Origin of the sequence: Streptomyces sp. NPDC020597, from assembly GCF_044335095.1 — a bacterium.
GTDB lineage: Bacteria > Actinomycetota > Actinomycetes > Streptomycetales > Streptomycetaceae > Streptomyces.
The window spans coordinates 1-55,489 of sequence record NZ_JBIRUL010000031.1 but is presented as its reverse complement, the minus strand read 5'-3'; the positions used below and the strand labels follow the sequence as shown (position 1 = coordinate 55,489).

The 55,489-nt window shown below is 71.6% G+C and carries 55 protein-coding genes, 1 rRNA gene, 1 pseudogene and 1 riboswitch (1 of these 58 cut by a window edge); of the genes and pseudogenes, 16 read left to right on the top strand and 41 right to left on the bottom strand.

What is annotated here, in order from left to right; translation table 11 throughout:
• Positions 1-650: the 5' portion of a Gfo/Idh/MocA family protein gene (locus ACH4ZA_RS34140; protein ID WP_398433109.1), read on the bottom strand. 262 nt of this gene lie to the left of the window's left edge; the window shows 650 of its 912 coding nt (coding positions 1-650); it begins with the start codon at positions 648-650; its stop codon lies off the left edge, out of view.
• Between the two features lie 143 nt (positions 651-793).
• On the opposite strand from ACH4ZA_RS34140, the gene ACH4ZA_RS34135 reads away from it, so the two are divergent.
• Positions 794-1,306, top strand: coding sequence for a DinB family protein (locus ACH4ZA_RS34135; RefSeq protein WP_398433108.1), 513 nt, complete (start codon positions 794-796; stop codon positions 1,304-1,306).
• 111 nt (positions 1,307-1,417) lie between these two features.
• Positions 1,418-1,885, top strand: a complete 468-nt coding sequence (locus ACH4ZA_RS34130) for a hypothetical protein (protein WP_398433107.1) — start codon at positions 1,418-1,420, stop codon at positions 1,883-1,885.
• A gap of 90 nt (positions 1,886-1,975) precedes the next feature.
• Here ACH4ZA_RS34130 and ACH4ZA_RS34125 read toward each other — a convergent pair whose 3' ends face one another.
• The 7 genes from ACH4ZA_RS34125 to ACH4ZA_RS34095 all read right to left on the bottom strand — a co-directional run bounded on the left by ACH4ZA_RS34125 (position 1,976) and on the right by ACH4ZA_RS34095 (position 8,126).
• Entirely contained in the window at positions 1,976-2,458 is a 483-nt protein-coding gene (locus ACH4ZA_RS34125; protein WP_398433106.1) for a hypothetical protein, read from the bottom strand.
• Between the two features lie 195 nt (positions 2,459-2,653).
• A complete protein-coding gene (locus ACH4ZA_RS34120) occupies positions 2,654-3,337 on the bottom strand; it encodes a uracil-DNA glycosylase (RefSeq protein WP_398433105.1) in 684 nt (227 codons plus the stop codon).
• Between the two features lie 94 nt (positions 3,338-3,431).
• Positions 3,432-4,982, bottom strand: a complete 1,551-nt coding sequence (locus ACH4ZA_RS34115) for an ABC transporter substrate-binding protein (protein ID WP_398433104.1) — start codon at positions 4,980-4,982, stop codon at positions 3,432-3,434.
• Between the two features lie 266 nt (positions 4,983-5,248).
• The gene (locus tag ACH4ZA_RS34110; RefSeq protein WP_398433103.1) at positions 5,249-6,010 is read right to left on the bottom strand and encodes an SDR family oxidoreductase; all 762 of its coding nucleotides are present in this window, start codon (positions 6,008-6,010) and stop codon (positions 5,249-5,251) included.
• 30 nt (positions 6,011-6,040) lie between these two features.
• Complete coding sequence (fabG, locus tag ACH4ZA_RS34105) at positions 6,041-6,802, bottom strand: 3-oxoacyl-ACP reductase FabG (RefSeq protein ID WP_319171396.1); 762 nt, start codon at positions 6,800-6,802, stop codon at positions 6,041-6,043.
• Between the two features lie 155 nt (positions 6,803-6,957).
• Positions 6,958-7,374, bottom strand: coding sequence for a DUF3037 domain-containing protein (locus ACH4ZA_RS34100; RefSeq protein WP_398433101.1), 417 nt, complete (start codon positions 7,372-7,374; stop codon positions 6,958-6,960).
• Positions 7,371-8,126: a HipA family kinase gene (locus tag ACH4ZA_RS34095; protein WP_398433100.1), complete on the bottom strand. Its 756-nt coding sequence runs from the start codon at positions 8,124-8,126 to the stop codon at positions 7,371-7,373. Before ACH4ZA_RS34095 ends, ACH4ZA_RS34100 begins: the two co-directional genes overlap by 4 nt.
• Positions 8,127-8,315: 189 nt before the next feature.
• On the opposite strand from ACH4ZA_RS34095, the gene ACH4ZA_RS34090 reads away from it, so the two are divergent.
• Positions 8,316-8,843 carry a Rieske (2Fe-2S) protein gene (locus tag ACH4ZA_RS34090; protein ID WP_398433099.1) on the top strand — a complete coding sequence of 176 codons (528 nt, stop codon included), beginning with the start codon at positions 8,316-8,318 and terminating at the stop codon, positions 8,841-8,843.
• Here ACH4ZA_RS34090 and ACH4ZA_RS34085 read toward each other — a convergent pair.
• A complete protein-coding gene (locus tag ACH4ZA_RS34085; RefSeq protein ID WP_398433098.1) occupies positions 8,830-9,492 on the bottom strand; it encodes a cysteine hydrolase in 663 nt (220 codons plus the stop codon). The two genes, ACH4ZA_RS34090 and ACH4ZA_RS34085, sit on opposite strands and share 14 nt — an antisense overlap.
• Before the next feature lie 136 nt (positions 9,493-9,628).
• Here ACH4ZA_RS34085 and ACH4ZA_RS34080 point away from each other — a divergent pair, with 136 nt between their 5' ends.
• A complete protein-coding gene (locus ACH4ZA_RS34080) occupies positions 9,629-10,096 on the top strand; it encodes a pyridoxamine 5'-phosphate oxidase family protein (RefSeq protein ID WP_398433097.1) in 468 nt (155 codons plus the stop codon).
• Positions 10,097-10,173: 77 nt separating this feature from the next.
• On the opposite strand, the gene ACH4ZA_RS34075 is transcribed toward ACH4ZA_RS34080, so the two are convergent.
• Positions 10,174-11,076: a LysR family transcriptional regulator gene (locus ACH4ZA_RS34075; protein WP_398433095.1), complete on the bottom strand. Its 903-nt coding sequence runs from the start codon at positions 11,074-11,076 to the stop codon at positions 10,174-10,176.
• 38 nt (positions 11,077-11,114) lie between these two features.
• Between ACH4ZA_RS34075 and ACH4ZA_RS34070 the strand changes: the two genes are divergently transcribed.
• Positions 11,115-12,170: a DMT family transporter gene (locus ACH4ZA_RS34070; protein ID WP_398433094.1), complete on the top strand. Its 1,056-nt coding sequence runs from the start codon at positions 11,115-11,117 to the stop codon at positions 12,168-12,170.
• 214 nt (positions 12,171-12,384) lie between these two features.
• Here the strand turns inward: ACH4ZA_RS34070 and ACH4ZA_RS34065 are convergent, their stop codons facing one another.
• Entirely contained in the window at positions 12,385-13,716 is a 1,332-nt protein-coding gene (locus ACH4ZA_RS34065; protein WP_398433093.1) for an aminotransferase class I/II-fold pyridoxal phosphate-dependent enzyme, read from the bottom strand.
• A gap of 35 nt (positions 13,717-13,751) precedes the next feature.
• Here ACH4ZA_RS34065 and ACH4ZA_RS34060 point away from each other — a divergent pair, with 35 nt between their 5' ends.
• Together ACH4ZA_RS34060 and ACH4ZA_RS34055 are read left to right on the top strand one after the other, a co-directional pair.
• A complete protein-coding gene (locus ACH4ZA_RS34060; protein ID WP_398433134.1) occupies positions 13,752-14,435 on the top strand; it encodes a pyridoxamine 5'-phosphate oxidase family protein in 684 nt (227 codons plus the stop codon).
• Positions 14,435-15,064, top strand: coding sequence for an FMN-binding negative transcriptional regulator (locus ACH4ZA_RS34055; protein ID WP_398433133.1), 630 nt, complete (start codon positions 14,435-14,437; stop codon positions 15,062-15,064). Before ACH4ZA_RS34060 ends, ACH4ZA_RS34055 begins: the two co-directional genes overlap by 1 nt.
• Before the next feature lie 22 nt (positions 15,065-15,086).
• On the opposite strand, the gene ACH4ZA_RS34050 is transcribed toward ACH4ZA_RS34055, so the two are convergent.
• The 3 genes from ACH4ZA_RS34050 to ACH4ZA_RS34040 form a co-directional block, all read right to left on the bottom strand.
• Positions 15,087-16,121, bottom strand: a complete 1,035-nt coding sequence (locus ACH4ZA_RS34050) for a DMT family transporter (RefSeq protein WP_398433092.1) — start codon at positions 16,119-16,121, stop codon at positions 15,087-15,089.
• A gap of 217 nt (positions 16,122-16,338) precedes the next feature.
• Positions 16,339-17,337 carry an EamA family transporter gene (locus ACH4ZA_RS34045; protein ID WP_398433091.1) on the bottom strand — a complete coding sequence of 333 codons (999 nt, stop codon included), beginning with the start codon at positions 17,335-17,337 and terminating at the stop codon, positions 16,339-16,341.
• A 203-nt stretch (positions 17,338-17,540) separates the two neighbouring features.
• Positions 17,541-18,245, bottom strand: a complete 705-nt coding sequence (locus ACH4ZA_RS34040) for a Clp protease N-terminal domain-containing protein (protein WP_398433090.1) — start codon at positions 18,243-18,245, stop codon at positions 17,541-17,543.
• Positions 18,246-18,578: 333 nt separating this feature from the next.
• Here ACH4ZA_RS34040 and ACH4ZA_RS34035 point away from each other — a divergent pair, with 333 nt between their 5' ends.
• Positions 18,579-19,007 (top strand): SRPBCC family protein, encoded by a 429-nt coding sequence (locus tag ACH4ZA_RS34035; RefSeq protein ID WP_398433088.1) that lies wholly within the window; start codon positions 18,579-18,581, stop codon positions 19,005-19,007.
• Positions 19,008-19,093: 86 nt separating this feature from the next.
• On the opposite strand, the gene ACH4ZA_RS34030 is transcribed toward ACH4ZA_RS34035, so the two are convergent.
• A complete protein-coding gene (locus ACH4ZA_RS34030; protein ID WP_398433087.1) occupies positions 19,094-19,732 on the bottom strand; it encodes a PadR family transcriptional regulator in 639 nt (212 codons plus the stop codon).
• 110 nt (positions 19,733-19,842) lie between these two features.
• Between ACH4ZA_RS34030 and ACH4ZA_RS34025 the strand changes: the two genes are divergently transcribed.
• On the top strand, positions 19,843-20,790 hold the full coding sequence (locus ACH4ZA_RS34025; RefSeq protein WP_398433086.1) for an SDR family NAD(P)-dependent oxidoreductase: 948 nt from the start codon (positions 19,843-19,845) through the stop codon (positions 20,788-20,790).
• A 54-nt stretch (positions 20,791-20,844) separates the two neighbouring features.
• Here ACH4ZA_RS34025 and ACH4ZA_RS34020 read toward each other — a convergent pair whose 3' ends face one another.
• From ACH4ZA_RS34020 to ACH4ZA_RS33985, 8 genes are all read right to left on the bottom strand, one after another.
• A complete protein-coding gene (locus ACH4ZA_RS34020) occupies positions 20,845-21,684 on the bottom strand; it encodes a class II glutamine amidotransferase (protein WP_398433085.1) in 840 nt (279 codons plus the stop codon).
• Between the two features lie 38 nt (positions 21,685-21,722).
• Positions 21,723-22,151, bottom strand: coding sequence for a hypothetical protein (locus tag ACH4ZA_RS34015; RefSeq protein WP_398433084.1), 429 nt, complete (start codon positions 22,149-22,151; stop codon positions 21,723-21,725).
• 42 nt (positions 22,152-22,193) lie between these two features.
• Positions 22,194-22,625 (bottom strand): SHOCT domain-containing protein, encoded by a 432-nt coding sequence (locus tag ACH4ZA_RS34010; RefSeq protein WP_398433083.1) that lies wholly within the window; start codon positions 22,623-22,625, stop codon positions 22,194-22,196.
• 136 nt (positions 22,626-22,761) lie between these two features.
• Positions 22,762-23,454, bottom strand: coding sequence for an HdeD family acid-resistance protein (locus tag ACH4ZA_RS34005; RefSeq protein WP_398433082.1), 693 nt, complete (start codon positions 23,452-23,454; stop codon positions 22,762-22,764).
• A 43-nt stretch (positions 23,455-23,497) separates the two neighbouring features.
• Positions 23,498-23,695, bottom strand: a complete 198-nt coding sequence (locus ACH4ZA_RS34000; protein WP_351673182.1) for a hypothetical protein — start codon at positions 23,693-23,695, stop codon at positions 23,498-23,500.
• 152 nt (positions 23,696-23,847) lie between these two features.
• Positions 23,848-24,369, bottom strand: coding sequence for a hypothetical protein (locus ACH4ZA_RS33995; RefSeq protein WP_398433081.1), 522 nt, complete (start codon positions 24,367-24,369; stop codon positions 23,848-23,850).
• Positions 24,370-24,433: 64 nt separating this feature from the next.
• Entirely contained in the window at positions 24,434-26,068 is a 1,635-nt protein-coding gene (locus ACH4ZA_RS33990) for an MFS transporter (RefSeq protein WP_398433132.1), read from the bottom strand.
• A gap of 240 nt (positions 26,069-26,308) precedes the next feature.
• The gene (locus tag ACH4ZA_RS33985) at positions 26,309-29,026 is read right to left on the bottom strand and encodes a LuxR C-terminal-related transcriptional regulator (protein WP_398433080.1); all 2,718 of its coding nucleotides are present in this window, start codon (positions 29,024-29,026) and stop codon (positions 26,309-26,311) included.
• 314 nt (positions 29,027-29,340) lie between these two features.
• Here ACH4ZA_RS33985 and ACH4ZA_RS33980 point away from each other — a divergent pair, with 314 nt between their 5' ends.
• The gene (locus ACH4ZA_RS33980) at positions 29,341-30,150 is read left to right on the top strand and encodes a PhzF family phenazine biosynthesis protein (protein ID WP_398433079.1); all 810 of its coding nucleotides are present in this window, start codon (positions 29,341-29,343) and stop codon (positions 30,148-30,150) included.
• Positions 30,151-30,173: 23 nt separating this feature from the next.
• Here ACH4ZA_RS33980 and ACH4ZA_RS33975 read toward each other — a convergent pair whose 3' ends face one another.
• Positions 30,174-30,974, bottom strand: coding sequence for a CPBP family intramembrane glutamic endopeptidase (locus tag ACH4ZA_RS33975; protein ID WP_398433078.1), 801 nt, complete (start codon positions 30,972-30,974; stop codon positions 30,174-30,176).
• Between the two features lie 272 nt (positions 30,975-31,246).
• The gene (locus ACH4ZA_RS33970; RefSeq protein WP_398433077.1) at positions 31,247-32,764 is read right to left on the bottom strand and encodes a glutamate--cysteine ligase; all 1,518 of its coding nucleotides are present in this window, start codon (positions 32,762-32,764) and stop codon (positions 31,247-31,249) included.
• A 576-nt stretch (positions 32,765-33,340) separates the two neighbouring features.
• Between ACH4ZA_RS33970 and ACH4ZA_RS33965 the strand changes: the two genes are divergently transcribed.
• The 3 genes from ACH4ZA_RS33965 to ACH4ZA_RS33955 all read left to right on the top strand — a co-directional run bounded on the left by ACH4ZA_RS33965 (position 33,341) and on the right by ACH4ZA_RS33955 (position 35,760).
• Positions 33,341-33,931 (top strand): hypothetical protein, encoded by a 591-nt coding sequence (locus tag ACH4ZA_RS33965; RefSeq protein WP_398433076.1) that lies wholly within the window; start codon positions 33,341-33,343, stop codon positions 33,929-33,931.
• Positions 33,932-34,269: 338 nt separating this feature from the next.
• Positions 34,270-34,458: a DUF5999 family protein gene (locus tag ACH4ZA_RS33960; RefSeq protein ID WP_351673194.1), complete on the top strand. Its 189-nt coding sequence runs from the start codon at positions 34,270-34,272 to the stop codon at positions 34,456-34,458.
• 255 nt (positions 34,459-34,713) lie between these two features.
• Positions 34,714-35,760 carry a LacI family DNA-binding transcriptional regulator gene (locus ACH4ZA_RS33955; protein ID WP_398433075.1) on the top strand — a complete coding sequence of 349 codons (1,047 nt, stop codon included), beginning with the start codon at positions 34,714-34,716 and terminating at the stop codon, positions 35,758-35,760.
• Here the strand turns inward: ACH4ZA_RS33955 and ACH4ZA_RS33950 are convergent.
• From ACH4ZA_RS33950 to ACH4ZA_RS33935, 4 genes are all read right to left on the bottom strand, one after another.
• Positions 35,753-36,826, bottom strand: coding sequence for an endo-1,4-beta-xylanase (locus ACH4ZA_RS33950; RefSeq protein ID WP_398433074.1), 1,074 nt, complete (start codon positions 36,824-36,826; stop codon positions 35,753-35,755). The genes ACH4ZA_RS33955 and ACH4ZA_RS33950 overlap by 8 nt on opposite strands.
• A gap of 56 nt (positions 36,827-36,882) precedes the next feature.
• Positions 36,883-37,647, bottom strand: coding sequence for a carbohydrate ABC transporter permease (locus ACH4ZA_RS33945; protein ID WP_398433131.1), 765 nt, complete (start codon positions 37,645-37,647; stop codon positions 36,883-36,885).
• 107 nt (positions 37,648-37,754) lie between these two features.
• Positions 37,755-38,753: a carbohydrate ABC transporter permease gene (locus ACH4ZA_RS33940; RefSeq protein WP_398433073.1), complete on the bottom strand. Its 999-nt coding sequence runs from the start codon at positions 38,751-38,753 to the stop codon at positions 37,755-37,757.
• Between the two features lie 6 nt (positions 38,754-38,759).
• The gene (locus ACH4ZA_RS33935; protein WP_398433130.1) at positions 38,760-40,055 is read right to left on the bottom strand and encodes an extracellular solute-binding protein; all 1,296 of its coding nucleotides are present in this window, start codon (positions 40,053-40,055) and stop codon (positions 38,760-38,762) included.
• A 455-nt stretch (positions 40,056-40,510) separates the two neighbouring features.
• On the opposite strand from ACH4ZA_RS33935, the gene ACH4ZA_RS33930 reads away from it, so the two are divergent.
• Positions 40,511-40,906 carry a molybdopterin-binding protein gene (locus tag ACH4ZA_RS33930; RefSeq protein WP_398433072.1) on the top strand — a complete coding sequence of 132 codons (396 nt, stop codon included), beginning with the start codon at positions 40,511-40,513 and terminating at the stop codon, positions 40,904-40,906.
• Positions 40,907-40,969: 63 nt separating this feature from the next.
• Positions 40,970-41,389, top strand: a complete 420-nt coding sequence (locus ACH4ZA_RS33925; protein WP_398433071.1) for a molybdopterin-binding protein — start codon at positions 40,970-40,972, stop codon at positions 41,387-41,389.
• 51 nt (positions 41,390-41,440) lie between these two features.
• On the opposite strand, the gene gcvP is transcribed toward ACH4ZA_RS33925, so the two are convergent.
• A complete protein-coding gene (gcvP, locus tag ACH4ZA_RS33920) occupies positions 41,441-44,326 on the bottom strand; it encodes an aminomethyl-transferring glycine dehydrogenase (RefSeq protein WP_398433070.1) in 2,886 nt (961 codons plus the stop codon).
• A gap of 182 nt (positions 44,327-44,508) precedes the next feature.
• Positions 44,509-44,604: riboswitch (glycine riboswitch) on the bottom strand.
• 110 nt (positions 44,605-44,714) lie between these two features.
• On the opposite strand from gcvP, the gene ACH4ZA_RS33915 reads away from it, so the two are divergent.
• On the top strand, positions 44,715-45,086 hold the full coding sequence (locus ACH4ZA_RS33915) for a PRC-barrel domain-containing protein (protein ID WP_398433069.1): 372 nt from the start codon (positions 44,715-44,717) through the stop codon (positions 45,084-45,086).
• Here ACH4ZA_RS33915 and ACH4ZA_RS33910 read toward each other — a convergent pair.
• The 11 genes and pseudogenes from ACH4ZA_RS33910 to rrf form a co-directional block, all read right to left on the bottom strand.
• Positions 45,008-46,579 (bottom strand): annotated as a pseudogene (locus ACH4ZA_RS33910) (DNA polymerase IV). The gene ACH4ZA_RS33915 and the pseudogene ACH4ZA_RS33910 sit on opposite strands and share 79 nt — an antisense overlap.
• Positions 46,580-46,659: 80 nt before the next feature.
• Complete coding sequence (locus ACH4ZA_RS33905; RefSeq protein WP_398433068.1) at positions 46,660-47,244, bottom strand: MerR family transcriptional regulator; 585 nt, start codon at positions 47,242-47,244, stop codon at positions 46,660-46,662.
• Between the two features lie 347 nt (positions 47,245-47,591).
• Positions 47,592-48,065: a bifunctional nuclease family protein gene (locus ACH4ZA_RS33900; RefSeq protein WP_004934251.1), complete on the bottom strand. Its 474-nt coding sequence runs from the start codon at positions 48,063-48,065 to the stop codon at positions 47,592-47,594.
• 84 nt (positions 48,066-48,149) lie between these two features.
• Positions 48,150-48,887 (bottom strand): MerR family transcriptional regulator, encoded by a 738-nt coding sequence (locus ACH4ZA_RS33895; RefSeq protein WP_398433067.1) that lies wholly within the window; start codon positions 48,885-48,887, stop codon positions 48,150-48,152.
• A 42-nt stretch (positions 48,888-48,929) separates the two neighbouring features.
• Positions 48,930-49,814: an FHA domain-containing protein gene (locus tag ACH4ZA_RS33890; protein ID WP_351673241.1), complete on the bottom strand. Its 885-nt coding sequence runs from the start codon at positions 49,812-49,814 to the stop codon at positions 48,930-48,932.
• 82 nt (positions 49,815-49,896) lie between these two features.
• A complete protein-coding gene (locus ACH4ZA_RS33885) occupies positions 49,897-50,730 on the bottom strand; it encodes a DUF881 domain-containing protein (RefSeq protein ID WP_398433066.1) in 834 nt (277 codons plus the stop codon).
• Between the two features lie 5 nt (positions 50,731-50,735).
• The gene (locus tag ACH4ZA_RS33880; protein ID WP_030798533.1) at positions 50,736-51,068 is read right to left on the bottom strand and encodes a small basic family protein; all 333 of its coding nucleotides are present in this window, start codon (positions 51,066-51,068) and stop codon (positions 50,736-50,738) included.
• Positions 51,065-51,901, bottom strand: coding sequence for a DUF881 domain-containing protein (locus ACH4ZA_RS33875; RefSeq protein ID WP_398433065.1), 837 nt, complete (start codon positions 51,899-51,901; stop codon positions 51,065-51,067). The genes ACH4ZA_RS33880 and ACH4ZA_RS33875 overlap by 4 nt, the downstream gene beginning before the upstream one ends.
• A gap of 167 nt (positions 51,902-52,068) precedes the next feature.
• Positions 52,069-54,564 (bottom strand): sugar phosphate nucleotidyltransferase, encoded by a 2,496-nt coding sequence (locus ACH4ZA_RS33870; RefSeq protein WP_398433064.1) that lies wholly within the window; start codon positions 54,562-54,564, stop codon positions 52,069-52,071.
• Positions 54,565-54,676: 112 nt separating this feature from the next.
• A complete protein-coding gene (locus ACH4ZA_RS33865) occupies positions 54,677-55,285 on the bottom strand; it encodes a CDP-alcohol phosphatidyltransferase family protein (protein ID WP_351673219.1) in 609 nt (202 codons plus the stop codon).
• 109 nt (positions 55,286-55,394) lie between these two features.
• A 5S ribosomal RNA gene (rrf, locus tag ACH4ZA_RS33860) occupies positions 55,395-55,489 on the bottom strand; the annotation flags it as partial.

Sequence of the window (55,489 nt, the reverse complement as noted above, 5' to 3'; positions counted from 1 at the left end):
TCCTCGTTCGAGCCGCTGAGCCGGTTCATCACGCCGAGCGCGGTGAAGCCCTCGCCGGCGAGTTGGAGGACCACGTGGTGCAGCAGTCCGTCCTCGACGCGGGCGCGCACGGTCACGTCGTCGACCGGGCCGGGCACCAGGAAGCGCAGGGTGTCGACGACGTGGATGAAGTCGTCGAGGACCATCGCGCGCGGGTCTTCGGGCAGACCGATCCGGTTCTTCTGCATGAGGATCAGCTCACGCGGATGGTCGGCGCACTGCGCGTAGCCGGGTGCGAAGCGCCGGTTGAAGCCGACGGCGAGAGACGTGCCGCGCTTCTCCGCGAGCTCCACGAGCCGTTCGGAGTCGGCGAGTTCGTAGGCGAGGGGCTTGTCGACGTACGTCGGGACGCCCGCCTCGAGCAGCCGGGCGACGATCTCGGGGTGGGCGGCGGTCGGCGCGTGGACGAAGGCCGCGTCCAGGCCGGCGCCGAGCAGTGCGTCGAGGTCGCGGTGACGCCGGTCGTGGGGCACGCGGTGGATGTCGGCGACCCGGTCGAGGGTCGCCCGGGTGCGGGTCTGCAGATGGAGCTCGATCCCCGGGGCCGCGGCCAGTACCGGCAGGTACGCCTTCTGCGCGATGTCTCCGAGTCCGATGCAGCCGACCTTCACGGGAGCTCCTCCACTGCTTGCCTGCCTGCACGGCAGCATACGGCCCCGGCCCCGGGCGGGGGCGGGGCCCCGGCCTCGGGCGGCAGCCGGTTCGTGACCAGGGCGGCTTGGCCCGCCGAGGTGACGTCGACGATCATGCGGGGATGACGACGCAGCGCACCGAACCCGCCCAGAACGCCGACGAACGCACGATGCTGGAAGGCTGGCTCGACTACCACCGGCAGACGCTCGCGTGGAAGTGCGAGGGTCTCAGCGACGCACAGCTGCGCACCGCCTCGGTGCCGCCCTCCGAACTGTCCCTCATGGGTCTGGTGCGGCACATGGCGGAGGTGGAGCGCGGCTGGTTCCGCGCGGTCCTGTCGGGCGACGACCCCGGCCCGATCTTCTTCAGCGAGGAAGACCCCGACGGCGAGTTCCACCTCACCGAGCAGGACACCTGGGACCGGGCGTACGCCGCCTGGCAGGCCGAGATCGAGGTGGCGCGACAGTGCGCGGCCGGCTTCGCTCTCGACGACCTCTCCCGGGGGAAGAGCAAGTCGAGGAACGAGCCGTTCAGCCTGCGGTGGATCTACACGCACATGATCGAGGAATACGCCCGGCACAACGGCCACGCCGACCTGCTCCGTGAGCAGCTGGACGGCGCCACGGGGGAATGACGTCAGCACGGGCGGCCCGACTCCCCCGCAAGGGGCACGAGATCACCCGTGCGGATCAACCTGTGCCCGTCCGCTGTCGCCCGGGCGACCAGAAGCACCAGAGTTGCGCGGGTGCATCGATCGACGACGACCACCGCGACGCTTCTGGCCGCCATGGCCTTCTCGGCGCTGTCCGGGTGCGTGACCGTCCAGCATCCGGCCGCGCCCGGTCCGGCCACGGCCCCCTTCCAGCCGCCCGTACCGGAGCCGGACGGCCGGACCGGGACGCAGGTCGTGCAGGCGCCGGCCCGTGAGGCGCTGGAGCTGGCCGGCCCGCCCCGCCGTCCGCAGCCGTCCGCCCCGTCGGCCGGGCGGCCGCGGACGGCGGGGGGCGGGCCGGCTCCCGGCCCCCGTTCCCGTCCGCAGGCGCGGCCGGACCGGCCGGAGCGTCCGCGGCACGCACAGCCGCGCGTGGAGTTGCCGGACGTGGCGGCCGAGGTGCGCGGGAGCACCGACGTCTGCGCACTCGGCGAGAAGTACGGCGGCTGGCGGGAGGAGAGTCCCGAGACGGTGATCTGCGAGCGGACCTACGAGCGGTGAGCCGGGGAGCCGGCCGGACGCCCCGGGGACGGACAGCCGGCTCCCCGGCTCACCGCTCCTCGTGCACCGCTCGCCGCGCCCCGCTGCCCCTCATCCGTCGCCGTCCCGGTCCCAGTCGCCTCGCCCCTCCCCCAGCCTCAGCTCCATCCTGCTGATCGCCGCCCGCACGCCGTCGCCGTAGCTGTCGTCCGCCAGGGCCACGGCCGCGCTGCGGGCCCTGCGGACATGGGTGCGGGCGGCCTCGGCGCGGCCGAGCTTGGCGTAGTCCGCCGCGAGGTTGAGATGCAGCGACGGGTACAGCGCGCGGGCCTCGACCGAGCCCGCGTGCTCGTCCGCCGCCGTGAGCGCCCGCAGATCCCACGCGAGTTCGTCCAGGGGGTCGTCGTGGGTGTCGGCCAGGTAGTGGGCGAGGGTGCAGCGGTGCAGCGGATCGCCGCCCTCGCCGAGCTCCGTCCACAGGTCGAGCAGCCTGCTGCGGGCCTCTTCACGGTCTCCGCCGTGGTGCAGCATCACGACCTGCCCGATCCGTGTCAGCAGGACGTCCGGCGCCGTCTGCCCCTGTCGCTCCGCCACCTCTCGGCCTCCTTGCGTCGTTGCGACGACGCTAGCCGCAGGGTGCGGCAAACCGGGTCAGGCGGCACCGGGCCGGTCCGCGGAGGTACCGGCCCGGGGCGGCCGCGCGGGGCGGCCCGAGGGGGCGTGCTGCCGGGCGGTCGGTGAGGCCGGGCGGTGGTCGGGCCGGGCGGACGGCCGGGCCGGGCGGGGCGCTCAGGCCAGGTTCGGGATCGTCCAGTCGATCGGCTCGTGGCCCTGCTGCGCCACCGCCTCGTTGATCCGGGTGAACGGGTTGGAGCCGAAGAACTTCTTCGCCGAGAGCGGCGAGGGGTGCGCGCCCTTGACGACGATGTGCCGCGTCTCGTCGATGAGCGGGAGCTTCTTCTGCGCGTAGTTGCCCCACAGCACGAAGACGGCCGGGTCGGGCCGGTCGGCCACGGCGCGGATCACCGCGTCGGTGAACTTCTCCCAGCCCTTGCCCTTGTGCGAGTTCGCCTCGCCGGAGCGGACCGTGAGGACCGCGTTGAGCAGCAGGACGCCCTGCTGCGCCCACGGCATCAGATAGCCGTTGTCCGGGATCGGCGTGCCGAGCTCCTGATGCATCTCCTTGTAGATGTTCCGCAGGGACGGCGGGGTCTTCACCCCGGGACGCACCGAGAAGCACAGGCCGTGCCCCTGGCCCTCTCCGTGGTACGGGTCCTGCCCGAGGACGAGCACCTTCACGCTCTCGTACGGCGTCGCCTCGAGCGCGGCGAACACCTCGTCGCGCGGGGGGTAGACGGGGCCGTTCGCCCGCTCCTCCTCGACGAACTCCGTCAGCTCCTTGAAGTAGGGCTGCTGCAGTTCGTCGCCCAGAACCCCGCGCCAGGACTCGGGCAGCATGGCGGTGTCGGTCACGTCAACGTCCTTCGTCGTGCGGTCATTTCCTCAGAGCACAGAACCTACAGGCGACCACTGACAACGAGACCCGGGGCCGTCCCGGCGGCGCGGCCTACCAGCTGGTCTTCCGCGACAGCTCCCACACCATCATGATCGTCGACGGGTCGAGGGCCCGCTCGGCGCCCGAGACGTCCTCCGACGAGGCGATGTACTGCTTGCCCTGCCACAGCGGCAGCAGCCGCGCGTCCCTGACGAGGATCTGCTGGGCCTGCTCGAAGTCCTTCGTCACGTTGGCGCGGTCGCTCACCTCGCGGGAGCGGGGCAGCAGCACCTGGGTGATCTCCTTCGCCGGGTAGGGCGTGCCGAGCGCGTTCTGCTCGCCGACGAACGGGGAGATGAAGTTGTCGGCGTCGGGGAAGTCCGGCGCCCAGCCCCGCCCGAACACCGGGTACTCGCCCTTCTGGTAGCCGAGCACGTAGCTGTTCCAGGGGCGGTTCTTCAGGGTGACCGAGAACAGTCCGGAGGCCTCGAGCTGGCTCTTGAGCTCCTTGAACTCCAGGGCGGTGTCGGAGCCGTAGCGGTCGGAGGTGTACCAGAAGGTGAGCGGGACGGTCTCGTTGATCCCCGCGTCCTCGAGGATCTGGCGCGCCTTCTTGGCGTCGGGGTCGCCGAAGGAGTCGAAGAAGCCCGTGGTGTGGCCGGTCAGACCGGCCGGGACCATGGAGTACAGCGGGTCGACGGTGTCCTTGTAGACCTTGTGGGCGATCGCGGCGCGGTCCACGACCTGGGCGATCGCGCGGCGCACGGCCAGCTTGTTCGACCACGGGTCCTTGGGGTTGAACACCAGGTAGTTGATGTTGCTGCCGGCGGCCTCGATGAGCTGCAGGCCCTCGTTGTCGCCGCCCTTGCGCCCGAGGTCGATGATGTCGTCGGCGGCGAGACCCTGGTAGGTGAGGTCGATCTCCTTGGCGCGCAGGGCCTTGACCATCTTCCCGGAGTCCTGGAAGTAGCGGATGGTCACCGCCTCGTTCTTGCGCTCGGCGAAGCCCTTGTAGTTGTCGTTGCGCACCAGCACGGCCTGCTTGCCCTCTTCGTAGGACTGCAGCCGGTACGGTCCGGAGCCGACGATGCCGTCGTCCTTGCGCAGGGACTTCGCGGGGTAGTCGTCCGGGTCGACGATCGACATGCCGGGGGTGGCGAGCACGAAGGGGAAGGTGGCGTCGGCCTTGTTCAGCTTGAAGACCACCTCGCGCTCGCCGTTCGCCTGGACGCTGTCCAGGGTGCCGAGCAGCCCGTTGGGCCCGGTGTTCGCGTTGATCGCCCTGATCCGGTCGATCGAGTACTTCACGGCCTTGGCGTCGAGCTTGTCGCCGTTGGAGAACGTGAGACCCTCGCGCAGCTCGCACTTGTAGGTGCGGTTCGAGCTGTCCGTGAAGACGCACTCGGCGGCGTCCGCCTGGGGCGTCGTCGCGCCCGTGGGGTAGCTCAGCAGCGTCTGGTAGATGTTGCGGAACAGCTCCCAGGAGCCGTCCCAGGCCGCGGCGGGGTCCAGCGTGCTGGGCGCACTGGTGGTGCCGACGACGATCGGTCCGGCATCGTCGGAGCCTCCCTCTCCCAGGAGGCTGCACCCGGCCACCAGGGATATGGACACGATTGCCGCCATTTGCTGCACGGATCGGTTCCGGTTGAACACGCGCACGCTCCTCGATCTGCCATGCCAAGGGTTGGCAGACCATACCGCAGCGCCGGGCGAGGTGAACCCGCGCCCGTCGGGCGTTCTTGATCACTCTCGGTATGACGACGTTGTCATCACTGTGTCCACGACCCATATGTCCATGAATACGACGACACGGGCGCCGTTTCCGCCAGGGAAACGACGCCCGTGGAAGAGCCCCCGCCCGGCCCGGGCGGGTTCGGCCGGCGCCGGTGTCAGCCCACGCCGGCGTTGAGGAAGATGCCCCCGTCGACGACCAGCGTCTGGCCGGTGATCCAGTCCGACTGCTCGGACGTGAGGAACGCTGCGGTGCCGCCGATGTCGGAGGGCACGCCGAGCCGGGCCAGCGGGTAGGCGGCGGCCGCCTCCTCCTCGCGGCCCTCGTACAGGGCCTGGGCGAACTTGGTCTTCACCACGGCCGGGGCGATGGCGTTGACGCGCACGCGCGGCGCGTACTCGTGCGCCAGCTGGGCCGTCAGGTTGATCATCGCGGCCTTGCTGATGCCGTAGGCGCCGATGAAGGGCGAGGCCGAGAGCCCGGCGACGGAGGCGATGTTGACGATGGCGCCGCCGTTGTCCTTCTGCCAGGCGTGCCAGGTCCGCTGGGCGAAGCCGAGCGCGGAGACCACGTTGGTCTCGAAGACCTTGCGGGCCACGTTCAGGTCGAGGTCGGCGATCGGCCCGAACACCGGGTTCGTGCCGGCGTTGTTGACCAGGAAGTCGATCCGGCCGAAGGCGGCCATGGTGCGCTCGACGGCGGCCGCCTGGTGCTCCTCGTCGTGCGCCTTGCCGGCGACGGCGATGACCCGGTCGGCGCCGAGCTGCTCGACGGCCTCCTTGAGGGCGTCCTCGCCCCGGCCGGTGATGCAGACCCGGTCGCCGCGGGCGACGAGCGCCTCGGCGACGCCGTAGCCGATGCCGCGGCTGGCGCCGGTGACGAGGGCGACCTTGCCGGAGAGTGCGGGCAGTTCAGTCATGTCGGTGATCCCCAGGTGTCCCTAGTGGCGTTAGTCGAGCGGTCCGCCGGCGACGTACAGCACCTGGCCGGAGACGAAGCCGGCGGCCTCGTTCGTGAAGAAGGCGATCGCGTTGGCGATGTCGTCGGGCTCGCCGACGCGGGCGACCGGGATCTGGGTGGCGGCCGCGGCCTTGAACTCCTCGAAGCCCATGCCGACGCGGGCGGCCGTCGCGGCGGTCATGTCCGTGGCGATGAAGCCGGGGGCGACGGCGTTGGCGGTGATGCCGAACTTGCCGAGCTCGATGGCGAGGGTCTTGGTGAAGCCCTGCAGACCGGCCTTGGCGGCGGAGTAGTTGGCCTGGCCGCGGTTGCCGAGCGCCGAGGACGACGACAGGTTGACGACACGGCCGAAGCCCGCGTCGACCATGTGCTTCTGGACGGCCTTCGTCATCAGGAACGAGCCGCGCAGGTGCACGTTCAGGACGGTGTCCCAGTCGGCGGCGCTCATCTTGAACAGCAGGTTGTCGCGGAGCACGCCCGCGTTGTTGACGAGGATCGTGGGCGCGCCGAGCTCGTCGACGATCCGCGCGATCGCCGCTTCGACCTGGGCCTCGTCGGAGACGTCGGCGCCGATCGCGACGGCCTTGCCGCCCGCCGCGGTGATCTTCTCCACGGTGTCCTTGCAGGCGGCCTCGTCCAGATCGACGACGGCGACCGCGCGGCCCTCGGCGGCCAGCCGTACGGCGGTGGCGGCTCCGATGCCGCGCGCCGCGCCCGTGACCACAGCGACCCGCTGCTCAGTGGTGGACATTGCTGGTTCTCCTCGCCCTTGAGAAAGCCTGATGCGCCCTGGTGCCGGGCGCCGGATGCGCCCTGGTGGTGAGCGACCGCTTAGTACCTTCGGCAGACGTGACGCTAGAAGCCCTGGCACCCGGTGTCAACGCCACACGGCGCCGGTGTGATCCATTACCTCACCAGCAGTTCCAGGAGCCGCTCCGTCTCCGCGCTCGGATCGGCGGTCAGCCCGGTGTGCACGGGGCCCGGCTGGACGATCGTCGAGCGCGGCGCGATCAGCCAGCGAAAGCGCCGCCCGGCGTCGTCGCCGGCCGCCTGCCCGGCCGACGCGCCGCCCGCGCAGACGCCCTCGACGGCCCGCAGGGCGGCCCGCACGCCCGGCACGTCCGCGTCCGGGTCCAGCGCCAGCAGCCTGGCCTCGTCCAGATGGGTGCGGGCGCCCACGTAGTCACGGCCGCGGCAGTACACCAGCACGCCCGCGTTGATGCACTCGCCGCGCTCGACGCGCGGCACGACCCGCAGCAGCGCGTACTCGAAGACGTCCCGGTCGCCGCCCTGGCCGGGCCGGATGATGTGGCGGTCGGTCACTTGATCCCCTCGATGCGTTCGTGGACGTCGGCGGCGCGCGCGAGGAGGGGCGCCGCGTAGGCGCGCCGGAGCGCGTCCGGTGTGTCGAAGCCGGGCTCGCCCGTCAGCCAGACCTCCGGGATCTCCGCGGTGACCTCGGCGAGGAGGTCGGCGGTGACCAGGGGCGCGAGCTCCGCCGCCGCGGCCCGCACGTCCGGCCCGAAGGGGGCGAGGACGTGGTCGCCGGCGTCGTACGGGCGAGCCGCGGACGTCTGGGCGGTGGGCCAGTTGTGCTGCCAGATCATGGTGGCGCCGTGGTCGACGAGCCACAGGTCGCCGCGGTGCATCAGGAGGTTGGGGTTGCGCCACGACCGGTCGACGTTGTTGACGAGCGCGTCGAACCAGACGATGCGGCCGGCCTCCTCGGCGCTCACCGCGAAGGCGAGGGGGTCGAAGCCGAGCGCTCCGGAGAGGAAGTCCATGCCGAGGTTGGTCCCGCCGCTGGACTTCAGCAACTCCTGTACCTGCTGGTCGGGTTCGCCGAGGCCCAGCAGCACGTCGAGCTCGACGGTGACCAGCCGGGGGGCCCGCAGGCCCAGGCGGCGGGCCAGCTCACCGCAGACGACCTCGGCGACGAGCGTCTTGCGGCCCTGGCCGGCGCCGGTGAACTTCATGACGTACAGACCGAGATCGTCGGCCTCGACGAGCCCGGGCAGGGAGCCGCCCTCCCGCAGGGGCGTGACATAGCGGGTCGCGGTGACTTCCTTGAGCATCGCCCCAGGTTACTGGGCCTGGCATGATGCGCGACCGACAGGTGGACGACAGCTCGGGCTTACGCCGTACTCATGTCGAACGGGTCAATATCTCGACACTGTCCGGACTTGGCGGGAGCGCTGAACAAGGGGCGTCCGCCACTCGTACCTCTCGGCAGATCCACACACCCTCTGGAAGGGACCCCCAGCATGACCAGCGCATCGATCAAGTCCGCGTCGGGGCCTGCCCGCCGTGCCGTCGTGGCAGCCGCGGGAGCAGCGGGGCTCTCCGTCGCGCTGACCGCGTGCGGAGGCTCCGACGACGACTCGTCGAGCACGTCGTCGTCCGGCACGTCGGGTTCCACCGGTTCCACCGGTTCCACCGGTTCCACCGGCAGCAGCGAGGCCGCGAGCACCGGCGGCACGGGCGGCGGGGACAACGCCGGGGCCGGCGCCGCACTCGCGAAGACCGCCGACATACCCGAGGGCGGCGGGAAGGTCTTCGAGTCCGAGAAGGTGGTCGTCACCCAGCCGACGGCGGGCACGTACAAGGCGTTCTCCGCCGTGTGCACCCACGCGGGCTGCGCGGTGAAGTCCATCTCGGACGGCGTCATCAACTGCCCCTGCCACAACAGCAACTTCTCGATCGCGGACGGCAGCGTGAAGAGCGGTCCCGCGAAGAAGTCGCTGCCCGAGGTGTCGATCAGCGTCAGCGGCGACTCGATCAGCCTGGCCTGAGTCCCGGTCCCGCTGCGGGAGTCCGGCGGAGACAGGCCAGCACCTCGGCCGTGGTCGCGATCGTGGCGACCAGAGCGAGCGTGTGGCGGATCATCGCGGGGGTGTAGTCGGCGGGCACCCCCGCGATGGCGTCCGACGGCACGACGGCCGTGTAGCCGCGGTTCACGGCGTCGAACACGGTGTTCGGGATCGCGACGTTGGCGGACACCCCGGTGACGACCAGGGTGCGGCAGCCCAGGTTGCGCAGCAGTGCGTCGACGTCGGTGCCCTGGACGGGCGAGAGTCCGTGCAGCCGCCGTACGACGAGGTCCTGCTCGGCGACCTCGATCTCCGGCGCGAGGCGGGTGGCGTCGGTTCCGGTGAGCTGCTGGACCGGGAGGCGTTCGGCCGCGCGGAACAGCCGGGCGTTGCGGTTGGCGCCCCGCCCGTCGGGGCGGCGCTCGGCGACGGCGTGCACGACCTGGACACCGCTCGCCCGGGCCGCCGTCACCAGCCGCGCGATGTTACCGAGCGCCCCCGACTCCCTTGCTGCACTGGCGAGTTGGGGAAGGGCGGCGCTCGGTCCGACGACCCCCTGCTGGCACTCCACCGTGATCAGGACGGTGCTCGCGGGGTCGAGGAGGTCGCTGAGCTCTTCGTACGACGGCATGGGCTCCCCTGGCGTCGGTGTGGGGCGGGCGACGGTAGCCGCCATTGCGTGGAGAAGGAAGAAGACCCATCCTTTTCTGACGGAGTTTCAGAAAAGGCAGCACAGGTACGCACAAGAGCAGAATGAGGGGGGCCGGATGACCGTCACACAGCGCCGGGGCCGGAAGATCATGATGTCGCCGGGCGAGCTGGACGCGTTCCTCACGCTCCAGCGCACGTGCCGGGTGGCGACCGTGTCCGTCGACGGCGCGCCCCATGTCAGCGCCCTGTGGTTTCTCTGGGACGGCAGCGCCCTGTGGCTGTACTCGGTCGTGCGCAGCAAGCGCTGGGCGGACCTGCGCCGCGATCCCCGGGTGGCGATCGTGATCGACACGGGTGAGGAGTACGACGCACTGCGCGGCGTCGAGCTGTCCGGCGCCGTGGAGTTCGTGGGCGAGATCCCGCGCACCGGGGAGCTGTGCGCCGAACTCGACGCGGTGGAGACGCGGTTCGCGCGCAAGAACTTCGGGCTGGACGCGATGCCGCACGACGGCCGGCACGCGTGGGTGCGGCTGAGGCCGGAGAAGATCGTCTCCTGGGACTTCCGAAAACTGGGCGGCGTGTAGGCGCGTCCGCCCCTCTCCGCCGGCCCGCGGGACGGGCGCGGCCCGACGTTTCCCGCACTTCCCGCGCTTCCCGGCTCTCAGCCGACGGCGTCCCCCGCGGACTTGAGCGCCCGGACCGCCGCCCTGATCGACGGGCGGCGGTCCGCGTCCGCCCGCCAGACCACGTACACATGGCGGCGCACCCGCTGCCGCAACGGGACGGTCACGACACCCTCGGGCACGGGCTGGCGGCCGAGCACGGGGGCGATGCACACTCCCAGTCCGGCGGCCACCAGCCCCAACTGGGTGTGCGTCTCGGCCGCGCGGTGGCCGACGATCGGCTCGACGCCCCGTGAGCGCAGGGTGAACATCAGCCACTCATGACAGAACTCCCCCTCGCCCCAGGTGATCCACTCGTCCTCGGCGAACTCCCCGAGGTCCACCTCGTCCCGGCCGGCGAGAGGGTGACCGGCCGGCATCGCGACCTCCGCGGGGTCGTCGAGGATGGGCGCCTTGACCAGGCCGTCCGGCACCGGCATCGGCTTGTTGTACCAGTCCAGGACGACGGCGAGGTCGAGGTCGCCGCGCACCACGCCGGCGACGCCCCGCTCCGGCTCCAGTTCGCTCGAGCGCAGACGCAGGGCGGGGTGCGCCTTGCGCAGCTCGGCGAGCGCGACGGGGAAGAGTCCACGGGCCGCGGTCGGGAAGGCGGACAGCCGCAACTCCCCTGCCACCTGGCCGCGTTGGGCTTCCAGGTCGGACTGGGCGAGCTCCACCTGGGAGAGGATGCGGGACGCGTGCTCGGCGAGCAGCCGGCCCGCGTCCGTCAGCCGCACGCCCCGTCCGTGCTTGGCGAGGAGCTGCTGGCCGACCTCCCGCTCGAGCTTGGCCAGCTGCTGGGAGACGGCCGAGGTGGTGATGTGCAGGCCCGCGGCGGCGCCGCTGACCGAGCCGTGCCGGGCGAGGGCGTCGAGGGTCCGCAGGCGCTCCAGGTTCAACATGTAAGCAACACTACGAGGTATTGCTGGAAAATTCTCGATTGTGCTACGAGATGGTGTCGACGATCGTGGACGTCATGACCACCGCGCCCACCACGTCGACCCCACCGCCGCCCGCCGCACGGACCAGCCCCGCGCCCGCCCCGGCCGCTGCCTCTCCCCGCCCGTCCGCCGCGAACCGCTCCCCGGCCCCGGCCACCGATCCGGATGCGGCCCGCCACCCCCTCGACTGGCGTCTGCGCTTCGGCGCGCTGTCGCTGATCTGGGGCTTCAGCTTCCTGCTGATCAAGGTGGGCACCGGGGGCTACGCGCCGTTCCAGGTCACCCTCGGCAGGCTGGCCTTCGGCACGGCGGTGCTGGCGGTCGCGATGGCGGTGAAGCGGGAGCGGCTCCCTCGCGGGGTCCGCACCTGGGCGCATCTGACGGTGGCCGCGCTGCTCATCAACGCCGTGCCCTTCTCCCTCTTCGCGTTCGCGGAGCTGACCATCCCCTCCACGCTGGCCGGCATCTGCAACGCCACGTCACCGCTGTGGGGCATGGCGCTCTCGCTGGTGGCCCTGTCGGAGGACCGGCCGACCCGGCTGCGCGTGGCGGGGCTCGGCCTCGGTTTCCTGGGCGTCCTCACGGTGCTGGGCGCCTGGCAGGGGTTCGACGGCCTCGACGCCCGCGGCACGACCCTCGCACTGCTGGCTTCGCTGAGCTACCCGGTCGGCTGGATCTACCTTCGCCGCACCCTGGCGCACACCGGCTCCTCCGCGCTGTCGATGACCGGCGCCCAGCTGTTCCTGGCCACGCTGCAACTGGCCGTCGTGACACCGCTGTTCACCGATCTCCCGACCGGCTTCCCGCTCGTCCCGCTGCTCGCGACCGCGGCCCTGGGCACGCTCGGCACCGGTCTGGCCCTCCTCATCCAGTACGGCCTGGTCACGGAGGTCGGCCCGACGACGGCCCAGATGGTCACCTACTTCATCCCGGTCATCGCCACGGCGGCCGGTGTCGCCCTGCTGGGCGAGACCCTGCGCTGGTCGACGCCGGCGGGCGCGGCGATCGTCCTGGCAGGAGCGGCACTGACCCAGGCCCGGCGCTCCGGGTCCTAGGAGCCCGGGTCGTGGAGCGTCCCGGGGCCCAGGGCGCCCCGGGACGCGGCCGAGCGCTTCAGGGCCGCGACCAGGCACTTCAGGCCGCGGCCGGGCGCTTCGCATCACGGCGGGGCGGGGCGGGTCGTGGCGAGGCAAGTCACGGCGGGGCAGGTCATGGCGCCGCGGGGCGGGCGCGGCATGCCGGTCGGGGGCCCGCTTGCCGACCCGGCCGCTAGACGTAGTTCCGCGTCGGGGAGGGTCCGACCGCCGCGGCGACGAGATCGGCCAGCGTCTCGATCTCGCGCAGCTCCAGCGTCGACACCGTGATGCGGATGCCGGGCGCGGATCCGATCCGGAACCGCGCCCCCGGCGCGACCGCCCACCCGGCGTGCAGCAGACGGGCGACCGCTCCCGTCTCGTCCGGCACGGGGACCCACGCGTTCATCCCGCTGCGCCCGTGTGCCTCGACGCCCCGGTCTGCCAGCGCGGCGATCAGCGCGTCACGCCTGACACCGTACGCCCGGGCCACCGCGTGCGCGTCCACCGTGCCGTCGGCCCACAGGCGCAGCACGGCCCGCTGCGTGATCCGGCTGACCCAGCCGGGCCCGAGCCGCTGCCGCCCCCGCATCCGGCCCAGGGTGACGTCGTCCCCGGTGAGGACGGCGAAGCGCAGGTCCGGTCCGTAGGCTTTGGCGGCCGAGCGCACGAGGGCCCAGTGCCGGGTGACCCCCGCCAGAGGGTGCAGGGGCAGATCGACGATTTGATGACCGTGGTCGTCCTCGATCACCAGGGTCTCCGGGTGCTCCCGGAGCACGGCGCGCAGGGCACGCGCGCGTGCGGCGCCGATCGCCGCACCGGTGGGGTTCTGCGCCCGGTCGGTGACGACGAGGGCGCGCGCTCCGGCCTCGAACGCGCGGCGCACGTCGTCGGGCAGCGGTCCGTCGTCGTCGAGGGCGACCGGAACCGTGCGCAGCCCCAGCGCGGGCACCAGGTCGAGGAGCGAGCCCCAGCCGGGGTCCTCGACGGCCACGCTGTCGCCCGGCCTGAGGTGCGCGGCCAGGACGCGTTCGATCGCGTCCAGCGAGCCGGACGCCACGGCCACCGGGCCGGCCGGCACGCCGTCCGCGTCGAGGTCGGCGCGGGCCAGCCTCGCCAGCTCGGGCTCGACCGACGCGTGCCCGTAGAGGACGGGCTCGCGGTCGCCCTGTGCGGCGGCCCAGGCGAACGCGGGCGCCAGCGGCGGGAGCAGCGAGGCGTCGGGATTGCCGGCCGCCACGTCCCGCACCCCCGCGGGCACCTCCACCCGGATGAACTCGCGGCCGGTGGTGGCGGGCTTCGCCCGGACCCGGCTGCCCCGGCGGCCGTCCGTCTCGATCACCCCGCGCTCCCGCAAGGTGCGATAGGCGGCCGCGACGGTGTTCGGGTTCACTCCCAGAGCTGACGCCAACTCGCGCATCGGGGGCAGCAGTTGCCCCGGTCGGAACTCGCCGGCGCCCACCGCCGCCTCGACACTCGCGGAAATCTCGGCTGCGCGCCTGCCCTTGATCGGATATTCTCCTAGCACAAACATCATTATGCACTAGTGCAATGGAGAACACCATGCAGGGGACCCCGGAGACGACGACTCAGGCCGCCGCCTACACCGCCACCGACCGCACGGTGCCCACCCGGTCCGCAGAGAAGGCCTCCTACGACAGGGCCCTGGTGCACGCGATACTCGACGAGGGCTATGTCTGCCATCTCGGCTTCGTCCGCGACAACGCGCCCGTCGTGCTGCCGACGCTGTACGCCCGGGTCGGCGAGACGCTCTACGTGCACGGTTCGACGGGTTCGCGTCCTCTGCGGATGACGGGACAGGCGGACCCGGGGCTGCCGGTGTGCCTGACGGTGACGCACGTCGACGGGCTGGTCCTGGCGCGTTCCGCCTTCCACCACTCGATCAACTACCGCTCGGTCGTGGTGCACGGCATCGCCCACGACGTGACGGACCCGGCGGAGAAGCTGGCCGCGCTCGACGCCCTCGTCGACCACGTCGTCCCCGGCCGGGCCGCCGACTCCCGCCCCGCCAACCGCAAGGAACTGGCGGCGACAGCGGTGATCCGGCTCGACCTGAACGAGGTCTCGGCCAAGACCCGCACCGGCGGTGTGAACGACGAGCCGGAGGACCTCGCCCTCCCCCACTGGGCGGGCGTGCTGCCGCTGCGCAAGGGCTTCGAGGCGCCCCTCCCGGAGGCCGACCTGGCGCCCGGCACCGCGTTCCCCGACTACCTCGCGACGCGGTGATGCTCGTCCACCCCTGGGACGCACCCCACGACGACGCCGAGTGGCAGGACTGGCTGTCCGCCCACGACTTCGGACAGCTCGCCGTCAACGGCCCGCCGGGCGAACCCCCTTTCGTGCAGCCCCTGCACTTCGCCTACGACCCGGCCGAGGGCGACGCCGTCACCCACCTCGCCCGGCCCAACCCGCTGTGGACCGCCCTGGAGGCGAACCCGACGGTGACCCTGAGCGTGGTCGACGACTACGTGTTCGTCCCCGGCCCGTGGCAGGCCCCGCCGGGCGCCCCCGACGAGCACGGCACCCCGACGAGCTTCTACGCGGCGGTGCAACTCCGGTGCACGGCGCACATCGTGGACGATCCCGCCGCGAAGGCGGACCTGCTCGCCCGCCAGGTGGCGCACTTCCAGCCCGGGGGCGGCTCCGCCCGCCCCGCCGTGGGCGAGGCCCCGTTCGGCCGCCTGCTCCCGGGCATCCGCGGCATCCGGCTCCACGTCACGGACGTACGGGCGAAGTTCAAGTACGCGGCGCACCGCCCGCCCGAGACCCAGGACCGCATCGTCGACGGGCTGACCGCCCGCGACGCCCCCGGCGACGCCGCAGCCCGCGAACACCTGCTGCGCCGAAGGGGGTGACACCGTCGCCCTCCTCGCACCTCTAGTCCCGCGCGGGACCGCCCCGCACTTCCGCCAGGGCGAGGCCCGCGACCGAAGCCAGCATGAGCAGGGCGCCGGCGAGCGTGGTGACCGTGAGGGGTTCGCCGAGGAGGGCGACGGCCAGCACCGCCGCGCTCACCGGCTCGAGCAGCATGATCACGGAGACCGTGGCGGAGCGGACGACGGCGGCGCCCGCGAAATAGAGGGCGTACGCGAGCGCCGTGGGCACCGCCGCGATGTACGCCAGCAGAACCAGCACCCCGACGGGGTCGGCGCTGTGCGGCAGCAGTCCCTCGGCCAGGGCGAACGGCAGCAGACACACCGCCGTGACCGCGAACGCCCCCACGGCGCCGGCGGAGCCGTCCGCACCGCCGCCCCGCCCCCAGCGGCGGGTGAGCAGGGTCATCGCGCTGTAGCCGGCCGCGGACACCAGCGCGAGCAGCACCCCGCGCGGGTCCACCGACGAGTCGCCGCCGCCCGCGAACAGCACGCCGAGCCCGGCGAGCGCCCCCGTGACGGCGAGCGCTCCGCCGCGCCCGGCCCGCTCTCCCAGGGTCAGTCGTGCGCCCAGCGTGATGAGGACGGGCCCCGCCCCCAGGGTGACGACGGTGGCGACGGCCAGTCCGGTGGCGGAGACGGCCGCGAAGTACGCCGTCTGGAAAACCGCGAGGCCGCACCCGGTGATCGCCGTGCGCAGGGCCCTGCGGCGCAGCGGCTCGGGCGTCGGCACGTTCTCGCCCAGGGCGTCCGCCGTCGCATCGGCCGTCGCGTCCGCCGGGACGGAGCGGGAGGACGGGGCGGACCGGGCGCGCCGCCGCAGCAGCAGTGGGCGGGCGGCCGACAACAGGGCCAGCCCGCCGGCGCAGCGCCAGAACGACAGGGCGACCGCGCCCAGGTCGCTGATCCGGTAGACCAGGGACGCTGCGGCGCCGGCCGTGCCCCAGGCCGCTCCGGCGACGATCAGACAGAGCAGGGCCCGTGCGAGGGGCAGGGAATCGGCCCGGGAGTCGCCGGAGGTGGAGACGGGGGAGGACACCGGGGAAGACAAGGGGGAAGACACACTCGAGGAGGACACGCGTTCTCTCCGCACAGAAGTTCGGGAAGGGGCCGCCGCAGGGCGGCGGACCTCGGACTTCGTCTGCGGGCAGCACCGTTGGGCCCGGCAGCGTGTGCCGGGCGTGATTCGCCGGAGGGGCCCGCCTCAGGCGGCCGGAGGCGGAAGAACGCGTGCGTCGAGAGGCATGATCGAGACCCTAGGCCGCCGTCCCCCGCGCGGACAACTCCCTTTCCGGACTGCCTGAGGCCACCGGCTCGGCGGAGCCCTTGGCCGGCGCGGACGACTGCGCGATGAACGCTCCGAGCAGCACCACCGCGCCGCCGGCGATCTGCGGCGCCGAGAGGTGCTCGCCGAGCAGCACCCATGCCAGCACCGTGGCGATGACCGCTTCGAGGCAGGCGACGACCCCGGCCACCTGCGGGGACAGCCGGCGCACCGAGACCACGCCGGTGATGTACGCGGCGACGGTCGCGACGAGCACGATCCAGCCGAGCAGCGACCAGGCCGGGATCTCGGCGCCGTTCATGTCGGCGGCCCGTCCGAGCACGGACCAGTCCATGGCCCACGGCCTGGTGACGACGGTCAGCACGAGGGCGCCGACGAGCAGCCCGTAGGCGATGACGCCCAGCGGGTCGGGAACCTCGTCGCCCGAGTCGCCGCCGTGGTCGGACAGGACGAAGTATCCGACCTGGCAGAACGCGGCCGCGAGGGCGAGCAGCAGTCCGAGGGCGTCGAAGCCCAGACCGGACCAGACCTCGACGACGCAGGCCAGTCCGCCCACCGCGAGGAGCACGCCGAGCGCCGCGGCGCGCGTCACCGGCCGCCGCTGCACGAAACGGACCCAGCCCAGCACCAGGGCGGGCGCGAGGTACTCGACGAGCAGCGCCACACCGACGGGGATCCGCGATATCGCGGCGAAGTAGAACGCCTGCACCCCGGCCACGCCGAGCAGTCCGAAGCCGGCGAGCAGCGCGGGCCGGCTGCGCAGCAGCGCACGGTGGCGCACGGCCAGTGGCAGCATGACGAGGGCCGCGCCGGTCACCCGCAGCCACACCACGTGCAGCGGGTCGAGGCCCGCCTCGATCAACGGCTTGGCCGCCACCCCGGACCCGCCGAAGGCGATCGCCGACGCGATCGCCACACCGAGCCCGAAGCCCTTTCCTCGCCCGCCCGCACTGCTCACAGAGGTACCCACGGGCCCATGATGACAGGGGATGACATGACCGTCACCCCCGATGACACCTGTCTCAGCCGTCGGACGGACGCCGGCCCCCGAAAGCACGACCGGGGCACGGCGAAGGCGGCCGCCCGACGACAGAGGGGCCGCCCGATATCGGAGGGGCCACCCGACGTTGGAGGCCGACGATGAAGGGGCTGTTCGGGAGGCGAGCCGGTTGGTCAGCGGGCGGGGTCTCCGCCCCCGACGCAGGTCCCGCACTCCTCGGAGGCCGACTGCGTCGCGCCGCCCTCCGGCAGGAGACCGCGCTCGGGGAGCGCGTCGGCGAGGAGACCCTCCTCGATCCGCCGGCTCAGCTCGTGGGCGTCGACACCGGCGTGGTGCAGGACTACGACGGCCCGCGCCTTCGGGTCCGCGACGATCGCCGCGAGCAGATCGACGCCTCGGGCCGGGCCGCCGTCCCGCCCGGCCGCCCGCAAGCGCGCGTGCTCCAGCGCGGCCGCGGCGAGCGGGGAGAGGCCGTCGTCGGCGACGGGGTGCGGCGCCTCCCCCGAACCACCGACGGCCGACGGGCCGGGCAGCTCTGCGGGACCCCCTGCGGCGGGCCGGACGGGCACGGCCGGCAGGGCGCCGGAGTCCTCGACGCCGCCCTGCCACCGCAGGCCGTAGCCGATGCTGCGCTGGACGAGGTAGCCGAAGAGCCGGGCGAGCTGGGGGCCGCCGTCGAACGCGGCCCGTACCCGGGGGTCGTGTTCCAGGAGGGAGTGCAGCAGATGCGCGGTGTCGATCTGCCGGTCTCCGTCGCGCAGCGCCCGGCGGCGAGCGGACGCGAGCGCCGCGGAGGGCTCCGCGCCCAGCCCGGGAACGCCGCCCGTGGCCTGCGTCGTCCGATCGTGCGAGGACTGCCGTGGGATGCGGGGTTGCACACCCCTCACCCCATCAGTCCCGCCCGGGTCCGGTCATCCCCGGGAGGAACCATCTTGCCGTCCCACACAGAGCGGACCGAAGCGGTCGACATCTCCTCCCTACGGATGAGATCGGGCCGCTCCCCCGGCAGGACAGCGCGCCACCTTGCCGACCGAGCCGGACGGCTCCTGCTGGGCCGGGGCGCTCTCCACCGAAGACGGGGCGCCCTCTCCGCAATCCTGACGGTTCGTCAGTATTGAATGTTCGCGGCCCTGGAGTTACGTTCCGCGCACCGCAGCCGAGTCGCGGGCCGGGCTGCCGGCCCGAGTCGCCCGACGTGAAGAGGTGGTCGCATGGCCGAAGTCAGCGCGGAGGCACGCATCCAGGCACCCGCGGAGAAGGTGTGGGCCCAGCTCACCGACTGGCCGGCGTACGGAGAGTGGAACGCGACCCACACCAACTTCCCCCAGGGCGGCCCGGAGGCCCTCGAACTGGGGGCGACCTTCCAGGAGAACATGAAGCTCATGGGCTTCCCGGCCGAGGTCGAGTGGACCGTGGCGGAGCTGGAGCCGGCGCGCGTGCTCGCCATCCGCGGCAAGGGCCCGATGGCCGTGTCGGTGGCCACCCGGTACACCCTCACCCCGGACGGGGACGCGACGAGGGTCCGCATCGACGGGGAGTTCACGGGCGCGGCCGTGTCGCTGATGGCGGGCAAGCTCAAGGACTCGGGGACGGCCGCCCTGAACGAGTCGCTGCGCAAGCTGGGCGGCCTGGTGACCTGACCCGTCCCGCACGGGAAGGCGGCGCGGGCGCGCGAGGCGCCCCGCGGACGGTTCCGCGGGGCGCCTCGCCCAGCACCTCCGGCCGCTCAGTCCTCGTCGGCGAGGATCAGGTACAGCTTCTTGCGGGCGTCGTTGATGACCGCGAGCGCCTTCTCGCGCTGCTCCTTGCTGCCGGTCTTCCAGACCTGGCCGAAGGCCTCCATCAATCCGAAGCCGGCCTGGCGGATCTCACCCAGGGCTTCCCAGTCGACCCCCCGCGTGGCCTCCTCCCAGGGGGCCTCCGGGCCCGTCTCGGCCGCCGTGCGACCTTCCTCGGTGAGCGAGAACAGCTTCTTGCCGCCGTCGCTCTGACTGCTGATCAGACCCTCGTCCTCCAGCAGCTGCAGGGTCGGGTACACCGAGCCGGGGCTGGGCTTCCACGCTCCGCCGCTGCGTTCGGCGATCTCCTGGATCATCTCGTAGCCGTGCATGGGCCGGTCCTTGAGCAGGGCCAGGATCGAGGCCCGTACGTCACCCCGCCGCGCCCTGCCCCTGGGGCCACCGCGCCCTCGTCCGCCCCAGGGGCCGCCGAAGCCCGGGCCGAAGCCGGGGCCGCCGGGACCGAATCCCGGACCGCCGGGGCCACCCGGACCGAAGGGCCCGAAGGCCGCCCGCTCGCCGCCGAAACCACCGCGTCCTCGCCGGGGCCCCTGGCCATGTCCACGCTCGAATCCGTGGGTACGCATCGCAAACCACTCCTTCAATTCATCGTTGATCTGTCGCGATGCCTCAACGATATATCGGCATAGCTCGCCTGGCAAGGCTCAACCCGGTGATCGGCCTCTAGGCTGCGGACATGACATCCCCGAGCAGCTCGCACAGCACTGCGTCCGCAGTCACATCCGCCGCCGCACCCGTCGAGTCGCCCGGCGACGCGGACGGCACCCCGCCCGGGGCTCCCGTCTCCTCCGGGACTTCCGTCCCCTCCGGGGCTTCCACCTCCTCCGGGACGTCCGCTGCCCCCGGTGCCTCTGACGCCTATCTGGCCGAGCTGTTCTCGCTGGACGGCCGGGTGGCGGTGGTGACCGGGGGCAGCTCGGGGATCGGGCGGGGCATCGCGGGAGCTCTGGCGCGTGCGGGGGCGAGCGTCGTGATCGTGGCGCGCAGGGAGGCGGAACTGGCCGCGGCGGCCGACGAGTTGACGGCCGCCGGCTGCCGGGCGGCCTGGGTGAGCGGCGACCTCGGCACCCGTGACGGGGTCCGCACGGCGGCGGAGCAGGCGGCACGGGCCTTCGGCGAGCCCGACATCCTCGTCAACAGCGCCGGGATCAACCTGCGCCCGCCGATGGGCGAGCTGGACGAGGACGTCTGGGACACCACGATGGCGGTGAACCTCGAGGCGCCCTACCTCCTGGGCCGGCGCTTCGGGCCCGGGATGGCGCAGCGGGGTTTCGGGAGGATCATCCACATCACCTCGCAGCAGGCGCACCGGGCGTTCGTCCAGAGCGGCGCGTACGGGGTGTCCAAGGGGGCGCTCGAGTCACTCGCCCGCTCGCAGGCGGAGGCCTGGTCGCCGCACGGAGTCACCTGCAACACGCTGGTGCCCGGGTTCGTCATGACGGCGCTCAACGCACGGCTGTCGTCCGACCCGGAGCGGGTCGCGGCACTGGCCGCGCGCACGATGGTCGGCCGCAACGGACTGGCCGAGGACTTCGCGGGAGCGGCGGTCTTCCTCGCGAGCCGCGCCTCCGGCTACGTCACCGGGCAGTCGATCTTCGTCGACGGCGGGTTCTCCGTCCACTGAGCGGACGTCCTCCGTGCGCCGCCCGGCCGGGCGACGCACGGAGGACGTCACGCGTCACGCCGCCATCGGGGTGAAGTGGACGATCTCGTCCTGCCCCGGCTGCACCACGCCGTAGGTGCTCTCGGGGACCTCGTTCCAGGCGCCCGGCAGATCACCCAGCGGCTCGGAGACGATCAGCCGGGTGTCGTCGGACACCTCGCGCAGGAACGCCATGTCGGGGTGGAGCGACCGGAGGGTCTCCACCCGGGTGCTGTAGAAGAGCGACCGGGAGGCACCCTGGCTGGAGTACCGGAAGGCCCACAGCCGTTCGCCGTCGGTCACGGCGACCGTCATCTGCAGCGGGTACTCCACGCCGTGCGCGTGGCCGACCCGCTCGACCAGGCCCGCCATCCGCGCCACGGCGCCCGGCGGATCCTCCTCCAGGCCGAGGGTGAGCGCCAGGAAGAACATCAGCTCCGAGTCCGTCGACCCCTCGATGTCGAGGAAGAGGCGCGGATCCACGGCGAGCGCGAGATCCCGGCGGAGCCGGTGGAACTCGGCGATCGCCCCGTTGTGCATCCACATCCAGCGGCCGTGGCGGAAGGGGTGGGAGTTGGTCTGCTGCACCGCCGTGCCCGTCGACGCCCGGATGTGGGCGAAGAACAGCGGTGAGCGGACGTGGCCGGCGATCTCCCGCAGGTTGCGGTTGCTCCAGGCCGGGCCGATCTCCCGGACGACGGCCGGGCTGCCGTCGTCCGCCTCGAGCCCGTACCAGCCGACGCCGAAGCCGTCGCCGTTCGTCGTCTCCACACCCATCCGGGCGTGCAGGCTCTGGTCGATCAGCGAGTGCGCCGGCCTGTAGAGGATCGCTTCCAGCAGCACGGGGGTGCCCGAGTAGGCGAGCCAACGGCACATCGTCTACCGCCTTTCCGCAAGCGCCGCGCGGTACTCCGTCACCTCAGGGACCTGTCCGGCTTCACCACGCACAGCGCCCAGATGACGAACGCGGAGAACGCGATCATCACGACGGACCAGACCGGGTAGTACGGCAGGGACAGGAAGTTGGCGATGACGATCAGGGCGGCTATGGCCACGCCCATGACGCGCGCCCACATCGCTCCCGTGAACAGTCCCAGACTGACGATCACCGCGACCGCGCCCAGCGCGAGGTGGATCCAGCCCCAGCCGGTGAGGTCGAACGCGAACACGTAGTTGCGGGTCGTCACGAAGATGTCGTCCTCCGCGATCCCCATGATGCCGCGGAAGATGTCGAGCAGTCCCGCGAGCATGAGCGTCACGGCGGCGAAGATCATCAGGCCTTCGGCCCACTGCTGCTTGCCGGTGTGCCGCTCGGCCGACGGCGTGTGGGTGGAGTGAGTCATCCCGGTGCCTCGATTCTGTGGGGTTCGGCGCAGTACGCCGGCTCAGCGGCGCTGGCCGCTCAGGACGAGTTGCTTGGCCTTGTCGAACTCCTCGTCGGTGATGTCGCCGCGGGCACGGATCTCCGAGAGCCGGGCGAGTTCGTCGACGCTGCTGGTGGGACGGTCCCCACCCTTGGCGGTCTCCCGGATGTAGCTGTCGAAGGCCTTCTGCTGCTCCTGGGCCTGTGTGATCTCCCTGCGCCCCATGTTCTTGCCGCGCGCGACCACGTACACGAACACGCCCAGGAAGGGCAGGACGACGCAGAACACCAGCCATCCGGCCTTGCCCCAGCCGCTGAGGTCGTCGTCGCGGAAGATGTCCACCACGACCCGGAACAGCAGCACGAACCACATGATCCACAGGAAGAACACCATCATGGTCCAGAAGGCGCTCAGCAGCGGATAGTCGTACGCGAGGTAGGTGTCGCCACTCATCTGTCTCCTCCGTCCCGGGCTTTCGCCCGACACCGGCAGGCCGTTGCGTGCCGTTCTCAGACTGCGCGCCCGGGAGTCCGTCGTCCTCACCCGGGGCGGGTGAGGAATGACCGTCACCCGCAGCCGTGCGGATTGCTCAGGGATCGCCGGCCGGCGCCTGCCAGGCGGGCGCCGTGCGGGCCCTGCGCAGCGCCGCCCGCCAGGCGAAGGCGACGCCGGCCTCGACGAGTCCGAGCAGGACCAGCCACAGACCGAGCAGCCGGGTCAGGGCGCGGGCCGACTCGGTCGGCAGCGCGAGCACCACGATCCCCGCGACGACGGCGAACACCGCCGCGCCGATGACGACGCCCCGGTGCGGCAGGTCCTTGGCGGCGAGAGCGGTGTAGAGGGTGAGGATGCCCGACACCAGCCACAGGACGCCGACGATCAGCGAGAGCGCCGCGATGGTCTGCATCGGGTGCCGCAGGCACAGCACCCCGGCGACGACGTAGAGCATGGCCAGCAGGAGCCCGGTCACCCGTTCGCCGTGGTCGCCCCCGCCGAAGGCGGAGACGAACCGGAACACGCCGGTCACCAGCAGGTACAGGCCGATGAGCACGGCGAGGACGTGCAGGGTCTCGTCCGGCCAGACCAGGATCAGGACGCCCGGCACGAACGCCGCGATGGCCGACCCGAGGATCCACGTCCAGGACCGTCCGAGGACGCCCAGCACGTCGGCGGGATCGCCGCCGGCGGGCCCGCGGGCGGACCGGTCGTCGCCGCGGCCGTCGCGGCCGCCGGACAGCGGGTCGGGTGCGGACTGCGGTGCAAAACCGTGCGGCTCGCTCATGACTTCCTCCTCGCGCCCGGCCGGGACTGCACGCCCCGGCGCCTCACTCGGGCAGTTGACGCATCTCCATCACACGCAGCCCCAGGGACTGGCAGCGGGCCAGCAGCCCGTACAGATGCGCTTCGTCGATCACCCACCCGAACAGAACCGTCTGGCCGGACATGACCACATGCTCCAGCTCCGGAAACGCCCTGGTCAGCGTGTCCGACATCTGTCCTTCCACACGGATCTCGTAGCGCATGGGCTCTCTCCCCGGGGTGGCCTGGGACAGGCGAACCGCGCCCTCTACCGCGATGGTCCGCCCCGGTGAAGCCCTGGGCCTCACCCGGTGCAGGTGAGTCGGTGTCCCGCCCGCTCCGTCGTCACCCGCTGGAACGACGGTGCGTCAGTGCGTCAGTGCGTCAGGAACAGCTTGAACGTGATGATCACCAGGCCGAGCACGAGGTTCACCGAGGCGGCGGTGGACACCAGACGCCAGGAGCCGCCGGCCCGGCGCGCGGCAGCCGCCGACCAGCCCACCTGCCCGGCGACGGCGACCGCCAGCGCGAACCACAAGGTGCCCGACAGGTCGAGGCCCAGCAGGGGGCTGACGGCCACGGCGACGGCCGGCGGCACCGCGGCCTTGACGATCGGCCACTCGTCGCGGCAGACGTGCAGCACGACCCGGCGGTCCAGGCTCCGCTGCGCCAGCCGCGCCCCGAACAGCTGGGCGTGCACATGCCCGATCCAGAACACGAGGCCGGTGAGCAACAGCAGCAGCATGAGCTCCAGGCGAGGGAACGACCCCCAGGAGCCCGCGCCCACGACGACCGAGGCGGCCAGCATGGATCCGTAGACACCGCCGGTGTAGTCGGCGTTGGCCCGGCGCTCGGCGGCGCGGGCCCGGGCCGCCTCGCGGTGTCCCGTCCCGGTCATTGGAGCCTCCCTTCGGCGATCGTGCGCTCGGAGACGACTCGGGCTCGTCGAGCGGTTCGGACCGTCAACGTGTCGCGTCGGCGGGACCGCGCGGCGCGCCTCCCCGGGACTTCCCGGGACGTCCGGTACCGGCACCGGCGGTCGGCAGATGCGACGTGACCAGGAGACTCGCGAGCGTGATCCCGCCGGCGGCGAGGATGGCCGCCTTCAGCCCGTCGAGCTGCGCCGAGGCGTAGGAGTCCGTCAGCGCGTCGACCTCGGCCTGCGGCAGTCCGGCGTCCTCGGCGGCGGCGCGCACCTGCTCGGTGGGGACGAAGCTGATGCCCGCCTCGAGGGCGACTCCGGTCTGACGGCTGGTCTCCTCCGACAGCTGGGGGTTGCTCTCCACGCCGGTGGTGAAGGCCTGTGCCAGGGCTCCGACCAGCAGCGACCCGATGAGCGCGGTGCCCAGTGCGGAACCCAGGTTCTGAGCCGTGAACTGCAGTCCGCCCACCTCGCTGCGCTCGTCCTCGCCCACGCTCGACTGGACGACATTGCCCAGCTGCGAGGCCAGCAGACCCATGCCCACGCCGAGCAGCGCCATCGCCCCGGCGAACTGCGCGTCGTCGATGACGGGGTCGATGGTGGCCAGCAGCCACACGACGGCGCCGGCCAGGATCAGCAGCGCGAGTCGCACCACCCGCCGCGCTCCCGCCGCCCGGCCCAGCCGGGCGGCGCACGTCGAGGCGATGAGCATGGCGACCGACACGGGGAGCAGCCGCAGCCCCGTCTCGAAGGCGTCGAAGCCCTGCACGACCTGCAGGTACAGCGGGATCGTGAAGAACAGGCCGAGGAGGATGAGGTTCTGGCTCAGCAGGCACAGCAGGCCCGATCTCAGCACGGGCCGGTGCAGGAGCCCGACGTGGACGAGGGGATCGGCGCCCCTGGCGTCCCTGCGCCGTTCCCAGTGCAGGAACGCGGCCAGCACACCCACTCCGGCGGCGACGACGAACAGGGTCGGCGAGAAGCCGAGCACGGTGAAGGGCGGGTTGCGGGGCCTCAGCCAGCCCCAGGTGCCGCTCTGCAGGACGCCGAGCACCCCGAGCGCCAGCCCGGTCGCCGACAGCACGGCGCCGACGCCGTCCAGTCGCGGCCGTGTTCCGGTTCGGGGCGTCTCCGTGATCGCCTTGCGGAAACACAGCACGACGATCACGACGACGACCTCGCCGGCGAAGACCAGACGCCAGGTGAGGTACGTCGTCACCCAGCCGCCCAGCAGCGGGCCGACCGCGATCCCCGCACCGGCGAGCCCGCCGATCACCCCATAGGCGACGGCCCGGTCCCGCCCCCGGTAGGACTCGGCGACGAGTGCCGCCATGGCGGGCAGCACCATCGCGGCGCCCAGTCCCTCGATGACCGACCAGCCCAGGGTGAGGACCCACAGGGTGGGCGCGACAGCGGTGAGGGCCGAGCCCGTGGCGTAGACGACGAGGCCGAGGACGAAGAGCCGGCGCCGGCCGAGGATGTCGCCGAGCCGGCCACCGATGATCATGAAGGCCGCCATCACCAGGGCGTACAGGGTGATGACCGCCTGGATGGCCGTCACCTCGGTGTCGAAGTCCTCGACCAGTTGGCTGATCGAGACGTTCATGACGGAGGTGTCCAGGACCATCAGGAACTGGGCGGTGCCCAGGACGATCAGAGCGCGCCAGCGGGTCACGGTGTCCACAGGTTCATGGAAGCCGAGCCGCCCCGCCGTCGCCTCACCCACCACGGGCGAATCCGGGATGGAACAGCCCCGGGTCGTCGTCCGTCCCAGGAGCAGTCGGGCGGGCCCGCGACGGCCGTCGCCCTCGCCGCCGACGGCCGTCCGTCCGCCCTCCCCGCGCGGGGCCGCCCTCGTCTCATCCCGCCTCGCCTCCATACCACCCCGCCCCGCCCCGCAGGGACGGCGTCGGCGTCAGAGCAGGTCCAGCTCGCGGGCCCGGCGCACCGCCTCGTTGCGGCGGTTGACGGCCAGCTTCCGGTAGGCGCTCTTGAGGTGCGTCTTGACCGTGTTCACGGACACGAACAGGTCGGCGGCGATCTCCTCCGTGGACATCGTCAGGGCCAACCTGCGCAGCACGTCCCGTTCGCGTCCGCTCAGTTCCTCCACCAGCGGCGGTGGCCGGTCGTCGGAGGGCTGCACGCCCGGGTGGAGCCAGTCCCCTGCCGTCCCCCGCAGCGACGCCGGGGCGAGGAAGCGGCGGATCCACGGGCCGGCCTCGGCGAAGGGCCGGCGCAGGCCGTCGCGGCGCGCCTCGCGCAGGGCCTGGCCGACGAGTGCGTGCGCGGCGGCCGCGTCCCCGGCCTCGCTCGCCGCCTGCGCCCGCACCAACAGGGCCCGGACGATCACCGCCGGCCCGGAGCGTCCCTCCCGGCGCACGGCGTCGAGCAGGTCGATCGCCGCCTCCGGCCGTCCGGCGGCCAGCTGGGCGCGGGCGGCAGCGACCTCGCAGGCCGGCTGCGCGTCGGGGACCGCCAGAAGCACGTCGACCGCCGTCTCGGGACGCCCCGCGGCGAGATGCGCGGCGGACGCGACGAGCGCCGTCTGCCCCTGCGCCCAGGGTGAGGGCACGGCGGCCGCGACGGCCGGCTCCGCCACGGCGAGCGCCGCCCTGGTGTCGCCCCTGGCCAGGTGCAGCCGGGCGGCGGCGATGGCCCGGACCGACTCCATGACCGGGTCGCGCCACGCGGAGGGCGACTCGGCGGTCTCGTCGAGCAGCGTCCGGGCCCGGGCCAGGTCGTCGCGGTCGACGGCCACGGCGGCCAGGACCAGCCGCGCCATGCCGGAGCCGGACGCCTGGGGCAGGCCGTACCGCTCGGTCTCGGCCGCGGCGGCCCGCGCCCTGCGTTCCGCTCTGCCCGGCCAGCCGTCGAGGTAGTCGATCAGGGCCAGCCGGCCCAGGGCGTCCTCGCGTGCGAGTGCCGTGGCGGCCCCCGCGGCGGAGTCGGCCACGCTCGTCAGGGCGGCGCACGCCTCCTCGAACCGGCCGGCCCACAGTCGCGCCGACCCCAGGTGGGCCAGCAGCAGTGCGGTGAGCTCGGGATGCTTCCCCAGCAGCTGGGCGGGAACCTCGTGGCGGAGCGTGTCGGCCGCCGCGGCGGCCAGTTCGGCCCGGGCGGGCGCGCCGGTCAGCCGGGCGGCCAGCGCCTCGAGCAGCGCGCAGCTCAGCCGTGCCGCCGCCAGCTCGGTCCGCTCCTCCGTGGGATCGGTCCCGGCGCGTGCCGGTTCCAGCAGCCCGCGCCCGGCCTCGTCCAGCGTCCGTTCCGCGTGACGCAGATGCGCCTGGCCGCGTTCGAGCTCGTGCAGGGACAGCTCGCGGGCCGCGCGGACGAGGTGGGCGGCGGGGCTCGCCGCCTCCGGCCCCATCCCGGCGAACAGCTCGGCGAGCGCGTCGACGCGCAGTCCGGTGAAGAGCCAGCCGATCGCGAGGTCGTCGACCAGCGCGCCCGCGGCGAACTCCCAGTCACCCGCGGCCGCGCCGTGGTTCAGGGTCGCCGCGAGGGATCCGGAGCCGCGCAGCCAGTGCGCGGCGCGCCGGTGCAGTTCGGGCTCGAGACCGGGCGAGCGCACGCGCAGATGGGCACGGAGAATCTCCGCGAACAGCGGATGCAGGCGGTACCAGTCCTGTTCCAGGTGCTCGACGAACGCGTTCTCCCGGTGCAGCCCGGCCAGGATCGGCTCGGCGTCGGTGCGCCCGGTGAGCGCGTTCACCAGCCCGGGACGGAACCGGTCGAGGACGCTGACCCGCAGCAGCAGGTCCTGCGTCTCGGGAGGCTGCCGCCGGAGCACCTCCGCGAGCAGGAAGTCGGCGACCGCCGTGCGATCGGCCTCGAACTTCTTCAGGTACGTCTCCGGATCCGTGCTCTCGCGCGCGGCGAGGGCGCACAGCCGCAGGCCCGCGGCCCAGCCGCGGGTGCGGTCCACCAGCGCCTGCGCCGCGTGCGCCGGGAGCCGCAGTCCGTGCAGTTCCAGCAGCTCGGCCGCCTCCTCGCCGGTGAAGGCCAGCTCCGCTCCCCTGATCTCCGTCAGCTCACCGGCCGCCCGGTAGCGGTGCAGCGGCAGCAGCGGCTCGGTGCGGGTGACCAGGATCAGGCGCAGGCCTCCGCCCGCGTGGCGCAGGACGAATTCCAGCTGCTCGGCGACCTCCGGGGCGACGACCCGGTCGTACTCGTCGAGCACGACGATCACGGGACGGTCCCGGGCGCTCAGCTCGGCGGCCACCCGGGCCAGCAGCGCGGCGGGCACCTGGCTCGCGTCCGCGGGGCAGCCGATGTCGGCGGGCAGTTCGGTTCCGGCGGCGCGCAGGGCCTCGAGCAGGTACGCCCACAGCATGCCGGGGCCCTGTCCCGCCGCGTCGGTGGTGAGCCAGGCGACGGGATGCTCACGTGCCGCGGCCCAGTCGGCGACCAGCAGGGTCTTTCCGGCGCCCGCCGCGCCGTTGACCATGGTCAGCGGCGTCTGAAGAGCCCCGTCGAGGTGTCCGGCCAGCCGCTCGCGCCGCAGAAACGTCACCGGACGGGCCGGGACGACGAACCGCGTGCGCAGGAACGGATCTCCCTGGGGATCCGAATAGGGGCCCGCCGGCACGAACGGGCCCGTCGGTCGCGCGTCGTTCTCCTCGAGCCCGGCCATGGCGCTCACCGCCCAGGTCGTCAGGTCATGCGTAACGCTCCTCCGAGCATCCCAGGGTTGTGCCGAGGGCGCTCCACGAGAGCCCTGCGGGCAGGTGCGGACGCCTGCGACGACGATGCGGCCGACCTGCGACGACGCCGAACGGTACGGGTGCCGGGGGTGGTGGATCGGCGGGCGGGATCCACGCGCGGGATCCACGCGCGGGCCCGCCCGTCGCGGCCTCGGCGTCCCCGGCCGCCGGCACACCCAAAACCGGGCCACACACCGTGGATTGGCCTTGGCCGACCGCGCCGCCCGCCTCGTAACGTCACGGCATGCGGATGCGAATCGTCGACGCCTTCACCGACCGCCCCTTCGCCGGCAACCCGGCCGGGGTCCTGCTCCTGGACGCCTTCCCAGGGGACAGCCGGCTCCAGGACGTGGCCCGGGAGATCAACCACGCGGAGACGGCGTTCGCCCATCCCCTCCCCGAGGGCGGCGACGCGGACTGGGCCCTGCGCTGGTTCACCCCCGCCACCGAAGTCGACCTGTGCGGACACGCCACGCTGGCCACGGCCCACGTGCTGCACACGACGGGCGTGCACACCGGCCCGGTGCGGTTCGCCACCCGCAGCGGCGTCCTCGTGGCCACACCCGCCGAGGACGGCTCGATCACCCTGGACTTCCCGACCGCCCCGCTGACCTCGGTGGACGTCCCGGCAGCCCTCGCGGGAGCACTGGGCGCCGAACCGCTCGCCTGCCTCGACACCGGCCCGCACGTCGGCGACCTGCTGATCGAGCTGGCCGACGAGAAGACGGTACGGGCCCTGCGGCCGGACCACAGGGCGCTCGGCGCCTGTTCGCGCCGCGGCGTGATCGCCACCGCACGCGCCGAGGAGCCCGCCCGGGGATACGACTTCGTCTCCCGCTGCTTCTTCCCGAACGTCGGCATCGACGAGGACCCGGTGACGGGCAGCGCTCACACCGCGCTCGCCCCGTACTGGTCCGGCCTGCTCGGCCGCACGGCGCTGACCGGCCTGCAGGCCTCCCCGCGCTCCGGCCTCGTGCGGACCGAACTGAGCGGGGACCGCACTCTGTTGACGGGCCGCGCGGTCACCGTCATCGAGGGCGAGCTGCTGACCTGAGCCCGCGGCCCACGGCTCACTGCTCACGCCGTGGGCAGCCACCCCACCTTCCCCGCCAGCAGCGCGTATCCCACGAAGGCCCCGATGTCGAGCAACGAGTGCGCCACCACCAGGGGCCCCACCCGGCCCCAGCGCCGGTAGAGGTGGACGAACACCACGCCCATCACCATGTTGCCGATGAAGCCGCCGATGCCCTGGTAGAGGTGGTACGAGCCGCGCAGCACGGCGCTGGCCACCAGCGCGGTGCCCGGCGTCCACCCCAACTGGCCGAGCCTGCGCAGGAGATACCCGACGACGATGACCTCTTCGAGGATCGCGTTCTGCAGCGCGGACATCACCAGCACCGGGTACTTCCACCACACGTCGGGCAGCGCCTCCGGCACCACCGTCAGATTGAAGCCGAGCCCCCGGGCCGCCAGATAGAAGGCGATGCCGGTGCTGCCGATCACCGCCGCGACGGCCGCCCCGCGGCCCAGGTCCGGCCAGGGCCGGGTGCGGTCGAAGCCGAGCGTGCGCAGACCCTGGCCCTCGCGCAGCAGGAAGTGCGCGACGAGGGCCACCGGGATCAGCGCCGTGGCGATCCCGAACAGCTGCCAGGCGAGATCGAGCCACGGCCGGCCGGGCGCGGCGGAGGCGTTGAGGGTCGCCGCCTGATCCTTCAGGCCCCCCGGCTTGGTGACCGAGCCGACGAAACTGATCAGTGCCGACACACCGCTCGCACCGAGCGAGAGCCCCAGGACGAGCAGCGTCTCGTCACGGAAAATCCGTCGCGAGAGCTGTTCCCGCGGAAAAGAATCAGCCAACGACCCTGCCTCCACCTGCACACCTGCCTCCGGTTGCGTGACCCCGTCCCACCGCTGCCCCGCCCCGCCAGGCTCTCGAACGAAGCTGTGAAGGCCGTGCGTCGCAGGACGACGGGGGACGGGCGCCCCGTACGGACCGCTCCTGCGTTGCGCGGGGGCCGCGCGGCGCAGGGCCGCCGTCGACCGCCCGGCAGGGACGTCACCGTCGTGGGAGGTCACAGCTTGCCCGATCCGTGCGGGGCAGGCGGCAGCGACCCCCGTACTCGGACGTCAGGCACTGAACGGTTCAGGCGTCAGGCGCTCGGCGCAAGCTCGGGCAGCCCCACGGGCCAGGTGTGCACGGGGTCGCCGGCGTGCATCAGCTCCGCGTACTGCCGCGTGGTCGCCGCCAGCGCGGCGTCCCGCGAAAGCCCGGCCTCCACCGCCCGGTGGAAGGTCGCCACCTGCCAGGACGCCCCGTTGGTCCGTCGCCGGCACCGCTCCTCGATGACTCCCAGGTACAGATCGCGGTCGGCCGGCTCGATCCCCCAGGCGTCCAGCCCCGCCTCGGCCAGGGGCAGCAGCTCGTCCCGTACGAGACTCACCGCGTCCACCTCGACCAGGCCGCCCAGCCGCCCGCGCCGCGGCCACAGCAGCCGGGCCTCGATCCCGTGCCGGCACGCCGCGTCGAAGTTGGCCTCGGCCGTCTCGAACGGCAGCCGGGACCACACCGGCCGGGACTCCTCCGCCAGGGCCCGGACGACGCCGTAGTAGAAGGCCGCGTTCGCGATCACGTCGGTCACGGTCGGTCCGGCGGGCAGGACGCGGTTCTCCACGCGCAGGTGCGGGACGCCGTCGGCGATGCCGTAGACGGGCCGGTTCCAGCGGTAGATCGTGCCGTTGTGCAGGACGAGTTCGGCGAGCGAGGGGACGCCTCCCGCGTCGAGGACGTCGAGCGGTTCCTCGTCGTCGCAGATGGGCAGCAGCGGCGGGAAGAAGCGCACGTTCTCCTCGAACAGCTCCTGTGCCGAGCTGATCCACTTCTCCCCGAACCACGTCCGCGGCCGTACGCCCTGGGCCTGGAGTTCCGGCGGCCGGGTGTCGGTCGCCTGCTGGAAGAGCGGGGGCCGCGACTCCCGCCACAGCTCGTGGCCGAACAGGAAGGGCGAGTTGGCGCCGACGGCGATCTGCGCGGCGGCGACCGACTGCGCCGCGTTCCACACGGCCGCGAAACGGCCCGGCGTCACCTGCAGGTGCAGCTGCACGGAGGTGCAGGCCGCCTCCGGCACGATCGACTTCGAGGTGCACGACAGCCGCTCCACCCCGTCGATCTCCAGGACGAAGTCCTCTCCGCGGGCGGCCACGATCTGGTCGTTGAGAAGGGTGTAGCGATCGACGTCCGACAGGTTCGACGAGACCAGGTCGTCACGGTCGAGAGTCGGCAGAATACCGATCATCACGATTCCGGCGTCGACCTCGCCCGCCTTTCGGTGGGCATATGCCAGTGACGTACTGATTTCCTCCGCAAGTCGATCGAATACCCGGCCGTCCAATCGGTGTGGAGCTATGTTGACTTCCAGGTTGAACATGGCGAGTTCTGTTTGGAAATCGCGGCTCGCGATCCGCTCCAGCACCTCGCCATTCAGCATTTTCGGCAGGCCGTCGGCACCCGCGAGATTCAGTTCGATCTCGAGACCCATGAAGTTCTTGGGCCGATCGAAGCGCTTCTGGGCCAGGAGCCGCTCGAGCCCCGTCAGACACTTCCGGAGCTTGTCCCGGTAGTCCTGACGATCGGACAGGTCGAACGCGCCTGCCACGACCTTCTCCCCCATCGAAGCGTCCTTCCTCGCGTGGCGGGCCGACAGCGCGGCCGCCGGTGGTCCCGGGGTCAGGTGCAATGATGCCCAGCCCTGCCGATCGATAACGTCCGCGATGGGAGGCATCGGCCACTGCACCGGCCCGAAGCCACCGGAAGTAACCGGTGGCACATTCACCGGGCAAGACGCCCGACGCCCGTCGGTTGAAATCCGGAACTCGTGAAAAACTCCGATGAGAATGGGCCGACCGTCCGGCGCGGCACCACCTGAGGTCATCGAGGAGCGACCCTGCTCGGAATCGGGATTTTTCACACGTATCGCCGACCGGCAGAACACTTGCCGAGTGTCCCGGAATCGACTAGACGAAACACCGTCTGAACACGTGTCGTATAAACTCCACAAACAAGGCAGAGAAGGTTGGCGCCCACGGTCGAAGGAGCCTGTCGTCGAGGAGACGGCAGGCCGCTCGCGCACCCCCGCACCTCCCCCGGACCGGGCCCCCGCCTCTCCGACCTCGAGAGAGCTAGCTGACAGCGCCGTCCGCCCACGCCCTCGCGCCACCGTGCCTGTCGAATTGAGAGGCGACCCACCATGCCTTTGCATGTCCCCCCGGCTCCCGCGCCCGCCCTGCGCTCGGTCCTCACGGCACTCGGTTCCCCCACCGCCGTCCGCGAGGCCCGTACGCCGTCCCTGCGCACCGCCCAGCAGGACGCCGTCCCCGACCTCCCTCTGCCTCTGCACGTCCTGGACGCGATCACCCCGGAAGGCCTGGCCGCGACCCGGCTGGCCGGCTGGCGCTTCCTGATCCGCTGCGGCGACCGGGCCGTGGCCGCCGCCGAGACCCGGCTCACCCCCGACGGCTGGGCGTTCTCACACTTCTTCGAAGGCCCGTACATCGCCTCCACGGAGCGGGCCCTGCGCCAGGCCGAGTCGGTCGCCCAGAACTGCCAGGCACGGCTGCTGTCGGTGCCGGGGCTGTACATGCTCACCCTGTGGCTGCACGGCGACAGCGCATCGGACGGCACCACCGGTCATCCCGATCCGGCCGACCTGCTGGTTCCGCTGGCCCCTGCGCCGCCCGGGATCGCCGCCCACCGCCCGCACCGGGTGGCCGAGCTGCTCCCGGTGCTCACCCTCCGCGTCACGCCCGCCCCGCCCCCGCTGCTCGGCTCACCCGCCTGACCGCTGCGGCCCCCGCACCGGCCCCCCGTACCCCGTCGCCGCGGCCCGGCGACGGGGTACGGCGCTGCGCACCGCCGGACCAGAAGCCGACGTAGCCCCATCCGGCCATCGGGAACCACCCGAAGGGACGGTGCGGTGGCGATGAACCGCCCGCGCGGGTGACGCGTCATGAACCTGTGAGAAGCGGTGACGCGAAATCCCTGCGGATCGACGTCCGTGGGGCAACACTGGTTCCGACCGACTTATCACAACGGGGGGCGGCCATGAACGACGTTTCACGCCGCGGGACAGACACCACATCCATCTCACACCTCACGCCAGAGCGGAAGTTCCCACCCATGTGCCAGCACCAGCCACCGTGCCCGCCAGCGACCTCAGCCGACCGGGAGTCCGCCCGCCTCGTGGCGCACCACCCGGAACAGGGCTGGAGCCTGCTGTGCAACGGCGTCCTGCTCTTCGAGGACACCGGTGAGCTCCTGCCGGACGGCCAGGTCATCGCCCCCCACCGGGTCGTGACCGCCGCCTAGGCCTCCCGCCCGGCGACGACCGGACGGGCGCAGTACCCACGGACGGCGCGGGACCGCCGTCCGCAGACTCGAGGGGCCGGCCGCAGCGACCACTGCGAACCGGCCCCCACGCGTGTCGACCGCCGGTCACTGCGGGTAACCCGCCGGTCTCCGCACGACACGACGGCGTGAACGTCTCCCGCGGCGGCGTTTTTTCCGGAAGACTCCTGGAAGTTTCGGCGGCGGCGCCCGGAGCGGATACGGCGGAGGTGGGCAGTGACGACGGACGATGCGACGCCCGCGTCCCGGATCGAGGTCAGGGTCACGATCACGGAGATCGCCCGGCAGGCCGGCGTCTCGGTGCCGACCGTGTCCCGGGTCGTCAACGGCCGCTCCGACGTGTCGCCGCGGACCCGGGCCCGGATCGAGGACTTGCTGCAGCTGCACGGCTACCGCAAGCGCCCCGCCTCGGCGCCGACCCGCGCCTCCCTGCTCGACCTCGTCTTCAACGACCTCGACAGCCCGTGGGCGGTGGAGATCATCCGCGGTGTGGAGGAGGCCGCCCACGCCGCCGGGGTCGGCACGGTGGTGTCGGCGATCCACGGACGCTCGGGCGATGCCCGCGAGTGGATGCGCAACCTGCGCTCGCGCGCCTCCGACGGCGTCGTCCTGGTCACCTCGGCCCTGGAGCCCACCCTCCACGAGCAGCTGCGCGTGCTGGGCGTTCCCCTGGTCGTCGTCGACCCGACCGGCTCCCCCGCCGCCGACACGGCGACCGTCGGCGCGGCCAACTGGTCCGGCGGCCTCGCGGCCACCGAGCACCTGCTGTCGCTGGGCCACCGCAGGATCGGCCTGATCGCGGGCCCGTCCCGGCTGCTGTGCTCGCGCGCCCGCTTCGACGGCTACCGCGCCGCCCTGGAGGCGGCCGGCCTCGCCGTCGACGACGCCCTCGTCGTCCCCGGGGACTTCCACCCCGAGTCGGGCTTCACCGGCTGCAACGCCCTGCTCGACCTGCCCGAACCGCCGACCGCGGTGTTCGCGGCCAGCGACCAGATGGCGCTCGGGGCGATCGAGGCGCTGCGCCGGCGCGGTCTGCGCACCCCGGAGGACATGAGCGTGGTCGGCTTCGACGACCTGCCGGAGGTCCGCTGGTCGGCCCCGCCCCTGACCACCGTCCGTCAGCCCCTGGCCGAGATGGGCAAACTCGCCGTCCGCACGGTCCTGAGCCTGGCCCGCGGCGAGCGCCCCGACTCGCCGCGGGTGGAACTGGGCACGGAGCTGGTGGTGCGGGCCAGCACCGCGCAGCCCCGTGGGGCTAGCTGAGCGCCTCCCGGATCGCCTGGTACGCCGGCTTCGGCGCGAGCTGCTCGTCCCAGGGCAGGGCCGCGCCCTCGCCGGGGAAGAACGCCGGAATCCACGAGTACTTGTCCGTGTAGTCCCAGATCGTGATGCCGACACATCGCCGCACCGCGAGGCACGCCTTGGTCATGTCCCGGTACCAGTCGGCCTGTTGGGCCAGCTTCTCCTCGGTCGCGGGCAGCAGCATCCGGACGTCGACCTCGGTGAGCGCGGTGTCCAGGCCGAGCCGTGAGAAGCGGCGGAGGTTGTTCTCGAGGGTCGTGGGATAGCCGTACTGCAGGGCGAGGTGGGCCTGCAGACCGATGCCGTCGAGCGGGACCTTCTGCGCCTTCAGCTGCCGGGCGAGGGCGTAGTAGGCGTCGCTCTTCGGGCCGACGGCCTCGATGTTGTAGTCGTTGAGGTAGAGCTTCGCCCTCGGGTCGGCCTGGTGCGCCCAGCGCAGGGCGTCGGCGATGTAGCCGGGGCCGAGGGTCTTGTAGAAGACCGTCTCGCGGTAGGTGCCGTCCTCGTTGAACGCCTCGTTGACGACGTCCCAGGCGTAGACCTTGCCCCGGTAGTGGCGGACCTCGGTCTGGATGTGGTTCTTCAGCACGGCCCGCAGCTCGTCGGCCGTCCACTGCTTGGCCGTCAGCCAGTCCGGCAGCTGGCTGTGCCAGACCAGGGTGTGGGCGCGCACCTTCTGGTGGTGGGCGCGCGCGAGGTCTGCGATCTGGTCGCCGGCGGTCCAGTCGAAGACGCCCTGCTGGGGCTCGGTGGCGTACCACTTCATGCCGTTGCCCGGGGTGATCATGTCGAACTCGTGGCCCAGGATCTTCGTGTAGGCGGTGTCGGTGAGTTCGGGGTTGTCGGTGGCGCTGCCGAAGTAGCGGCCGTGGCGCTGGGCGAGGTCGGCGAGGGTGGCGCGGGACGGTTTTCCGTGCGCGGGTTGCTCGTGGGCCTGTGCGGCCGGTCCGGTGACCACGCCGGCGGCGACCAGGACGGTGGCGAGGGCGCCGGCGAGTCTGAACCGGGTGCGGGCGGTGCTGGGCATGGTGCGACTCCTCACGGTGGGCGGGTGGGCGAGCCGTACGGGTCCGGGGGCGCGGGTCATCCCTTCGTGGCGCCGGCGGAGAGGCCGCCGACGAGCTGGCGCTCGGCGACGGAGTAGAAGGCCAGGGCGGGGACCATGGCGAGGACGAGATAGGCGAAGACGCGCGCGTACTCGGCCGAGTACTGCCCCTGGAACTGCTGGACCCCGATCGGGATGGTCCACCAGGTGGGTTCGTTGAACACCAGCAGCGGCAGCAGGAAGTTGTTCCAGCTGCCGACCACGGCGAGGACGGAGACCGTGCCGAGGGCCGGCCTGGCCATGGGCAGCAGGATCCGCCAGAAGAAGCCGAGCGGACCGCAGCCGTCCAGGGTGGCCGCTTCCTCCAGCTCGGCGGGTATCTCACGGAAGAAGCCGCGCAGGACGACGATCGTCATCGGCAGTCCGAACGCGGCCTGCGGCAGGATCACCCCGAGGGGGTTGTCCAGCAGGCCGATGGAGCGCAGCAGCAGGAACAGGGGCAGGGCCGCCACCGCGAACGGGAACATCAGCCCCATGGTGAACAGGGTGAACAGCAGCTCCCTGCCCCGGAAGGCGAACCGGGCGAAGGAGAACGCCGCGAGCGCGGACACCGAGACGACGACCAGGGTCGTCCCCACCGCGATGAGGGTGCTGCTGCCGACCAGTCGCCAGAACGAGCCGTCGCCGAGGATGTCGGTGTAGTTGGACGGCACCCACGGGTCGGGCAGGCCGATGGGGTTGCGCGAGAGCTGGTCGGTGGACTTGAACCCGGACAGCACGGCGTACACGAGGGGCACGGCCATCACCAGGCCGACGAGCCCGAGGACGAGGTGCAGCGGCAGGTTCCGGCCGGTCCCGCGCGCGCTCCGCCGCGTCCCGGGGTTCGTGCGGCGGTCGGTCTTGGCGATGCTCACGCGCCGCCTCCTCGCATGGTCGTGGTGGCGCCCTGGAGGTCTCGGCGGAGCACGAACCGCTGGTAGGCGAGGGCGAAGACGAGGCAGATGCCGAACATGACGACGCTGATCGCGCTGGCGTAGCCGACCTGGTAGCGCTTGAAGCCGTACTGGAACATGGTCACGGCCATCGTCTCGGAGTGGTGGTCGGGACCGCCCGCGGTGACGACCCACACCAGGTCGAAGAGCTGGATCGCGCCGATGACCGACAGGAAGACGCTGATCCGCAGGGTCGGCGCGAGCAGCGGCAGGGTGACGTTGCGGAAGCGCTGCCAGGGGCCGGCCCCGTCGATCAGGGCCGCCTCGGTCAGCTCGGCCGGGATGGACTGCAGTCCGGCCAGGTAGAGCATCATGTGGAAGCCGAAGTACTTCCACGTCATGACCAGGAAGAGGGTGGCCATGACGGTGGAGGGGTCGGCGAACCACTGCCCGCCCAAGCCGTCCAGTCCGACGGCGCCGAGCACGTGGTCGGCCAGGCCGGCGTCCGGGGCGAAGATCATGCTGAACAGCACGCCGGTGATGGCCTCGGAGAGGATGTACGGCGCGAAGAACAGCATCCGGTAGACGGCCCGGCCGCGGATCTTCTGGTTCAGCGCGACGGCGAGGGCCAGCGCGAACGGCAGTTGCAGCAGGAGCGAGAGGCCGACCAGCAGCACGCAGCGCCACAGGTCGCCGAGGAACACCGGGTCCTCGAACAGCCGGGTGAAGTTGTCGCCGCCGACGAAGTCCTCGGGCATGCCGAAGCCGCCCCAGCGGAAGAAGGCGGCGTACACCGCGAACAGCATCGGCAGCAGCACGAGCGTGCCGAACAGCAGCAGCGCGGGCACCTGGAAGCCGACGGCGGTGAGCCAGTGCAGGGTCCGTCGGCGAGCCCGCGCACGCCGCGCGGCGACGGCCGGCGGCGCGGGTTCGACGTCCGGACCGCTGCGCTTGTCCGGGAGGAAGGTGGAGGTCATCGCCGACTACTGCTCTTCCTTCGCGACCTTGGTGATCGACTCGCTGACCTGCTTCGGTGACTTCGAACCGGAGATCAGGGCGGCGACGCTGTCGTTGACCTCCTGGCCGAGGGCGGGCGCGTACGCCTGGTCGAGGTAGAGCTGGAAGCCGGTGGCGCCCTTCAGCTGCGCCTGCACGGCCTTGATGTTCGGGTCGGTCAGGGCGCTCTCGGCGGCCGGGACGACGGGCAGCACACCGGTCTTCTTGACCAGCTCGGTGTCCGTGGCGGCGGAGGCGAAGAACTTCAGGAAGTCGACTGCGGCCTGCGGGGCGCCCTTGCGCAGGGCGTGCCCTCCGCCGCCGCCGAACACCTCGGTGATCACGCCCTTGCCGCCCTCGACCGCCGGGAACGGGAAGAACCCGAGGTTCGCGCCGAGTCCCTTGCCGGCGTCGGCCTCCACGACCGGCGCCCACTGGCCCATGAGTTCCATCGCCGCCTTGCCGTTGCCGACGGCCGCCGCCTGCCCGGTGGGGCTGGAGTAAGCGGCGCCGAGGAAGCCCTTCTGGAACGGCTGCAGATCCACGAGGTTCTGCAGGTGCTGTCCGGCCTGGACGAATCCGTCACCGGTGAAGTCCTTGTCGTCCCCGGCCTTCTGCAGGGCGTCGACGCCGGCGGTGCGCATCGCGAGGTAGGCCCAGTAGTACATGCCGGGCCACTTCTCCTTGCCGGCCAGGGCGAGCGGGGTGATTCCGGCGGCCTTGAGCTTGCGGACGGCGTCGAGGAAGCCGCTCCAGGTGGTGGGGGGCGCGCTGACGCCGGCCTGCTTGAAGAGCGCCTTGTTGTACCAGAAGCCGATCATGCCGATGTCGAACGGTATGCCGTAGGCCTTGTCGTCGATCAGATACGGCTCCCGGGCGACCGACAGCAGGCCCTCGCCCCAGCCCTTGGCCCGGTCGGTGAGGTCCTCGACGAGCCCGGCGTCGACCTGCTGCTTCAGGACACCCCCGCCCCAGGTGTGGAAGATGTCGGGGAGCTTCCCCGAGGCGGTCAGCGCCGTCATCTTCGACTTGTAGGCGTCGTTCTCCAACTGGACGATCTTGACCTTCACCTTGGGGTTCTGCGCCTCGAACCGCTTGGCCAGTGCGGCCCACACGTCCTTGGTCGGCTGAGTGGTGGAGATGTTCCACCACTCGATGGTGGTCGTCCCCGACGACGACCCCCCGTCCGAGTCGCCGCCGCAGGCGCTCAGTGCCGTCATGCCCAGACCGGCCGCGGCGGAGGCCGCCAGGAAGCCTCGGCGGGAGAGTGCCGGGTCGCCCATCATGCGCTCCTTGAGAGATCGAAAGTTTCGAACCAGATCCAGAAAGGTTCGCTGCTGCCGCACCCTAGAGACACCTTTCGACGGGTGGCAACCCCTTGAACACAGAGAATCCAGAGGCCTGTTCATGAAAGGCCACCCATGGAGGCCCCGGTAGACCTCAAGAGGCAGCGAAACATTCGGATCACACGGCGAACGTTACGGAGTGGAGATCGACGTGACAGAATGGCCGAGATGAGCCTTACCGGTGCCGAACGACAGCCGGGAAGGCGCGGCGGAAGCCGAACGGGGCCGGACCAGGGGCCCGCACCTCTCGGCCAGGAGACACCGCGGCACCACCGTGCCGATCGCCCCCATCGGCGTCCGCCACACCCCGGCGTCCGCCACACCCCGTCGACCGGCACTCGCCGCACCGGCCCCGCGTCCGCCGGACCGCCTCGCGGCCCTAGGGTGACCGCATGCAGAGCTACACGATCGGCCAGGCGGCACGACTGCTCGGCGTCAGCCCCGACACGGCGCGCCGCTGGGCGGACGCCGGCCGCGTGTCGACCCATCGCGACGAGACCGGACGACGCCTCGTGGACGGCAGGGCCCTCGCCGCCTTCTCCGTGGAACTCGCCCGATCGGGCGGCGCGGAGGACGACACCCCCCGCACCTCGGTCCGCAACGCCTTCCCCGGCATCGTCACCGCGATCAAGCTGGGTGACGTGGCCGCCCAGGTGGAGATCCAGGCCGGCCCGCACCGCCTGGTGTCCCTGCTGACCCGGGAGGCGGTCGAGGAACTCGGACTCGAGGTGGGCATGGAGGCGACGGCCCGCGTGAAGTCGACAAACGTACACATCGACCGGGTGTGACCGAAGGCGGCACAGAGCGGGCATACCCGCCAAAAGACCGCGAGGGCCGTACCGTTGACGCCCATGAGCTTGAGCATCCGCAACCAGCTTCCCGGCACCGTCACCGCCGTCCAACCCGGCCAGGTCATGGCCCTCGTGAAGATCCGCCTCGACGGGGGCCAGCACCTCACGGCGGCCATCACCCTGGAGGCATCGGAGCAACTCGCCCTCGCGCCCGGCGCCGCCGTCCACGCCCTGGTGAAGTCGACGGAGGTCTCCCTCTCCACCGGCCAGGTGGCCGGCCTCTCGATCCGCAACCGGCTGCCCGGCACCATCACCGGCCTCGTCCTCGGCTCGGTCATGGCCTCGGTGAAGATCACCGTGGACGGCGGCGAACTCACCGCGGCGATCACCAAGGAGGCGGCGATCGACCTCGGTCTGTTCGTGGGCTCCGACGTCATCGCGCTGATCAAGTCGACCGAGGTGTCCCTGGCGACGGCGTAGAACGACGAGGGGCCCCGTCCGTGACGGACGGGGCCCCTCACTCGCTCCGGATCAGTCCTCGTACGCGTCCAGCGGCGGGCACGAGCAGACCAGGTTGCGGTCGCCGAAGGCCTGGTCGACACGGCGCACCGGCGGCCAGTACTTGTCGGCGGCGGACACCCCGCCGGGGAAGACCGCCTCGTCACGCGAGTACGCGTGCTCCCAGTCGCCGCCGAGCGCGGCCGCGGTGTGCGGAGCGCCGACGAGCGGGTTGTCGTCGGCCGGCCACGCGCCCGCGCCGACCTTCTCGATTTCCGCGCGGATGGCGATCATCGCGTCGCAGAACCGGTCGAGCTCGATCAGGTCCTCGGACTCGGTCGGCTCGATCATCAGCGTCCCCGCCACCGGGAACGACATCGTCGGCGCGTGGAACCCGTAGTCGATGAGCCGCTTGGCGACGTCGTCCACGGTCACACCCGTCGTCCTGGTCAACGGGCGCAGGTCGATGATGCACTCGTGCGCGACCAGCCCGCCCGGACCGTTGTAGAGCACCGGGTAGTGCGGCTCCAGCCGCTTGGCGACGTAGTTGGCGCTCAGCACGGCCACCTGCGTGGCCCGCTTGAGGCCCTCACCGCCCATGAGCCGCACGTACGCCCAGGAGATCGGCAGGATCCCCGCGGAGCCCCACGGAGCCGCCGAGATCGGCCCCACGCCGGTCTCCGGCCCCGCGGCGGGCTGCAGCGGGTGGTTCGGCAGATACGGCGCCAGATGCGACCGCACGGCCACCGGCCCGACGCCCGGACCGCCGCCGCCGTGCGGGATGCAGAACGTCTTGTGCAGGTTCAGATGGGAGACGTCGCCGCCGAAGTGCCCCGGCTTGGCGAGCCCGACGAGCGCGTTGAGGTTCGCGCCGTCGACGTACACCTGACCGCCGGCCTCGTGCACCTGGGCGCAGATGTCGGCGACGTGCTCCTCGAACACGCCGTGCGTGGACGGGTAGGTGATCATCAGCACCGACAGCTCGTCCCGGTACTGCTCGATCTTCGCGCGCAGATCGTCGACGTCGATCTCGCCGTCCTCGGCGGTCTTCACGACGACGACCTTCATGCCGGCCATCACGGCGCTCGCCGCGTTCGTGCCGTGCGCGGAGGACGGGATCAGGCACACCGTGCGCTGCTCGTCGCCGTTGCCCCGGTGGTACCCGCGCACGGCGAGCAGCCCCGCCAGCTCGCCCTGCGACCCGGCGTTCGGCTGCAGGGACACCTTGTCGTACCCGGTGACCTCCGCGAGCCGCTCCTCCAGTTCCCGGATGAGCGTCAGGTAGCCCTGGGCCTGTTCGGCGGGGGCGAAGGGGTGCATCTGCCCGAACTCGGGCCAGGTGACCGGCTCCATCTCGGTGGTGGCGTTGAGCTTCATGGTGCACGAGCCCAGCGGGATCATGCCCCGGTCGAGCGCGTAGTCCCGGTCGGCCAGCCGGCGCAGGTAGCGCAGCATCGCGGTCTCGGAGCGGTGCAGCTGGAAGACGGGGTGGGTCAGGATGTCGTCGGTCCGCAGCAGCCCGGCGGGCAGGGCGTCCTCGACGGCCGCGTCGAGCGACGCGATGTCGCCGTCCACCCCGAAGGCCGCCCAGACCGCGGCGACCTGGGCGCGCCCGGTGGTCTCGTCACAGGAGAGCGCCACATGGTCGGCGTCGACGAGGTGCAGGTTGACCCCGTGGTCCCGCGCCGCGGCGACGACCTCGGCGGCCTTCGCGGGCACCCGCACGGTCAGCGTGTCGAAGTACGCCCGGTGCGTCACCTCGACGCCGCCGGCCTCGAGCCCAGCGGCGATGATCGCGGCGTACCGGTGCGTGCGCCGGGCGATCGCCCGCAGCCCGTCGGGACCGTGGTAGACCGCGTACATCCCGGCCATGACGGCCAGCAGCACCTGCGCGGTGCAGATGTTGCTCGTCGCCTTCTCGCGCCGGATGTGCTGCTCACGCGTCTGCAGCGCGAGCCGGTAGGCCTTGTTCCCGTCCGCGTCCACGGACACGCCCACCAGGCGGCCGGGCAGGCTCCGCGCGAACTTCTCGTGCACCGCCATGTAGCCGGCGTGCGGCCCGCCGAAGCCCATCGGCACGCCGAACCGCTGCGTGGTGCCGACCGCGATGTCCGCGCCCAGCTCGCCGGGCGACTTCAGCAGGGTCAGCGCGAGCAGGTCCGCGGCGACGGTGACGAGCGCGCCGAGCCCGTGCGCCTGGTCGATGAGCGCCTTGAGGTCCCGCACCGCGCCCGAGGCGCCGGGGTACTGGACGAGCACGCCGTTGATCTCGCGCTCCGCGATCTCCGCAGGAATACCGCCGCTCAGATCGGCGACGACGACCTCGACGCCGGTCGGCTCGGCACGCGTCTCGATCACGGCGATGGTCTGCGGCAGCGCGTCCGCGTCGATAAGGAAGAGACCCTTCCGGTTCTTCCCCACGCGCCGGGACAACGCCATCGCCTCGGCGGCCGCCGTGCCCTCGTCGAGCAGCGACGCACCCGAGGTCGGCAGACCCGTCAGGTCGGCGACCATCGTCTGGAAGTTCAGCAGGGCCTCGAGCCGCCCCTGGGAGATCTCCGGCTGGTACGGCGTGTACGCGGTGTACCAGGCCGGGTTCTCCATGACGTTGCGCAGGATGACCGGCGGCGTGAAGGTGCCGTAGTAGCCGAGGCCGATCATCGGGTCGAGCACCTGGTTGCGGTCGGCCAGGGAGCGCAGCTCGGCCAGCACCTCGGCCTCGGTGCGCGCGCCCGGCAGGTCCAGCGCGTCGGCGTTCTTGATCACGTCGGGGACCGCGGCGGCGGTGAGCTCGTCGAGCGAGCCGTAGCCGACGTGCGCGAGCATCTTGGCCCGCGCCTCGTGGTCGGGCCCGATGTGGCGCTGCTCGAAGGGGATTCCCTGCTCGAGCTCGGAGAGCGGAATGCGATGGGCGGTCATTACGGAGGCCTCCTGGTCTGACACGACCTTCGAGGGTCACCACGGCGGGTACCCGGACGGCCTCCCCCTCTGTCATCTCAACCTGAGAGCTTCACCGGTCGCCCGCGGACGACCGGCTTTCACCGTCGGTGAGAGCGGACACCGTCGACGCCGTCGGCACCCGCCCTGCTTTCCAGAGTGACCTCGTCCATGCGGTACGTGAGCCTGAGAGATTCCGGGGAGGATTTGCTCCTTCGGCGCCTCCGGTGGTCTCCGGAGGACTCTCCCGCACGGGGTCAGCAGCCGTTGCCAGACTACCAGCGAGGTCAACGGGCCTCTCGAGTGGCCGCTCGCCTCAATGTGCTCTTTCGTAGTCCTTACGGACGAGCTGCGACCAAGAGGAGGGCCCGTGCAGACCGACATCGATCCGCGCAACCTGATCGGCCGCAAGGCGTTCGACCGCAACGGGGCGAAGATAGGCACCGTCGACGAGGTCTACCTCGACGACGCGACCGGCGTGCCGGAGTGGGCCGCCATCCGCACGGGCCTGTTCTCCCGTGACGCCTTCGTCCCCCTGGAGCCCAGCGAACTGGTCGAGGGGACCCTGCACATCCCGTTCGACCGGGCGCTGATCAAGGACGCCCCGGACTTCGGCGTGGGCCGCCACCTCTCCCCGGAGCAGGAACTCCAGCTCTACCACCACTACGGTCTGGACGTGGCGGCCCCTCCCCCGCTGCCGGACCACGACTTCGGCCGGCTGGCGGGCACGGACGACAGCTGACCCCGGCAGCCCCGCAGCCCCTGTCCCCCGAACGGCCCCACAGCCCCCCGACCTCACTCCGTGCGACTCTCGGGCGCCAGCGACCGTGCCCGCGCACCGCCCGCCGGCCCCTCGCCCTCCTCCGGCCCTCGCCGCACCAGCGGCAGCGGGTCCGCCGGCGCCAACCGCGGATCGTCGGTGCGAAACGTGCGCACCCGGCCCGGCGGCGAATCCGGCGTCTCGAACCGCACGGTGACCCGGCCCAGCCCACTGCCCTGCACCCACCCGGGCCCGAGCTCGGCGTGCCGCACATCGTGCCCCGGACGCCACTGACGCTCCGCCGGCGCCGGGTCCGACGCCGGAGCCGGTGCAAGGGTCGACGCCGGCTCCTCGGCGGCGGGCTCCGCCCTCGGCGCCTGCGCGGACTCGCCCGCCTGCGCCCCCGCGGCCTGTGCGAACAGGTCCTCCTGCGTGAAGTCCGCCAGACCGCTGACGCCCACGCCCAGCAGCCGCACCCCGCCCGTGGTGTCCACGGACTCCAGCAACCGTGCCGCCGCCTCCCCGATCACCGCCGGATCGTCCGTGGGCCCGCGCAGGGTCTCGGACCGGGTGAGCGTCGAGAAGTCATACCGCCGCACCTTCAGCACGATCGTCCGACCCGACAGTCCGGCCTCCCGGAGCCTGCGCACACACCGGTCCGCGAGCCGCTGCACCTCCAGCCCCACCCGGACCCGGTCGTGAATGTCGACGTCGTACGTGTCCTCGACCGACACCGACTTGGTCTCCCGCTCGGCCACCACGGGCCGGTCGTCACGCGCCAGCGCCATGGCGTGGAGCGCATGACCGTGCGCCTTCCCCAGCAGCCGCACCAGTTCGTCCTCACCGGCCTCCGCGATCTCGTCGACCGTGGTGATCCCGGCCCGCCGCAGATGGTCCCCCGTGGCAGGACCCACCCCCGGCAGCGTCCGCACCGGCATGGGCCCGAGCAGCTGCCGCTCGGTGCCCGGCTCGATGAGCACCAGGCCGTCGGGTTTCGCCTGCTCCGAGGCGATCTTCGCGAGCATCTTGCAGGAGGCCAGACCCACCGACCCCGTGAGACCGGTGACCGCCCGTATGTCGGCGCGCAGTCTGGCGCCGGCCAGCCGCGCCGAATCCCCGTCCCAGGCCGCCCCGCCGGCCTCCAGGTCCACGAACGCCTCGTCCAGACTCAGTGGCTCCACCAGCGGCGACAGCGCCCTCAGCAGCGCCATGACCTGCTCGCTGATCGACCGGTAGAAGGCGAACCGCGGCACCAGATAGGCGGCGTTCGGCGCCAGCCTGCGCGCCTGGGCCATGGGCATCGCGGAGTGGACTCCGAAGACCCGCGCCTCGTAGGACGCCGTCGCGACCACTCCGCGGGGCCCGAGGCCCCCCACGACCACCGCCTTCCCGCGCAGACTCGGCTTGGACGCCTGCTCCGCCTGGGCGAAGAAGGCATCCATGTCGAGATGCAGGATCGTGGGCGCGTTTCTCACACCTGCGATGCTGCACCACACCACTGACATCGACGTCGCACCACCGCCCCGCGCCCGCGAGAACGCGCCGGGAGGACGCGTCAGACCGCCCGGTTGCGCCTGCGCGCCAGTTCGTCCGCCGGATTGGGCCCGACGAGCGTCTCCCCGGTGTCGACGCGCTCCCCGTGCAGCTGCGACAGCGCGCTCTCGACGTCCCGCCACACCACGCCCACGGCGATCCCGAACACTCCCTGACCGCCCTGCAGCAGGGCGTGGACCTCGTCCGGCGAGGTGCACTCGTACACCGTCGCGCCGTCGCTCATCAGCGTCATCCGCTCCAGGTCACTGAACCCGCGCTCCCGCAGATGCTGCACGGCGCTGCGGATGTTCTGCAGCGACACCCCGGTGTCGAGGAACCTCTTGACGATCTTCAGGACGACGACGTCGCGGAAGCTGTAGAGACGCTGGCTGCCGGACCCGTGAGCGGGCCGCACGCTCGGCTCGACGAGCCCGGTGCGCGCCCAGTAGTCCAGTTGCCGATAGGTGATGCCCGCCGCCGCGCAGGCCGTCGGGCCGCGATAGCCGATCTGCTCGGACGCCATGGCCGCCGTCCCTCCGCTGCCCGGCACGGCCGCCGGTCGCTGGGGGGCGTGATCGGCCGCGCCGCTCTGCTGGGGGTACCCCATGCCCGAGCGCAGCCGAGAGCTTGGGGGAGGGTACGGACCGCTTCCCCCGACACCGAGTCCGGGGGCACCCCCAGCCGTACCGTCGCCGCTGCTTCTCACGCCGACCTCCGTCCTAGACCTGCCTTCTCGACGGTAGGCAGTCGCCAGGGGTGCGTCAACGATCGCCACACTCGGCACGCCGAGTGATAATCACCCTAGGAGTGGTTTCCCGCACCTCACCGCGGGGAAAGGCTAGCCGAATGCGCTGAGAAGTAGCCGTAGGACGCTCTCAGTCGCCACCGGCATTTGCCGAGGACGACGGGTCACTCCGAGCAGGTCGCCGCAGGAGTGCGCTCCCCCGCGCGTCGCTACTGGTTGCTGGTGCCGAAGTCCTCGGGCGAGATCTGGTCGAGGAACTCGCGGAACTTCTCCACCTCGTCCTCCTGCTCGTCCGGGATGGCGATCCCCGCGTCGTCGAGCACCGTGTCACTGCCGTAGATCGGCGTTCCGGTGCGCAGGGCCAGCGCTATGGCGTCGGAGGGACGCGCGCTCACCTCGACGCCGCTGGCGAAGACCAGCTCCGCGTAGAAGACGCCCTCCCGCAGATCCGTGATGCGCACCTCGGTGAGCTCCTGGCCGACGGCCTCCAGCACGTCCTTGAAGAGGTCGTGGGTCAGCGGTCGCGCCGGGGCCATGCCCTGCTGGGCGAAGGCGATGGCCGTCGCCTCCCCCGGTCCGATCCAAATGGGGAGGTAACGGTCGCCTCCCACTTCGCGCAGCAGCACGATCGGTTGGTTGGAGGGCATCTCGACCCGGACACCTACGACATCGAGCTCGTTCACACAGCAACCCTAGGCCGTGCCCCGGACGTTTGGGTAGTCGGGCCGGGATCGGGCGACCGATCCGCCCTGGGCGAAACCGCCCGCTCAGGGCAGGCGCACCCCGAGCGCGCTCTGCACCAGCGCCGCGTGCAGCCGGACCGTGAGCCCCGCGAGCTCCTTGGTACGAGCCTCCGCGTGCGCCCGGGTCTGCGGGTTGCGGTGCCGCCTGAGCGGTGCGACCACCTGGTCGACGAGACCGGCTTCGCGTTCGGCCGCCGTCTTCATCACCCGCAGATGGCGCGGCTCGATCCCGAACCGCCCCAGCTCGGCGACGAGTGCCGCGACCGTGGCCGCCTCGGCGTCGTAGACGCCGTCCTCGATGGGCGCGACGAGCCCGTAGGACTCCCACTCCTCGAGCTCCGACTCACCGATGCCCGCGGCCGCCAGCAGCTCGGTCCTGCCGATCCGGGCCACCGTGGGCCCTTCCGACGCCTCCGGGACGTGCTCCCCGTCCCGCTGCCTGCCCACGGTCGGCAGCGGAGCGGCCTCGCCGCGCTCCATGGCCTCCAGGTGCTCCCGGATGACCTTGAGCGGCAGATAGTGGTCCCTCTGCATCCGCAGGACGTGCCCGAGGCGCTCCACGTCGCGCACGCTGAACTTGCGGTAGCCCGAAGGGGTCCGCTGGGGCTCGATGAGGCCCTCCGACTCCAGAAAGCGGATCTTGGAGATCGTGACGTCCGGGAACTCGTCCCGCAGGGCGTTCAGCACGGTGCCGATGCTCATCAGCACACCGTCCGCGGCGGCGGTGCCGGCTCCGGCACCGCCCCTCGGTGTTTGCAGCATGGACCTTCCCTCGGATCCCCCCGGACAGAGCCCGGGGGCGGGTCAGTAACCCCGCTGGCTCGCGTAGAAGACCAGCCGGTACTTGCCGATCTGCACCTCGTCCCCGTTCGACAGCGGGACCTCGTCGATCCGCTCCCGGTTGACGTAGGTGCCGTTCAGACTGCCGACGTCCGCCACCTTGAACGTGCCGTCCGGGTTGCGCCGGAACTCCACGTGGCGACGCGACACCGTCACGTCGTCCAGGAAGATGTCGCTCTGCGGATGACGGCCCGCCGTGGTCAGGTCGCCGTCCAGGAGGAAGCGGCTGCCCGAGTTCGGGCCGCGGCGCACCACCAGCAGCGCGGAGCCCACCGGCAGCGCGTCGACGGCGGCCTGCGCCTCGGGCGAGAGCGCCGGCAACTGCGTCTGCCCGGTGACCTCGGAGTCATACGCCTCGAGACCGGAGATCGAGATCGTGGAGGTGGTCTCCGACGCACGCTCGGGCGTCAGCCCGGGACGCAGCGGCGCACCACAGTTGGAGCAGAAGCGGCTGTTCTCCGCGTTGCGGTTACCGCACCTCGTACACACCAGGGCCGACATAGGGGAAAACCCTCCACCCGTACTCGAGGCTGACGGTTGGCCGAAACCTATGCCGCCGGACTGCGCAGGGTCAACAGACGCCGCGCCCTGACCTCCGGGAACGTCACCGCCCGAACCAGCCACCTGGTCCCTGAACAGCGGTCGCTGACCCTCTGCATCAGGCTGTGCGCGATGACGGGCGGTCGCGTTGTCGCCACCCTCACGCGGGCTCTTGCCGAACAACTTCGCAAACAACTTCACGGGCGATTCCCCTTGACCGAAACAGACCCGCCCGTGGGGCAGGACGAACCCTGACTGATTACACCGGTCGACCCGGACACCTTCACAACGTCCGTGCCCACCAGACAGTTTCCACCACGCACCACCCGATCGGTGCGTCGACCCCCCGCAACCTCATGCCCCTGCCGGACGCCCCCCATGCGCCCCCCGCTCACGGCGCCGACGACCGAGCGTAGTCAGGCCGCTTCGCCTCTCGCAAGGCGTCCACAACGATCTTGCCCGATCGCTCCACGACCACGGTGGCCTGCTCCTTTTCGAGGGTCTGCACGACACCTCCGGGGATGTTCAGCGCCGGCTCGAGGTCCTGCGGATTGCCGATGACCTTGAAACGGTAGGGCGCGTCGATCTTGTTCCCGTCGACGCTCACGCCCCCGCCCGACTCCGTCAGGAAGGTGTCGGCGACGACCCGCACACCGTTCACCTGGATCGCCTCGGCACCTGCGGCGCGGAGCTCCTGGATCGCGTCGAGCAGCATGTCCGCCTCGACCGCTCCCTTCCTGTCCTCGATGGTCATCGTGATGCCGGGCCCCTGAGCAGCGACCGTGCCCGCCAGAATGCCGAGTTGCCTCTCCTTCTCGACCGTCTGCTTGCGAGCTTCTTCAGCCTGGTCGGAGCTGTTCTCCAGCTCCTGCTGCTGCTTCTCGAGCCCTTGCTTCTCGTCCTCAAGACGCTGACTTCGGTCGTCGAGTTCATCGAGGATGCGCACAAGATCTTCCTGACGCGCACCGCGCAGCGCGTTCCCGCTGTCACTGTTGGACGCGACCTGCACCGCCAGGCCGAAGCCCAGGCCGAACAGCAGCAGGGCCACGATGAGTTGGGCCCGCGTCACCCGCGGCGGCCAGAGCCCCTCCACCAGCCGCCGACGGCCGTTCGACGCGGTCTCGCCCGGCTCCCGGGCCTGTCCCTCTTCGGACGGCGTCACGGGCACCTCGTCGGGCAGTTCCTTGCGCAGCCGGTTCTCGGGCGTCTCGTCCCCGTCGCTCATCGCCCTCACGCCCGGAACACGTGCCGGCGGATCGCCGCGGCGTTGGAGAAGATGCGGATGCCGAGGACGACGACGACACCGGTCGACAGCTGCGATCCCACGCCCAACTCGTCTCCCAGGAAGACGATCAGCGCGGCGACCACCACGTTCGACAGGAACGACACCACGAACACCTTGTCGTCGAAGATCCCGTCGAGCATGGCCCGAAGCCCGCCGAACACGGCGTCCAGCGCCGCCACCACGGCGATCGGCAGATAGGGGACGACGGCTGCCGGAATCTCGGGCTGGACCAACAGGCCCGCCACGACTCCCACGACGAGGCCCAGTACGGCGATCACGATGTGCCCTTCCCGGTGTGCGGCTTTGCTGTGCGGACGATCACGCTCGGAGCGGCGGGCAGCCGGAGGTCGCTCGCCACGGAGATGGCGGTCCGGATGCCGTAGTTCTCCTGCAGAGCGTTGAGATACAGCCCGTCCGCGCTGTTCTGGAACCTGGTGCTGAGCTTTTTCCCGTCCCCCACCGCGAGCACGGTGTACGGGGGCACCAGCGGCTTGTTGTCGACCAGTATCGCGTCACCCGCGGCCCTGATCGCGGAGAGCGCCGTCAGTCGCTGACCGTTGATCGAGACGGCTTCGGCGCCCGAGGCCCACAGTCCGTTGACCACGCGCTGCATGTCACGGTCGCGGACCCGCCCGGTGTCGGAGAAACCGGAGGTCTCGCGCGGGTCGCCGTCGCCGCCCGTGGTCGCCTCCTTGGCGTCGTCCACGACGAGCTTCACTCCCGGGCCGTGCACCGCGACGGCGCCCGACAGCAGCCCGGCCAGGTCGGCCTGATCGCTCCCGCCGCTCTGCTTGAGCGCCTCCTGCTGCCGGGCGCTCACGTCGCTCCGCAGCTTGTCGACGGTGCTCTCCAGCTCGTCCGCAGCCTCCGTCTCACGGTCGATGCGGTCGATCAGCTCCTCGCGTTCCTTGGCGACGACCGGTGCCGCGACCCGCGCCTGAGCGGCTCCGACGGTGACCACCAGGGCCGCGAGCACCAGCCCGCCGGCCAGCCCGAGCTTTGCCCGCACCGTCCTGGGCAGGCCTCCGGAGCCGTCGGCCTGCTTCCGGGCGGCGGCCTCTGCATAACCGTCGTCGAGGCTGTGGTCCATGACGTTGGTGAGCAGCGACATGGACGCGTCCGGGCGCGAAGGGCGCGCGGCTGTGCTCCGAACGGGGGGCGGCTGCGGCATGCCGCACATCGTCGCACGTCGCGCCCGGTACCTCCGAATGGCCCCACCCGCGTGCCGGACAGGTCCCCTTGGGGGACACGTGTCCGGCACGCACGCGTGCGCGTGGTTCAGCGCCCGGCGCTGTCCACGACGGTCGACCACTCGTCGAGCAGGGCCTGTGCGGACGCGTCGTCCGGCCCCTCCGCCCACAGGTGTGTGACGGCCTCCGCGGGGTCGGGCAGGACCATCACCCAGCGACCGTCCGTCTCCACCACACGAACGCCGTCGGTGGTGTCCACGAAGCGATCTCCGGCCTCTTCGACGACCCGCCGCATCACGAGCCCCTTGACGGCCCACGGGGTCGCCAGATCCCGCTTCAGGACGTGCGCCCGCGGGATCCGGGCGTCGATCTGGCTGAGGGTGAGCTGCGTGCGGGCCACCAGCCCGATCAGCCGTACGAACGCGGCCGTGCCGTCGAAGACGCTGTTGAACTCGGGGACGATGAAACCGCCCTTGCCGTCCCCTCCGAAGATGGTCGACTCGTCCTGACCCACCCGGGTGAGGTCGTCGGGCGACGTCGTCGTCCACTCGACCTGCGTCCCGTGGTACGCCGCCACCTGCTCGGCGATCCTCGTCGTGGTCACGGGCAGGGCGACCCGCCCGCTGCGGCGCTCGGCGGCGACCAGGTCGAGAAGGACGAGCAGCGCCCGGTCGTCCTCGATGATCCGGCCCTTCTCGTCGACGAGGGAGAGCCGCTCGCCCACCGGGTCGAACCGCACACCGAACGCGGCCCGCGACGACGCCACGATCTCGCCGAGCCGCACCAGCCCGGAGCGTCGCTGATCGCCCGTCTCGGTGGGCCGTGCCTCGTTCAGACCGGGGTTGATCGTCAGCGAGTCGACCCCGAGCTTTCCGAGCAGGCTCGGCAGAACCAGGCCGGCGCTGCCGTTCGACGCGTCGACGACGACCTTCAGCCCCGCCTCGGCGATGCCGGTCGTGTCCACGTTCCGCAGCAACGACCCGGTGTACGCGTCGAAGACGCTGGCCGGGAAGTACAGATCCCCGATCTCTCCCGGGAAGGCACGCCGGTACTCCTGCCGCGCGAAGACCCGGTCCAGCTTGCGCTGACTCCCCTGCGACAGGTCGGCGCCCTGTCCGTCGAAGAACATGATGTCCACCGAGTCCGGCACCCCGGGCGAGGTCCGGATCATGATGCCGCCGGCGCTCCCTCGCGCGGTCTGCTGCCGCGCCACGGGCAGCGGGACGTTCTCCAGGTCCCGTACGTCGATGGCGCTGGCCTGAAGCGCGGAGATGACGGCCCGCTTCAGCGCACGGGCGCCTCGGGAGTGGTCCCGGGCCGTGGTGACCGTGGATCCCTTCTTCAGCGTCGTGGCGTACGCGCCGGCGAGACGCACGGCGAGTTCGGGCGTGATCTCGACGTTCAGGATTCCGGACACCCCACGGGCGCCGAAGAGGTGCGCCTGTCCGCGGGACTCCCAGATCACCGACGTGTTGACGAATGCGCCGGCTTCGATGGTCTTGAAGGGATAGACCCGCACGTTTCCCTGCACGATCGATTCTTCACCGATCAGGCATTCGTCGCCGATGACAGCGCCGTCCTCGATCCGGGCGGCCCGCATGATGTCGGTGTTCTTCCCGACCACGCAGCCACGCAGATTGCTGTGCTGACCGACGTAGACGTTGTCGTGCACGACGGCCTTGTGCAGAAAGGCCCCGCTCTTCACGACGACGTTCGATCCGACCACGGTGTGCTCACGGATTTCGGCGCCGGCCTCGACCTTCGCGTAGTCCCCGATGTAGAGGGGGCCGCGGAGCACGGCGTCGGGATGCACCTCGGCGCCTTCGGCGACCCAGACGCCCGGTGAGATCTCGAAACCGTCGATCTCGACGTCGACCTTGCCTTCGAGCACGTCGGCCTGGGCCTTGACGTAGCTCTCGTGCGTGCCCACGTCCTCCCAGTAGCCTTCGGCGATGTAGCCGTAGACCGGCTTGCCTTCCTTCATCAGCTGCGGGAAGACGTCACCCGACCAATCGACGGGAACATCGGCCTCCACGTAGTCGAAGACCTCGGGCTCCATGACGTAGATGCCCGTGTTCACGGTGTCCGAGAAGACCTGGCCCCAGGTCGGCTTCTCCAGGAAGCGTTCGACCTTGCCCTCTTCGTCGACGATGGTGATGCCGAATTCCAGCGGATTGGGCACGCGCGTCAAACAGACCGTGACGAGCGCTCCCTTTTCCTTGTGGAAGTTGATCAACTCGGTGAGGTCGAAGTCGGTCAGGGCGTCACCGGAAATGACGAGGAAAGCGTCGTCCTTCAACGCCTCCTCTGCGTTCTTGACGCTTCCGGCGGTACCGAGTGGCTTCTCCTCGTTGGCATAGCTGAGCTCCATTCCGAGCTCTTCGCCGTCACCGAAGTAGTTCTTGACGAGCGATGCCAGGAACTGGACAGTAACGACGGTCTCATTGAGCCCATGCCTTTTGAGCAGCCTCAGCACGTGCTCCATGATCGGCCGGTTGGCCACCGGCAGGAGCGGCTTGGGCATGCTCGAGGTCATAGGGCGAAGGCGCGTGCCTTCGCCTCCGGCCATCACGACGGCCTTCATGTCGGAAGCGTCCTCCTAAAAGAGACGACGGTCTAGCCGACCCCACCCATCCGGATTGTCCCGCACTTCTCCACCGCGGGCCAACGAGCCACTGCTCGGCCAATCGGCGAGGTCAGCCGGCCAAGGTGTCCGCTCGAACCAGGCGGCGGACCTGTACCACATAGAGGACTCCTGCCCACCAATACAGCGTTGTACCCCATCCGGCGAACGCCCATCCGAAAATAGCAGCGAGTGACGCCAACCACCCGCTTCCGTCACTCAGCAGAAGCAGCGGGAAGGCGTACATCAGGTTGAAGGTGGCCGCCTTGCCCAGGAAGTTCACCTGCGGCGGCGGATAGCCGTGCCGCCGGAGGACTCCCACCATCACCAGCAGAACCAGCTCACGCAGAAGCAGTACAGCCGTCAACCAAAGTGGCAGAATCTCCCGCCAGGTGAGGCCGACCAATGTCGAGAGAATGTAGAGCCGGTCGGCCGCGGGGTCGAGAAGCCGGCCGAGGCTGCTGATCTGGTTCCAACGCCGCGCGAGCATGCCGTCCAGATAGTCGCTGACCCCGCTGAAGGCCAGCACGAGGAGCGCCCAACCGTCGCTCTGCGGACCTCCGAACTCGGGCCTCAGGATCAGCCAGAGAAACAGCGGCACGCCGACGAGGCGGGCCATGCTGAGGATGTTGGGGATGGTGAGGACCCGGTCTGTCTGGACACGGGTCTCCTGGACCTCCACCCGGGGGCCTCCAGTAGGAAATGAGCCGACGATTCCCCCTGACCCTACCCCAACGCAAAAAAGCTCTGGCTCTTGGGCTGCGTGCCCAAGAGCCAGAGCTCTAAAAGGAGTTCGGCGGTGTCCTACTCTCCCACAGGGTCCCCCCTGCAGTACCATCGGCGCTGTGAGGCTTAGCTTCCGGGTTCGGAATGTAACCGGGCGTTT

Coding starts and splice junctions, on each gene's coding strand:
- ACH4ZA_RS34035 (WP_398433088.1), top strand. CDS start 18,579: ATGGCCGAAGTCAGCGCGGAGGCACGCATCCAGGCACCCGCGGAGAAG.
- ACH4ZA_RS34000 (WP_351673182.1), bottom strand. CDS start 23,695: ATGCGCTACGAGATCCGTGTGGAAGGACAGATGTCGGACACGCTGACC.
- ACH4ZA_RS34115 (WP_398433104.1), bottom strand. CDS start 4,982: ATGGCGGCAATCGTGTCCATATCCCTGGTGGCCGGGTGCAGCCTCCTG.
- ACH4ZA_RS34060 (WP_398433134.1), top strand. CDS start 13,752: ATGCAGGGGACCCCGGAGACGACGACTCAGGCCGCCGCCTACACCGCC.
- ACH4ZA_RS33940 (WP_398433073.1), bottom strand. CDS start 38,753: ATGACCTCCACCTTCCTCCCGGACAAGCGCAGCGGTCCGGACGTCGAA.
- ACH4ZA_RS33950 (WP_398433074.1), bottom strand. CDS start 36,826: ATGCCCAGCACCGCCCGCACCCGGTTCAGACTCGCCGGCGCCCTCGCC.
- ACH4ZA_RS33930 (WP_398433072.1), top strand. CDS start 40,511: ATGCAGAGCTACACGATCGGCCAGGCGGCACGACTGCTCGGCGTCAGC.
- ACH4ZA_RS34075 (WP_398433095.1), bottom strand. CDS start 11,076: ATGTTGAACCTGGAGCGCCTGCGGACCCTCGACGCCCTCGCCCGGCAC.
- ACH4ZA_RS33925 (WP_398433071.1), top strand. CDS start 40,970: ATGAGCTTGAGCATCCGCAACCAGCTTCCCGGCACCGTCACCGCCGTC.
- ACH4ZA_RS33935 (WP_398433130.1), bottom strand. CDS start 40,055: ATGGGCGACCCGGCACTCTCCCGCCGAGGCTTCCTGGCGGCCTCCGCC.
- ACH4ZA_RS34135 (WP_398433108.1), top strand. CDS start 794: ATGACGACGCAGCGCACCGAACCCGCCCAGAACGCCGACGAACGCACG.
- ACH4ZA_RS34005 (WP_398433082.1), bottom strand. CDS start 23,454: ATGAGCGAGCCGCACGGTTTTGCACCGCAGTCCGCACCCGACCCGCTG.
- ACH4ZA_RS33965 (WP_398433076.1), top strand. CDS start 33,341: ATGCCTTTGCATGTCCCCCCGGCTCCCGCGCCCGCCCTGCGCTCGGTC.
- ACH4ZA_RS34055 (WP_398433133.1), top strand. CDS start 14,435: ATGCTCGTCCACCCCTGGGACGCACCCCACGACGACGCCGAGTGGCAG.
- ACH4ZA_RS34095 (WP_398433100.1), bottom strand. CDS start 8,126: ATGCTCAAGGAAGTCACCGCGACCCGCTATGTCACGCCCCTGCGGGAG.
- ACH4ZA_RS33945 (WP_398433131.1), bottom strand. CDS start 37,647: ATGGCCGTGCCCCTCGTGTACGCCGTGCTGTCCGGGTTCAAGTCCACC.
- ACH4ZA_RS34110 (WP_398433103.1), bottom strand. CDS start 6,010: ATGACTGAACTGCCCGCACTCTCCGGCAAGGTCGCCCTCGTCACCGGC.
- ACH4ZA_RS33895 (WP_398433067.1), bottom strand. CDS start 48,887: ATGCTGCAAACACCGAGGGGCGGTGCCGGAGCCGGCACCGCCGCCGCG.
- ACH4ZA_RS33970 (WP_398433077.1), bottom strand. CDS start 32,764: ATGGGGGAGAAGGTCGTGGCAGGCGCGTTCGACCTGTCCGATCGTCAG.
- ACH4ZA_RS34080 (WP_398433097.1), top strand. CDS start 9,629: ATGACCGTCACACAGCGCCGGGGCCGGAAGATCATGATGTCGCCGGGC.
- ACH4ZA_RS33905 (WP_398433068.1), bottom strand. CDS start 47,244: ATGGGGTACCCCCAGCAGAGCGGCGCGGCCGATCACGCCCCCCAGCGA.
- ACH4ZA_RS34025 (WP_398433086.1), top strand. CDS start 19,843: ATGACATCCCCGAGCAGCTCGCACAGCACTGCGTCCGCAGTCACATCC.
- ACH4ZA_RS34085 (WP_398433098.1), bottom strand. CDS start 9,492: ATGCCGTCGTACGAAGAGCTCAGCGACCTCCTCGACCCCGCGAGCACC.
- ACH4ZA_RS33870 (WP_398433064.1), bottom strand. CDS start 54,564: ATGAAGGCCGTCGTGATGGCCGGAGGCGAAGGCACGCGCCTTCGCCCT.
- ACH4ZA_RS33960 (WP_351673194.1), top strand. CDS start 34,270: ATGTGCCAGCACCAGCCACCGTGCCCGCCAGCGACCTCAGCCGACCGG.
- ACH4ZA_RS34010 (WP_398433083.1), bottom strand. CDS start 22,625: ATGAGTGGCGACACCTACCTCGCGTACGACTATCCGCTGCTGAGCGCC.
- ACH4ZA_RS34015 (WP_398433084.1), bottom strand. CDS start 22,151: ATGACTCACTCCACCCACACGCCGTCGGCCGAGCGGCACACCGGCAAG.
- ACH4ZA_RS34030 (WP_398433087.1), bottom strand. CDS start 19,732: ATGCGTACCCACGGATTCGAGCGTGGACATGGCCAGGGGCCCCGGCGA.
- ACH4ZA_RS33995 (WP_398433081.1), bottom strand. CDS start 24,369: ATGACCGGGACGGGACACCGCGAGGCGGCCCGGGCCCGCGCCGCCGAG.
- ACH4ZA_RS33885 (WP_398433066.1), bottom strand. CDS start 50,730: ATGAGCGACGGGGACGAGACGCCCGAGAACCGGCTGCGCAAGGAACTG.
- fabG (WP_319171396.1), bottom strand. CDS start 6,802: ATGTCCACCACTGAGCAGCGGGTCGCTGTGGTCACGGGCGCGGCGCGC.
- ACH4ZA_RS34020 (WP_398433085.1), bottom strand. CDS start 21,684: ATGTGCCGTTGGCTCGCCTACTCGGGCACCCCCGTGCTGCTGGAAGCG.
- ACH4ZA_RS33980 (WP_398433079.1), top strand. CDS start 29,341: ATGCGGATGCGAATCGTCGACGCCTTCACCGACCGCCCCTTCGCCGGC.
- ACH4ZA_RS34090 (WP_398433099.1), top strand. CDS start 8,316: ATGACCAGCGCATCGATCAAGTCCGCGTCGGGGCCTGCCCGCCGTGCC.
- ACH4ZA_RS33875 (WP_398433065.1), bottom strand. CDS start 51,901: ATGTCGCTGCTCACCAACGTCATGGACCACAGCCTCGACGACGGTTAT.
- gcvP (WP_398433070.1), bottom strand. CDS start 44,326: ATGACCGCCCATCGCATTCCGCTCTCCGAGCTCGAGCAGGGAATCCCC.
- ACH4ZA_RS33985 (WP_398433080.1), bottom strand. CDS start 29,026: ATGGCCGGGCTCGAGGAGAACGACGCGCGACCGACGGGCCCGTTCGTG.